Raw genomic sequence first — 56,071 nt, 5'->3', positions numbered from 1 at the left:
CAGTCGTTGCATCAATTAACGATTCTGCAAAATAATATAAAAACGCAGGTGCACTGCCAGTTACAGCCGTTAGCTCATGTACTTCTTTTTCTGAACACTCATGTGCTTCACCAATTCCTTTTAAAATCATTTGAAGCACTTCTTTATGCTCTTTTGTTGCAGAAGTTCCAAGTGTATACAGGGACATCGATTGCCCAATCATAGCAGCTGTATTTGGCATAATCCAAGCGACAGGCGTTTCCTGAGGAAGGTGGTTTTCTAAATAACTCGGACCAATTCCTGCAGCTAACGTTACAACAAATTGCTGATTTAAATGAGTCGAAAGTTCCTTGAGAACGGAAGGATGCGCCTCGGGAGGCATCGCTAAAATAATAACGTCCGAATTGTCAACTTCCTGGCGCCAATTTTGCGTCGTTTGTACGCCGTACGTTTTTTCAACTCGCTGTAACCGACCGATATCTCCGTTGTTTGACATCACCACTGCCTCAATACTATCAGCGCTGCTCGTAACCAAGCCAGCCGCTACGGCTTCAGCCATTCGTCCTGCTCCAATAAATAAAATTCGCTGTTTTTTCATCTGTTACTCCCAGTTATATGTCCAGAATTCTTCTCTTGTTAATAGACGTTCCATTTGCGGATAGTCAGATAAGCGATCGAAGTCAATTGCGTTCATCATTCCTTCTGTTTGAGAACGATGGGCTTTTAACGCTTCAATTTTTTTATCTTTCATCGCTGTTACATCAAAAATAACATCTGGTTCTCCAATATGTTCAATACGATCTTTTGAAAACGCATGACACCAAACAACCGGACGCTTTTCTTTTGGCATACGTTTTACCGCTTGGATCGTAGCTGCTCCCGTGGCATTGTGATCAGGGTGTACTGCAAAGCCAGGGTAATGCGTTAAAATGTGAGTCGGCTTTACATCGTTAATAATTTCTTCAATTTTATCTGCAAAAACATCAATATCAAGAAATTCTAGCGTTTTATCACGAAGCCCTAGCATACGCAAGTCTTGAATGTCTAAAACGTTTGCTAAATCTAAAAGTTCTTTTTTTCGGATTTGAGGTAGAGTTTCACGGTTAGCAAACAGCGGTCTACCCATGTTTCGTCCCATTTCACCTAGCGTAACACAAGCATATGTAACGGGGGTTCCTTTTTGTCTAGCTTGCGTGATCATTCCTGCTGCTCCATATGCTTCATCGTCAGGATGCGGAAATACAATTAATAATCTTTCTTCCATGTTCTATTCTCCTCTCTTTTCTGTTATGAAAACGGATGTTCACTTAATTGAAGGGCAACTGCTAAACGACCTTCAAAGTCATGCCCTGCTAAAAGAAGTCTGCCTTCTTCATCAATTTCCCAATCTGTTAATCCCTCTGCATAAATCCATCCTAAATCAATTTGAAGACCTACACGATAAGGACCTTCTCCAGTTATCTTTCCGTTTGAAATAGTGACTTTACCATTACGAATAAAAGCCCCAACTGTCATTACTTTTTCATTTACGTGTGAAGCATATGCACCGTTTGTCGTTTCAAGGTGTACATATACGTCTTTATTTAAAAATGTTTGTATTTTTTTTTGAACTGTTTCTTTATGAATTGGTTGCACGCTTGTTACTCCTTTCTCATGTTCATAAATTGTATTGTACTAAAAATCAGGAGCGAATCCTAATGTTTAGTTCTAGACTTTGAATTTCTTTATTCCATCGTTCATAATCATACATAAATGTTAATTCTTCCCAATTCAACATACTGATTTCTTGAATGTCTATAATAATCTCAGCGAGTTCACGGCTAAGCATACCTAGTTCTTTTCCTTCTGCCAGCTTTTTTTTGTAACGATTAAAAGCTGGATCTAATTGTTCAATTTGTGCATAAATTTCATGGATAGAGCCATATTGTTGAATAAGAGGCAGTGCGGCTTTTTCTCCTACACCTGGAACGCCCGGAATATTATCAGATTTGTCACCAAGCAATGCTTTTACGTCCACCCATTGACGAGGATGAATATTATATTCTTCTTGAAAGTGCTTAAAGCCATAAACAAGATCGCCAACCTGCTTTTTAGCAATAATTTGCGAAATATGTTGATCTAGGAGCTGAAGCAAGTCTCGGTCGTTGCTATAGATGTACCCTGGACTTTGCTTTTCCTTACTCCACTTGCTTGCAAGTGCTCCAATTAAATCATCTGCTTCATAAGAAGACAATGACATTTGATAAATGCCTACTGTATCAAAAAATTGCTTTAACGTTTCGTACTGCTGAATCAGCGGATCAGGCAGCTCTGCTCTTGTTTGCTTATATAAAGCGTATGTATCTTTACGTTTTGTATCCTCGCGTTTAACATCCCAAGCGACGAAAATATGGCTTGGCTCATATTGGTGAATCAATGCATGCATTTTTTGAATCGTTACTCTCAGGGCATTCGTAAATTGGCCCTTACTGTTTCTTGTCAACGCTGCTTCATCTCTTCCATAAGAAGTAGCAAAATAACAGCGGCTTAATAAATTAAATCCATCAATTACTAATAGTGTTTCGTTCACATAGTCACGTCCTTTGAAAACTTTGCTCCTTTAGCTTTTAGAGCAAACATACTATAGCACTTGTTCTTTGCACGCGTCAATGAAGTGCACAAAGCTCAAAACCCGCCCATTTTTTTCTCTCAATGTAAATGTAGTATAAAGATGTTAAATTGTTGTTATGATTTATTCGTTTGACTTTTAGAACTTTTGACTATCCTATAAAATGAGGATGAAAGATCAATCCTACAAATGAAGGTGAAAAAAGTGAATAAAAACACGATGATTAAAACATTAAAAGTTATATCTGTTGTGTCGCTTCTCGCTTTGTTATTTATCATTGCTTATGATCGTTCTATGTCTACATCCATGATTATTTTGTTCAGTTCGCTCATTTTCTTTGTATTTGTACTTAGCGACTTTTTTTTCGATCGCAAGCCGTGGGGATTAAAAGGCCTTCAATTATATATATCACTGATGTTATTCATCATTGCCATTTTTGAAATGCATCAAGTTGTCAGTTCACTTTGCGTTATTTCCATTATGGCTCTACCAAAAGTTATTGACGAATTAGCTTAAGCGCGAATGATAAATGATAAAATCCATGATCACAATGATCATGGATTTTATTACGTTTTGAGTAATTTTTCAGAGATGCGAAGAGCTTCTTCTATGCCAAATTTACGCACTAAACTGATGGCTTCCTTTATTTCTCTCTTTTTCAAATCATGAGTCGGATTTAAATTTAACAACACTTGAATAACAACTAAATCCCGCATCGTAAACATCATATTCTTTTTCATATCTCGCTGAAATGTATACTGTTCTTTTAAGAGCCGGTCACTTATTGCTAACACTTTCGACTCCGGAAGATGTAGCTGCGCTCCTGCTTCTTGACAAGACCACAATTTTTTCACTCGATCTTCAGCATTCATATTTGCGACTCGTGCATATGTAATATCGCTGTTTTCTTGACGAATCTCTATCTCTTTTAACGTTGGCTTTAGCACCGTTTTTCGCTTAGAGACTTTTTTCTTGTTAACTCCTGTATCCCTAAGGACTCTGCCGTGAACGGTGTAAATGTCGTATTCATTTTCTCTTTTTACATCTTGTTTATTGTATTTTGGAAAATAACCATTTACAAGCATCGTTCTCAACATATCTAATTCTTTTTTTAATCCATGAACTTCAATATATCCAACCGCATGAATTTCTTTGTGGAATTTTTTTGTATTGCTAACACCTTTTCCTGCAACGTGAGCTCTTACTCTTTCTGATAGAGAGCCCGTCGTGGTTCCGATATACAAAAGCCTGCCGGGTTCATCAAAGAAAAAATAAATGCCAGGAGCGGAAGGCAATTGTCCCATTTCTGCTGTACTTAGCAGCTTTTGCAATACTTGCATGACTGCTAAATCAATTTTTGCTGTCATTATTTTTGATAACCTTTTAACATTTCTTCATATACTTTTAGATGCGTATGTACAGTTTGAAGAAGCGGTACGTGTATAGACGATTTTTCAGCTAACTTCAGCAAATATCCTTGAAGGTGGTCTCCTTCAATTTGAGAGCTTTTTTCCATGTCGCGCTGCATCGATGACTTCATGTCATACGTCATTTTGTCCATCGTATTCATATGCTGTTCAATGATTCCTTCGGCTAATGGTGCATCGTAGGCCATCATAATATTTTCCACTTCTTTAAAAAGTTCTTGCACAAATTGACGCCCGCCTTTTGCTGCTAAAACTGGTCCAACAGGTGCGCGCATAAGAGTAGTCATGCCTGACATAACCGTAATAAACAAATACTTATGCCACATATCCTGTTCAATATATGAACTTTTCACAAACGAAGCTTTTGTACCACTGAACGCTTGCTCAATCAGTTGTAATCGTTCTGTGTCCTTCTGCTTAAATTCACCAAATACAAGTCTGTGAGCAGGACTCGTCTGGACGACCTCTCCATCTTGGTTTAAAGTAGTTTCAATAAAGCACAGCCCTCCAATGACTTTCTCTTCCCCAAAAGCTTCCTGCAATGGAGCGACATGAGCCATACCGTTTAACAAAGGTATTACAACGGTCTGATTCCCTACAAAAGGACGGACATCTTCAATTGCTTGTGTAAGATGATAAGCCTTCGTTGTGAACAAAATAACATCATAAGGTCCTTTTACCTCAGATTTTGTAATAGCTTGTACAGGTGAAGTGAAGTCACCGTGTGCACTTTTAATCACAAGTCCGTTTTGTTCCAGCTCTTTTTTTCTGCGTTCTCTGACAAGGAAAGTAACATCTTCTCCTTTTTCCACAAGCCTGCCTCCAAAATAACCGCCAACGCCGCCTGCGCCTAAAACTAATATTCGCATAACTTTTGCTCCCCTTTTCTTTTTCTTTTATTGTAGCACAGCTAGTTTGAAATTTTATAATATTCTTATTTCATTGTATTTTGAGTTTTCTACAAAAGATAGCCATAGCGCTTTTAAAGTTGTTATAATGAATACAAAAAAGCATAAAAATTTACGTTTAGACATTTATCCCCTCTTGGATATACGATTTACCAACCCGTAATCGGAAAAATTCCGATTTAAATAATGTTATTTACATAGGAGAGACTGAAATGAAAACAGAAATCTACATTTTATCTGGATTTTTAGGAAGCGGAAAAACAACGTTGCTTAAACAGCTGCTTCAGCAAGAAAAAGATCGTAATCGCAATATTGCTGTTGTGATGAATGAGCTTGGCCAAGTTTCGATTGACTCAAATGAAGTAGAAGAAGACACGCCGTTAAAAGAATTGCTAAATGGCTGCGTGTGCTGTACGATTCAAGGTCAATTTGAAACGCAGCTTCATTCACTTTTACAGGAGAACACATTGGATGCTATCTATATAGAAACAACGGGAGTTGCCCATCCCATTGAAGTATTAGATGCTTGTATGTCTCCTCTTTTTGCGCATCAAGTTACGATTAAAAGTATTATCACCACACTGGATGCGACAAGATGGAAAGAACGTGGTTCCTTAAGCATTCAACTTCAAAAACTTCTTCAAGAACAAGTAAAACATGGGGATGTAATTTTATTAAATAAAACGGACATGCTGTCTGAGTCAGAAAAGTCTTCCCTGCTTTTTGAGATTCAATCCATTAACGCTAGTGCAAGGACATTATTAACGACATTTTCCCGCGTGAAGCTTGATGTGATTCAAAAAGCTCAGCTGTCTCAAAAACAGCCGCACCATAAGGCTCATGTTGAAGATCATCTTCATTTGAAAACATTTGTATATGAGTTTACAAAAAAAGTGGATCTTGAATTATTTGAAAATTGGCTTCGCCAAATGCCAGATACCATTTATCGCATTAAAGGCTACATGCGCTTCACTCATTCGAATGATACGTATTCGTTTCAATATTCATACGGCATGCCTCTATATATGAAAGAAATGATGAAGCTGCCCACCACTCTTGTCTTTATAGGTGAAAACCTCGATCACACTAAGATGAAACAAGAATTATTTAATCTTGAACAGCAATCTCATTAAAAATCCCGCTCTAGGCGGGATTTTTTTATTACTTATAAACAGGCATTTTGTACTCTGCGCAAAATTTCATATGCACGATTTCCGGCTAACTCTGTCAATTCTTCAAATTTTTCATCTCTTTTCAAATCGAGTTCAATAATTTCTTTTGCCAGCTCAATAATCTCTTCTTTTTTCAATTGTTGCACAGCCATGTAAAACGCCCTTCCCTTTTAGAATTTATGTATATTCTCACATTTATTTTCTATTCATCATTTTGAAAGCAAGTGATTAACCACAAGGCTTTATCCTGTATGGTTAACCACTTGGGATCGAGTTAATCATTAGTTTATAGGACTCTTTTCCCTATTTCATTATTTATGTCACTTTTTCTCACATAGTAATTCAAAAATATAACATATATATGTTAGAATGTATTACATGTTATAATTTTTTGTATTTTTTTCCTTTATAATAACATACTACTACGTACTCAGGGGTGAGGGAGATTGTCTACGAATGAAGCGTCATATCGAGATAAAAAAGTCATGTCTATTGGGATTGTAAAAGAATTAACCGGTTTATCAGAAAGACAAATTCGCTACTATGAGAAAAGAAGCCTGCTCTTTCCGGACCGAACCAATACGGGTATCCGGAAATATTCGTTTTCAGACGTCGAACGATTAATGGATATTGCCGATCGAATAGAAGAAGGAGTTCAAACGAGTGAAATACGCACAGAACTGGCTAAAAAAGATGAAGCGAGAAAAATGAAAGAAGTAAAAAACCAAATGCTTCAAGGTCAGTTGAACGCTCATTTCAAGCGGAAGCTATAAAGTATACATACGGTGACTTTTCCGTCTCCGTTTTTATTTCTTTACAGCAGACAAAAAAGCGCATATCTAAAGATATCCGCTTTTTTGTCCGTTAAGCTGAACGCCCTTTAAAGAATTTCGGCTGATGAGAGCTCATGAACTTAGTTTTAGATAAAATGAACATAACCGACCCGCCCCAAATGAACAAAAAGGCAATCATTTCCACGCTAGAAAACGGTTCGTGATACACGAATACCCCTAATAAAAGCGTCATGGTAGGAGCAATGTACTGCAAAAAACCGACCATCGATAGCGGAATAAGCGGGGCTCCTTTAGCGAAATACAATAGTGGCATAGCTGTAGCAACACCGCCTCCAATTAAAAGAGCACTCACATCAAGCGACTGAAGGGAAAAACTTGAAGATCCTTTCACTAAAAGAAAAATAAAATAAATAACTGCAATAGGTGCAACCATCATCGTTTCAATCGTTAATCCTACTTTTGCTTCTAACTGAATAGTCTTTTTTACAAGACCGTACAAACCAAAGCTAAACGCTAAGCTTAATGATACCCATGGGATATGTCCGTATGTAACTGTCATAACGATAACACCTATAGCAGCCAATCCAACAGAAGCACCTTGCCAAAAATTAAGCTTCTCTTTTAAAACGACTATGCCAAGCAAAATACTAACGAGCGGATTGATGTAGTAACCTAAACTTGTTTCAATAATATGATTATGGTTAACCGCCCAAATGTAAACGAACCAGTTGATGCTGATTAGCACTGAAGCCACAAATAAAATGACCGCTTGTTTCGTATTACGAAATAATAAACCAAGCGTCTTCTTTAAAGAACTCATTTGCTTTGTCACAAGCAAAAGTAAAAGCATAAAAACAAATGACCATATAACGCGGTGAGCGAGTATTTCATTCGCATTCACCTCGCCAAGAAGCTTCCAGTAAAGCGGAAAAAGCCCCCACATAACGTAAGCGCTGGCTGTATAAACAATACCTGCTCGTTTAGAATCTTGATTCATTTCTCAACCTCTTTTCTTTATCTCTCTGTCTCTTATCATTATAGATGCATTTACCTCTTTTTTATAGCTTTATTTTGCCTATCGAAATAGCTCAAAAAAAAAAAAAAAACGATCGCTTTTAGCTCGACCGTTTTTTATACATTATTTTTTAGGTTGTTTAAATACTTTGGCACTGCGAATATACTCTACGTCTTGTACATTTTCTCGCGCGTTAGCGATTCGAGCCGCAGCAAAGAAATAATCGGATAAACGATTTAAATACTGAAGCACCGCCACATTAATTTTATGCTCACGCTGCACGCCAACAACAAGCCGTTCTGCGCGGCGTGTAATCGTCCGACAAATATGAAGCGTTGTCGCTGCAGGTGTGCCTCCAGGTAAAATAAAACGCTCAATGGCCGGCGCTTCTGACATATAGACATCAATGCGCTTTTCAAGTACTGCTATCATGTCATTCGTTACTTTGTACGGATGATCATCTTTTGCAAATGCTAAATCACTTCCACAGTCAAAAAGCTCATGCTGAATCGTAATTAGCTCTTCTTTTACATCTTTTAATGTTGCTTCATCCAGCTGATAAATCGCTTGACCTACAAAGCCATTTAGCTCATCAATCGTCCCGTATGCTTCCACTCGAATATCATCTTTATTTACTCTTCCTCCAATTAAGCTTGTCTGCCCTTTGTCCCCTGTTTTTGTGTAAATGTTCATTGTATTTCCTCCTTCAATCGATTAGCAATTCCGTACCAAATGTGATCTACTTTCTGGGCATGTGCCGCCAAATGCTGATACGCATACCCGCATTCATCTCTCCACTGCCGCTCTATTGGATCTAAAGGAACAATGCCTTTGCCGACTTCAGTTCCAATCACTATTAACTGTTCCCATACACCGCTGTCTCTCCACTTCTGTATGACCTTTTTAACAACAAGATGCGGAGCCTCCAGCTCGCTATGTATTAATTCCTTAACATAGTGCTCAAATCCTTCTAGCACAATGTAACTTTCTTCAAACTCAATGGCCGGTAAAACGGGGTCTTCATACAAACAATGCCATTTTATCGACTCACTGGCATACTGCTGCTTCACCCATTTTCTTTTGCCGGTAAATGCACCGCCGAATACGAAATGCATGCTCTTCTCTCCTTTGCCTGTTTGTATGTGCACGTTACTGAAAAACCTTCTCCATAAGAAAAAGAAACATCCCAAAGCGACGCTGTCTGTTTAAAATGGGACGCAAGTAAACGCAGTGGTCCGCCGTGTGAAACAATAGCAATGTGACGCAATTGCTGACTAGCCGCCAAATCGACCGCTTCTTCCCAAGCTTCCCAAACTCGGTTTGAAAATCCTGAGAAGCTTTCACCATTCGGAGGCGTATGTTCTGCCCAGTGATCGATCCAATTTCTATATGCCCGTATGTTTTTTAAATCTTCATACGTCTTCTCTTCCCAATCTCCAAAATGCAGCTCACGCCAACTTTCCCTTTTAATCACCTGAGATTTAGGAAAAACAATTGAACTTGTTTCTAGCGCTCTTTTTAAGTCACTGGAAATAACGAGCTCCGGCTCTAGAGAAAGCTCTTTTAATTCATTTTTCCCTTCTATACTTAAAGGCGGATCACTCCACCCTATATATTTTTTTTGTTGATTTTCAAGCGTCATGCCATGGCGAATACATGTGATAACCAAAGAATTATCCATAAAAACGTTTCTCCTCCTTCAATGGTTGCACCTATAACATCTCCTGTTACGCCACCAAACTGCGAACGATAAAACCGTATCCAGAGCCATAAAAAACCGGCAAAGAAAAAGATAATGAATTTATTGTCTATAAAAACAATGAAAATAGCAACTAAGAATAGGCTCATGACGATAAATGCATAAATAGACCATTTGGTGACTCCTTTTTGAAAATAAGCAGCAAGCCCCGTATCTTTAGCGGGCTTATCTCTCATGACTAAGAAAGCGGCTCCGATTCTTGGAAGTGTAAAGACGGTTATACATGCCCAAACCGATAAAGAAGAAAGAGACGTTAATTCATAGATTGCACTAAAGCGCAGCAGAAGCAGAACAATAAGAGAAAGAATAGCAAAAGACCCAACGTGCGGATCGCTTAAAATCTGCAGTTTCTTTTCCTTTGACTGATGGGAAAAATACGCATCACTTACATCCATCCACCCGTCTACATGAAGACCACCCGTTAAAACAAGCGGCAAAAGCAAAACTAAAATACTGCTAACAATAGCAGTGATGGGTGAATAGTGAAGCAGCTGTAAAAAGCTATAAAACATTAAACCTAGTAATATGCCAATCCAAGGCAGGACAAAAAGTGAGCGTGCCGTTCTTTTTTCAGTCCATTGAACGGTTTTAGCCAGTGGTAAGATCGTAAAAAACTGAAGAGAGATTCGTAGTATGGCTATCCATTCTTTCATTTGCTTACACATTCCTTTCCTTTTTTAAAACGGGAAAGTCCCGCTTCTACACAAATAGCCACATCTGCTTTTTCTACAATATACTGATGTAATTTCCCTAACATATGCATATAGCTATATGTCGGCTCCTCTAACACGCCCTCTTCAAACAGTTCATTAGATACTAGCACCACCGTCTGAGACTGCGCAAACAGCTTATCGAGCGCTTCTATCATCTGACGAAAAACCTCTTGTTTACCTTCTTTTGTTTGCCACCTTTTTTCGGTTAAAAAAAGCTCATTGGCAAGCCAGTTTGTGACACAGTCCAAGAGTATAGTATCATCACTTCGAAGGTTTGGAAGAATTTGTTGTAAATCTACAGACTGCTCGATCGTTGCCCAAGGCGTGTTCGCCGCTTGACGTTCTGTTTGATGAAGCTGGATACGTTTTTGCATTTCACTATCTGTTTGCCGGCTTGTGGCAATATAAACAGCGCGCTTTGTACAAAAAGTTTGAACCATGTTCTCCGCTGCACGTGATTTGCCGCTTCGAACCCCTCCGCTAATAAAGATGATCATATTTCATCGAGTCCTTGTTTGATTACGTTAAGTAAATAGTCATTTTCTTCTTTCGTTTTCACAGCCAAACGGATATAGCGTCCATTTAAAAATGGGAAGTTTTCAGTATGCCGAGCTACCACACCGCGGCTTGCTAAATAGATAAGCCAGTCGCGCGTTTTAATAGAAGACGGAACGCTGCAAAGATAATAGTTTGTTTGAGACGGAGAAACCAAAAGCCCCCATTCTTCTAGTTGACTCAAGATCCGTTTTCGTTCTTGTTTAATATAATGTACGGTTTTTTTCACAAAATCTTTTTCATCTACACATATCATCCCTACTTGCTGCGACAATCCGTTTACACTCCAAGGAGGTTGTTTTTTAGACATCTTGCTAATGATTTTTTCATTTGCCAAAATATAGCCAAGGCGAAGCCCCGCAATATTAAACATCTTTGTCATCGAACGCACAACAATGAGATGTTCATAGTTTAGAATAAGAGAATCAAATGAAGGCTGATGTTCGACAAAATCAATAAATGCTTCATCAATTATTAAGTATGTACCATGATGAGCAGCAGCTTTTACTACTTTCATCCATTCCTGGTGACTATATATAACGCCCGTTGGATTATTTGGGTGACAAATCCATAGTACTTTTATATCCGGAAGAATACTCATAATCAACTCTATATCCCAGCTCCAGCCATTTTCTTCAGCTAAAGGAACGTACGTCACTTCACATCCATACGCTTTACTTGCCTGTTCGTATTCGACAAACGTCGGCTGTACAATCCCCGCTTTCTCTCCTGAAAATAAAGAAGCAATAAGGAAAAACGCTTCAGCGGCCCCATTTGTGGGCAGCACTTGGGCAGCGGAAACATGATGATGAGCTGCAAGTTTATTTTTTAGTTCTGTTACTTCAGGATCAGGGTAACTAAACGCAGCTTCCTTGAATTCGTTCCACTTTTCGTGAAGAACAAGGGGAGCCCCTAAAGGATTTGTGTTTACGCTAAAGTCTTTTAGATGCGACAAATTCTCGGCCCCTATTGCTTTTAAAAAGACATTGGGGTTAGCTCCATGTGTAGGTAATAGCACTAATAACTCCTCCTAACAAAAGATAGAATAACCACGTAGCATAGACCGTCCTTTTCATAATGAAAACAGCTTGTTCAATATGACCGGCTTGCAGGGGAATGAGTGGTTCGCCCATTTTTGCACGATTAGATTCTATGCCTTTATATGTATTAAGCCCGCCGAGTTGAATACCTAAAAGAGCAGCCACTGCACTTTCCCCGTATCCGCTATTTGGACTTGGATGCTTCTTAGCATCGCGCTTAATCAAACTCGTTACATGCCAAAGAGAATATTGGCTTTTCGCTACATTAACAGCGGTCATCACCACTGCAGTTAACCGACTTGGAATATAGTTTAATACGTCATCGGTTTTTGCACTAAAATAGCCGAACAGAAAGTAGCGGTCATTTTTATACCCAACCATTGAATCGCATGTGTTAATAGCTCGGTAAAAAAAGGCTAGGGCTCCTCCTCCTATAAATGCATAAAAAAGCGGAGCTGTAATACCATCACTTGTATTTTCAGCCACGGTCTCTACCGTCGCTCTGGCAATTTCTCCTTCTGATAAACGATCCGTATCTCGTCCCACAATCATGCTTACTTCATATCTAGCTTTCTCCATATCTCCTAGCTGAAGCGGCTTTTGCACCTTATAAGCAGCTTCGCTTAAGGAACGAGTGGATATAGTAGTCGCAATCATTACGCCCTCTACTAAAACACCTAGTATAAAATGAACTCCGTACAAAGCATGAAGGAATAAAAAAGGAATAACTCCTGCGAGCACCACCATACTTATCACAAGAAGCAATCCTTTGAATCGTTTTCCTGCGCCTTTATTTAATCTGGAATCCATCCAATAAATCCACTTGCCAAACCAGCGAACGGGATGCGGCCAATTTTCTGGGTCACCTATGATTCGGTCAATGAGTAGAGCAATCGTCATGGCTGTCAGGTGTGCAATCATCGCTTGTGCAATACTCATTTCTTCACCTCTTTTCCTTAAGTGCCTGCTCTAAGCTTATTTTTACCAGCTTGGCTACCGCTTGACCTAAAGCGGTCATAGAGCCTGCATATTCATATAATGGTCCTTGCTGAGACGCTGCAACTGAGATACTGTCCGTAGATGTTCCCGTAGCAATCGTCTTTGTAGCTGGATCTATGACACCCAGCTGTGACAGCGTTTTTGTTTTGGCTTCTGTAGCGGCAATAAAAAGCTGTAAAAACGCTGCATCCGTAAGCGTGCCTTCCACGAAAAAAAACATATTAATTGTACCGGGAGAGGAATAAAATGGAACAGCTTCGTCAGCTGTAATATCCACTGCGTTTCCTACTCCAGCCGTTATCACGGAAGCTACTCTTACTCCGTAACCTTCATAACAGTAAACCGCTCTTTCTTTTAACCAAACCGCTGTCATCAACCCTACGATTTGCTCATGGCGCACATTTTCTTTCATCAAATATTGCTCATACTCTAAAGAAGGAGTATCTGAATAATAGTCTTTATGAACAAATCGATTGTAAAAGGTGTCCGTTTCCATGATGCCTGTTCCTAAAACGCCTGAGCTGTATGTTTTATAAGAAGTCTCGGTTTTCATGATTAAAAGCTCAGGCCGTTCTTCAATTTTAAGATGTGAAAAGGGACCAATCCCCTTTTCAATTCGAACTGGAATATGGTCCCTCTTTTTATTTATTGTACACCTCAGGGTATACTGCTTTTGCTAAGTCCTCTAAGCCATCTACAATACGAGGTCCTAAGCGGTTGATTTTGTTTTGATCAACCTTTTCGATGTTCCCCTCTTTTACAGCAGTCATGCTGCTCCAAGCGGGACGCTTCATAATCTCATTTTTGTCTGCATCATACGTTGCGATAATAACGTCAGGGTTTAACTTAACAACTTGCTCTTCAGAAAACTTAACCCAACCCTTTTCACTAGCCGCTACGTTATCAGCACCGATCATAGTAAGCATTTCGTTCATGAACGTACCTTTTCCTGTTGTATAAATCTCAGGAGCTCCCGATACCTCTATCCATACTTTTTTACGATCTTCTTTTGAAATCGTTTTTGCTTTTTTCTCAATTGAAGCTACTTTTTCTTTCATGTCTTTAATTGTTTGATTAGCTTCTTTTGTTTTACCCGTTAATTTACCAATTTGCGTAATAGAATCATAAACCGTATCAAACGTTGTTGAATCTTTTACAACAAATACCGGAATACCCGCACTTTCAATTTGTTTAAATACTTCATCTGAAACGCCCATACTTGAAGCGTGTGCCAGCACTAAATCAGGATTTAAAGCAATAACTTTTTCTGCATTAACGTTCATATCTCCCACCTGCGCTTTTTTCTTTACGCTTTTAGGATAATCATCGTTGCTTGTGACACCGACTAATTCTTTTTCAAGGCCAAGGGCATATACAATCTCCGTATTACTTGGCATTAATGAAACAATTTTCTTAGGCTGTTTTTTCAACGTAATTTCTTTATCACGCGCGTCTTTTACCTTCACTGGAAACGCAGCTTGTGACGTTTGTTCTGTATCTTGCTTCGTTTTTTTATCACTGTTGCTTTGGCTGCCTGCACCGCATGCAGCAAGTACGATGACTAACAGCGCAATAATGGAATACGAAAGCCATTTTTTCATCTAAATACTCCCCCTATATATTGTTCATTGTGAATACGAAACCTCCACGTTAAAGAAAAAGCAAATGATCATGCAAAAAGCAGCGCTATCCCGTTTTTTCCGCTTTGACTATGTATACTGCTCGGCAGCAGCTTCAAAATAAAAAAGCTTTACTTTCAATTGAAAGCAAAGCAGGTAACGTCAAGATAAGCAGGAAAAGAATCCGTTCACTATACTTGATATGTATGTTCATTACCCTGCTTCACCCTTCCTCGAAGGTTTCACAGCTAACAATAAGGCAGGTCTCCTGACTTACGCACAAAGCGCTTACAGTGGCGGGACCGCGCTGGTTTTTCACCAGACTTCCCTTTTCACTCAATCTTTAAATTGAGACCTTATTGCTTTACGATTATTCACTTGTCCTAGTATACCCCACTCATCGAAAAATGGAAATAGCCATTCTCACAAAAAAAGCTGCGAGAATGCTCTCGCAGCTTAGGGAATTAAAGAGTTGCTAAAAATTCACGGACCGCTTCAGGCGTTTTAGCATTTGCACTGTGCAGGTGCGCAATTTTTTCACCGTTTTTATATACAAGAAGAGAAGGAATACCCATTACATTGTTTTCAGCAGAAAGTTCTTCAAACTCATCCTTGTCAATTTTAAACCATGCTTTATCTGTATTTTCGTCAACGATTTCATCAATAAACATATCCAAACGTTTGCAATCAGGACACCACGTTGTCGTAAAAATCCCAACGCTTAGTGTTTCATTCTTAATTTGTTCGCGAAATTGTTTTTCTTCCGTAAATTGTTTCATTGTGTTACCTCCAGCGTCTATTCGTTCCTTCCTACAATTCTATAGTAAGAAGTCTGACTTCATTATAAACGATTTTTTTATCGTTGTGCTAATGTTTCAGCTTATTTAGACCATAACGGTTTTAGACGTAAAAAAATGCTAGCTTAAAAAAGCTAACATTTCGAAATTGTAGAATGTTGTGTCTATTATCAGCTGAACCACTTAGGCGGCATGTTTCGGTTCCAATAAATTTTCCCTAAATCATAATGCTTTTGAAAATTATCTGCGGCCGCATGATAGTGAAAATTAAACCAGTATCCATCTTTTGGAGGATTTTCACGCCGTACATGAAACCGTATTAAGTCCTGACCGGTTTCCCGGTCATATACATGGAAAATCTTTTCACCGTAGCCAGCAGCAGGGTGCTCGCTTATCTCGAGATTCTGAATTGACTGTTCACGTTCAGTGCCAATGTCGGTCAGCACTTCTTCAATTTTAGGTAACACTGCTTGACGAAATTCATCTTCAATGACAGGACCAATTTTTGTTCCGAATTTTTCCACTGACTGTTTTTCAGCTGATTCCATTGCATACGTAACAAATGATGAAACGTCTTCATATTTTGATTCTTCATATGGCAAATGAATATCTTCTATAACAGCTGTGACAGGAGTTGTTTCTCTTACATACCCTGCTTTATGTTGCTTGTCCGCTTTTGCATCATCAACGTATAAATATTCTGGTGGAGTGACAAGCCCAAATGTAAATACTGTAATAAATACAATTAGCATTCTTTTTATCCATCTAGGCATTCGTATCTTTCCTTTCTCATCTTTTCCCATATGGTCTTTTCATATTGTAAAATTCATTATCATAACTCACTAGGTATTGTAACATACTTATTAATTTTTTACCTATATTTGCTTATTCATTTATGCTGTCTACGGGCATTTGACGACTTTTCAGTTACCACCTTCCTTCTTCTGTTTGAGGTTGTCACACCGAGCGGAAACCTATACAAGATATTCCTTTTTTGCTGGATGCTTAAACACAAAAGTATTTTTATGTTCAAAAATATATCATACTTTTATGAACTTTAGATGAAATTCATAAAAAAAACTTCCAAAACTTTTTAATTCCTAAAAGGTTTTGGAAGTCTTTTCAATGAGCGTAATTAATTTTACTTTTTTGGTTATTTTTGTATATCGATTGTCCCGTAATGAAATTTTGATGTTTTTCGTTTTTGCACAGTAAATCCATGCTCTTTAAAACGACTGCTTTTCCAATGATCTTTTAGCACGACCTTTTGTTTGGCTACTCTTTTTGCTTCTTGTATAGCCATTGGCGTCAGCGTGGTATACAGTGCTATTGCTTTAATACCATTAATTCCATTCGATTCCTCAATTTGTTCTTGAAACATCGGATCAAAGTAGACAACATCAAAAGAATTATCTTCACAACACGCCAAAAACGATTCAAAATTTTGATGAACCACGTTTATACGCTTCATTGCATCATTCAACTCTTGTACGTCACTTTCCCAATTTAAAAGTCCTTGTTTGACTAAATAAGCTACATAGCGGTTGCCTTCTAGTCCGACAACTTTCCCACTTTTCCCTACCGCTACGCTCGCCATCATACTATCCGATGCAAGACCAAGTGTACAGTCAAGCACGCTCATTCCTTTTTCTAAACCAGCAGCTTCAATAAACGGATCACGTTCTCCCCGCAGCCATCTCTTCACTCTAAACATAGCGGAGTTTGGATGAAAAAAAATAGGTTCCCCTTCATTTTGGACGTGCAACTCTACTCTATTTTTACCGACAACCAGCACGTCTGCCGCTTCAAGATTTTGAAGATCTGCAACAGATTTCTTCTCTCTTGTTACAAAAGGTATACTTAAATCAGCGGCTACCTGTTTGGCTTTTACAATCATCTGTTCATTTGTTCGACCAGCAGTCGTAACAATCACTTTCATAACTCCCCCTACACTGTTTGGCTATTTACATAAAGAAAAAGGATGCCGATAGACATCCTTTTTCTTATAAAGTATATGCGATTTTTCTTTAAAAATCTATATACTAGATGTGACAAAAGCAGGACATTTTATGAACAGTGCTGCTTAAAGCCATTTAAAATGTTTTCAAAAATAACTTCTAACGGCTGACCTTCAATTTCATGTCGAGGAATAAAATGAACAACTTCTTTTCCTTTTAAAAGTGCCATAGACGGTGATGAAGGCTCAATGTCCCCAAAATATTCACGCATTTTAGCTGTTGCTTCCTTATCTTGACCGGCAAAAACAGTTACCACTTGATCTGGTTTTTGCTCAGACTGTAAGTACGCTTGCGTTGCTGCAGGACGTGCTAAACCAGCAGCGCATCCACAAACTGAATTAACGACAACAAAAGTTGTTCCTTCTACGTTTTCCATAAAATCAACTACGGCTTCCTCTGTTGTTAATTCTTCATAACCAGCTTGAGTTAATTCTTGACGCATTGGTTTAACTAACTGACGCATATATTCTTCATATGCCATTGACATATTAACATTCCTCCTAACAATCATTCACGCTAAAAGCATACTATAAAAACCAGGAAAAATCTAGCTACTCACTCTTCAAATCCTTATCGCTGTCCCGTTCTCCTTTTTCATTTGACAAAAAAGATTAAAACCGGGTCATATCATCTAATTTTTTTCCATAAAAATGTCGATTTTTACTATTAATATTCCATTTTTTGTACTATAGTAGTAAATAGTAGTTTAGTAGAAAGGATTTTCAAATTGAACCAGCGATTTAAACCGAACAAACAATTTAAGCCAAACAAACGATTTTATGCATTTTTGTCTTTAGTGTTAGTGATCGTCGCTTCTTTATTTTTTATTACAGGAGCCAAAGGAAGTGAATCCGCTGCATCTCAGCAAGTCTTAGCATCTACTGCATTGCCGCTGAAAGAAGCTGCATCTTCAGCACAACCTGAGAAGCTGCTTAATACACTTCACCATAATATGTATGTAGGAAATACCGTGAACGATCAAAATCAAGCTCTTACACAGCCTGTTTACCTTACGTTTGACGATGGCCCAACGCCTGATACCCTTCACATTTTAGATGCTTTGCGTCAATATAACGTAAAAGCAACTTTCTTTATGTTAAAGTATCAAATTGACGCTCACCCTGAAATTGCTAAAAAAGTAGCACAGGAAGGACATGCCATCGGCTGTCACGGCGTCTCTCATGATATTCATGTCATGTATAGTGAAGACGGCGCCGCGTTAAAAGAAATGCAGGAGTGTCAAGCGACAGTTAAGAAAGTAACCGGTGTTGACAGTAAGTTAATCCGCGTTCCTTACGGCAGCGTTCCTTATTTAAAAGAGCCGCACCGTACAGAGTTGCTAAGCCACTTTAAATTATGGGACTGGAATGTAGACAGTGAAGACTGGGCACTTCGTTCTGCACCTAGAATTATTCAGGGCCTTGAACCTCATATTCAAGGGGTTAACTCCAACGGAAGAACACCCGTCATTTTATTTCATGACAAATCCTTTACGGCACAGTCTCTGCCGACTATTTTGACTTACTTAAAACAGTCCGGTTATCAGCCTATTAAAATTGATAACACGATGCAGCCTATGCAGTTTCCAACTCCCGCTGCAAAACAGTCATAAAAAAAGATCATTCAAGTGAATGATCTTTTTTTATGCTTTTCTGCTTTCCGTCATTTGTTTCCAAACAGAACCTTTTGCTTCTTCTCCGCCTTCGATACGTTCAATCGCTAGCTTGATTTGTAAATCTACCTCAAATTCTTTGTCATTCTCTGCTGCTTTTAATGCAGGAAGAGCCGTCTCATCCCCTACCTCGTATAAATACATCGCTGCACGCCAGCGCACAAGCTTGTTTTTATCACCAAGGGCTTCACACATTGCCGGAATACCTTCTTCAAAACCTAAATCCGACATGCAGTCTCCAGCAGTACGGCGCACAGTGACTGATTTATCTTTTAATGCTTTGTATAAATAAGGCAGTACCGCTTTTGATTCAATCATTCCTAAGTAGACCGTAGCTAAGCGGCGAATAGATGCTTTTTCATCATCAAGCGCTTTATTTAAAACGTCTAAATCAGCTTCTGTTGGATCCATTTGTTCTAAATGGGCATAGCGCACTGACCAATCGTTGTCTTCTAGCATCTCTTCTGTAACTTTATAGGTTTTACGCGGCTGTACCGTTTTTCCGCCTTCTTTTTCTTCTTGTGCATTGGCTACAAGGCGAGTTAATCTTTCTTGCGGATATGCTGCTGCTAATTCTTCCACTACTTCGTCTCCGATAGCCGCTAACTCTCCGTAACGAACGCCTTGTTCTTTCCATTTCCGTTCTAACACTACATTATCTGAAAAGCTTTGAAGCTCTGCTACCGCTTTTGCGAATCGTTCAGGCAGACCAAATCGCTTTTCTTCATTTCCATCCGTTAGCTTAACTTGCATTGGTACGTTTTTGAACATTTGAACGGACACATTGACCTCACCAAAATGCTCATTCATTTTGTGCTGTTCGCTACTGCTTTGCAAATCTTCGCCAAACGCTGCACGAACTTGCGGCAAAATTTGCTTCCAGTCATATTTAGCATTTCGCTCTACTGCTAAGAAGTCCGCTACGTGATAGACTCCTTTTACCCCTTCTACTTTCAAGATGTCTTGAACAACTTCAGGCGCTGCTTCAGCATTTTTTTCCGTATAGTTATTGCTTTTTCCGCCTGATAGCACTTCGTCTAAATTAATTTTCATTGTATTCGGACTTGGCGTTGGCTCAATTGATTTAATGTTCATATCGTATCGTACTCCTCTCATTAAAATTGTAGCATGTGGCTTATACTCAGTCTAACGACTTGTTTACGCGTTTTCAATTTCTTCAATTAGCTCTGAAAGCTCTGCCCAGCGATCAAGCAGTGCATTTAATTCTTCATTTGCTTTTTCTTGTTCTAACGATAGGTTATGCGCTTTTGTATAATCGCTGCCCACCTGTTCAATTTCACTTGTTAAGCGTTCAATTTCTTCTTCTTTTGCTGCAATATGATCTTCGATTTCTTCCCATTCTTTTTGTTCTTTATACGTTAAGCGACGCTTTTTCGTTTTCTCCGGCTGTTTTGGCTTTTCTTCTTTCACTTTAGCCTGCTGAGCCATTGCCTGCTTCTTTTTCACCGCTTCTTCTAATTGATCTGTATAAGCGCCAAAATAAGTCGAAATGTTTCCTTCTCCTTCAAAGACAAGTAAGTAATCTGCTACTTTATCTAAGAAATAACGATCATGCGATACCGTGATAACAACACCTGGAAATTCTTCGAGGTAGTCTTCAAGCACCGTTAGCGTTTGAGTATCCAAATCATTAGTCGGCTCATCTAGCAGTAAAACATTTGGGGATGTCATCAACAATTTCAATAAATATAAACGACGGCGCTCTCCTCCGGACAACTTTTGAATCGGTGTTCCGTGCGTATGTGAAGGAAATAGAAATCTCTCAAGCATTTGCGATGCAGAGATCATTTTCCCATCCGTCGTATGAACAACTTCTGCCGATTCTTTAATATAATCAAGCATGCGTTGATTCAAGTCCATATCATCGCTTTCTTGAGTATAGTAAGCAATTTTAACCGTTTGTCCTCTGTCAATTTCACCGCTGTCCGGCTCAATGCGTCCTGCAATCATATTCAGCAGGGTAGACTTTCCGCTTCCATTTTTTCCGACAATTCCAATTCGGTCTTGTTTTTTCACGATGTGCGTAAAGTCTGAAAGAATGATTTTATTTTCATACGTCTTAGACACATCTTTTAATTCAAACACTTTTTTCCCAAGGCGGCTGCCTGCTAAACTTAAATCCAATGATTCTTTTTCAGAAGAATCGAGTTTTCCCTCTAATTCATCAAATCGCTGAATACGCGCTTTTTGTTTAGTCGTACGCGCTTTTGCTCCTCGGCGAATCCAAGCCAATTCATTGCGATATAAGTTGCTTAATTTTGCTTGAGTTGCTTTTTCCTGCTCTTCTCGAATCGCTTTTCCTTCTAGAAAAGCAGCATAGTTTCCTTTATAGCTATATAAATTTCCACCGTCTAATTCAAAAATTCGGTTTGTAACAGCATCCAAGAAATAGCGATCATGAGTAACAAGCAATACGGCTCCTTGATATTTGGATAAATATTCTTCGAGCCATTTAACCGTCTCATAATCCAAGTGGTTAGTGGGCTCATCTAAAATTAATAAATCAGGTGTTTGAATTAGGCTTTGGGCAATTGACACGCGCTTTTTCTGTCCACCTGAAAGTTCGCCGATTTTTGCACTCATATTTGAAATTCCCAGCTTCGTTAAGATCGACTGTGCGTTAGAATTGGCTTCCCACGCGTTCATCGCATCCATTTTCTGCTGTAAATCATACAGTGTCTGCTGGTTCTTCTCGTTTGCAGAATCTTGCTCTAACGCATATAGAGCTAGCTCATAGTTTTTTAATAAATTAAGAAGGGGCGTATCTCCGCTGAAAACTTGCTCTAAAACCGTTAAGTCTTCATCAAAATCCGGATGCTGAGGTAAATATGTCACGCTGTAGTCTTTAGCATGAACAATATCCCCTTCATCTCCCAGCTCTAGACCTGCGATAATTTTAAGAAGCGTCGATTTTCCTGTTCCGTTTACACCAATTAAGCCGATTCGCTCATTTTCCGTAATTGTAAACGTTAGCTGATGAAACAGCTCTTTTTCTCCATATGTTTTTGTTAAGTTTTCAACAGTCAGCATTTTCATAATGATAATTCCACTCTTTCTTAAATTGAACTAAAAATTCTTTCATATATGTATGTCGCTCTTGCGCTAGAGACCGTGCTGTTTGAGTATTCATTAACGCAGTCAGCTTTAACAACTTTTCATAAAAATGAGCAATAGCCGTTGATTTTCCGTGTCTGTATTCTTCCTCTGTCATCTCACTTCGTACAGCAATGTTTTCGTCATACAGAGCCGTGCCTTTAGAACCTGCATACATAAACGTACGTGCGATACCAATCGCACCAATTGCATCTAAGCGATCTGCATCTTGAACAACTTGACCTTCAAGCGTGGCCATAGCCGGACGGTTTCCGCCTTTAAATGACATCGTTTGTAAAATATGAACGATATGCTTGCAGTTCTCTTCTTCTACGCGCTGACTCTTCAGCCACTCCCGCACTTCTTCATACGCTTTTTCAACATCTTCCACTAGCTTATCATCTACCACATCGTGTAAAAGCGCGGCTAGTTCAATAACTTCCCGGTTGCCGCCTTCTTTTTTATATAAAAGCACTGCATTTCGACGCACGCGATCGATATGCTGCCAGTCATGTCCCGTCGTGTCATGCGCAAGCTTTGCTTGAACCCACTTTTCCGTCTTTTCTATTTTGTTCATTTGCTCACCTCAATTATATCCACCATTATTTTAGCACAAAGTAAGGCGCTCGTCTCACTGACAGCTGAGCACCCTTTGAAAACCCTGGCTGAAAAATAAAAAACAGATGGAGATCCACCTGCTTTTACAGCAATTCTTTTATATCTTTTTGAATATCTTTTGGTGCAGTTTGAGGTGCGTATCGCTTCACGACTTCACCTTGACGATTCACTAAAAACTTTGTGAAATTCCACTTTATCGCTTTAGAACCTAGCAGGCCAGGTGCTTGTTCCGTTAAGTATGCAAATAACGGATGTGCATGCTCACCTTTTACATCTACTTTTGCAAACATTGGAAACGAAACGCCGTAGTTTAACTCGCAAAATTGTTCAATATCATTTGAACTTCCTGGCTCTTGACCACCAAATTGATTGCAAGGAAAACCTAGAACCGTTAGACCGTTTTCTTTTTCTTCTTCATACAGCGCCTGTAAATCTTTATATTGAGGGGTGAAGCCGCATTTGCTAGCTGTATTCACAATCAACAGTACGTCACCTTGATAGTTAGATAGTGATACGTCTTCGTCTTTAATTGTTTTTGCAGAGTATTCATACACGCTCATTAAAACGCCTCCTTTTCCCTATTGTAATTCACTTTATTTCTGAAGTACAACTGAAACGCTCTTATGATTTGTCGTAAAGAACCTTTAGCTGATCAGTCGTTTGCAGCATATAATCAATCATTTCGATTAAATCTCCTACTTGATCTTCGTAAATGAATCGGTTAAAGGTTACCGCAATATTGTTTTCATATTCGTTTCCTCCAACTTCATGAGTAATACGCTGCTTAACCACTCTTGTTGTTCCCCAGATCCTTTCACACATTTCCTGTATGTTTCTAAACTCAGCTTCTTCAAACGGTTTTTGTTTTTTCAGCTGAAAATGAATATAAACTGTACAACCTGGTTTTTCTACACGGGAAGGCGTTAATTCCGCATGAATATTATCTAAGTCGGTTGATAAAGTTAGCGACGCGGTACAGCAAAAATGCTGTTGAAAAGAAATGCGGTACGTTCGAGTAAACTGAGCTAAGTCTACAAAATCTTCGCGATTTGTAACAGATACTTGCCCAGATAAGTCAAGATCATAGATCTCTCCTTCTACAACCACTTTTAAATTATCAAATACAATTGGATCAAACATTTCAACTACTTCCTTTTTTATAAAATACGAACAGTCAACTCTTCTTCTTTCTTGCCAAATTAATTCATAACATACCTGTTATTTTGTTTTGTATCATAAGAAAAGCGATGCCAAGGCATCGCTTTTCTCTTAAAAAATACCTAGTGCATGTCCATTCTCGTCAATATCCATATTGAGCGCAGCAGGTTTTTTTGGAAGTCCAGGCATTGTCATAATTGAACCTGTTAGCGCCACGAGAAAACCAGCGCCGAGCGAAGGACGGAATTCCCTCACTGTAATCTTAAAATCAGTTGGTCGCCCCAGCTTCGTCTGATCATCACTTAACGAATACTGCGTTTTGGCCATACAGATCGGCAGGTGATCCCATCCGTTTGCTTCAAATTGCTGTATTTGCTTTAACGCTTTTGGAGCAAAATCTACGCCTTGTGCTCCGTATACGGTTTTAGCAATAGCTTCTACTTTTTCTGGAATCGAAGCTGACACATCGTAAAGAGGAGAAAACTGACTTTCCGTCTCGTTCATGACTTCAAGAATTTTTTCAGCAAGCATGACGCCGCCTTCTCCACCTTTTTCCCATACTTCTGTTAAAGCAACTGGAACATTCTTTGAAGCACACCAATTCATAAGCGCTTCTACTTCACCTTTTGAATCTGTTACAAAACGGTTCACAGCTACAACATAAGGAACACCGAATGCCTGAATCGTTTCAATATGTTTTTCAAGATTTTCAATTCCTGCTTCTAAAGCCTCAATGTTTTCTTCATTTAAACGCTCTTTAGGAACACCTCCATGCATTTTCAGAGCGCGAATTGTCGCAACGATTACTACCGTTTCTGGTTTAATATCTGCCATACGAGCTTTAATATTTAGGAATTTTTCTGCGCCTAAATCTGCTCCAAATCCCGCTTCTGTTACTACGTAGTCGCCTAGTTTTGCAGCCATTTTTGTTGCAATGACGCTATTGCAACCGTGGGCAATATTAGCAAAAGGACCTCCGTGAATGAGGGCTGGAGTATGTTCCAATGTCTGTACAAGGTTGGGCTTAATCGCGTCTTTTAAAAGAAGAGTAAGGGCTCCTTGTGCACCTAAGTCCGCAACCGTTACAGGCTCATTATCCATGTTGTAAGCTACCACAATGGACGCTAAGCGACGCTTTAAGTCTTGTAAATCTGACGCTAAGCAGAAAATAGCCATAATTTCTGACGCAACCGTAATATCAAAACCATCTTCTCGAGGAACACCTTGCATCGGACCACCTAATCCAATGACAACCTGACGCAGCGCGCGGTCGTTTAAATCAACCACTCGTTTCCACGTAATTTTACGTGTATCAATGCGCAGTTCATTGCCTTGATGTATATGGTTATCCAAAATAGCGGCCAGCGCGTTGTTAGCTGTTGTGATGGCATGCAGGTCTCCAGTAAAGTGCAAGTTAATATCCTCCATTGGAAGCACTTGAGCATAACCGCCTCCAGCGGCACCTCCTTTAATTCCCATTACCGGACCAAGAGATGGTTCACGCATGGCGACAATCGCTTTTTTACCTAATCCATGTAATGCCTGAGCTAAGCCAACCGTCACTGTCGACTTCCCTTCTCCTGCTGGAGTTGGATTAATAGCTGTAACTAAAATCACTTTTCCATCTTGTTTTGTGTGTAAACGTTCCATAACGGATAAAGAAAGCTTGGCTTTATAATGTCCATACGGCTCTAACTCGGCCTCTAAAATATCTAGCTGCTCGGCAATCTCTTTAATCGGTTTAATCGTTGCCTCTTGTGCAATTTGCAAATCACTTTTTATTTGCTTCTTAGTTGTCATATAAAAACCCCTTTTCTGCTGAGAATTCTTTTTAAACACTTCATCAAAAAAGGATAAAATCCGTTTTCTGGGGGAGATATGAAGTTTAATAAATACAGGAACAACTGCTCTATAAATTTTACTGAGTTTCAGTCATGCTAAAAAAGCATAGCAATGCTCCAATTTAACCTTATTGTACCATTTCATTTTAGCCATTACGCATATTAATGCTCTTTTTTTTCAAAATTCAATTGCTTAATATTCTGTATATTCCTATAATAGTATATTGTACATAAATGTTGAACCTCATCTTCACGTGAGAAAGAACATTTATACGCGTCATTACTTCGAAATCGAATAGGAGGAATTTTATTGCCTATTAATATTCCACGTGATCTTCCGGCAAAAGAAATTTTAGAAAAAGAGAGAATTTTCATCATGGACGACGTGCGCGCGGTTAACCAAGAAATTCGCCCGCTTAATATTGTTATCCTAAACTTAATGCCGGAAAAAGAAAAAGCTGAAACGCAATTATTACGTTTACTCGGGAATTCACCGCTGCAAGTGCATATTACACTTCTTTACACGGCAAGCCATAAAGCAAAAACAACGAGTAAAAATCACCTAGATCAGTTTTATAAAACGTTTGAACAAATTAAAGAACGAAAATATGACGGAATGATTATTACAGGAGCACCTGTAGAACATATACCATTTGAAGAAGTAAACTACTGGAAAGAACTTCAAGAAATTATGGATTGGTGTAAAACAAATGTGACTTCTACCCTTCATATCTGTTGGGGAGCTCAAGCCGGACTTTATCATCACTTTGGCATTGACAAGCGACCTCTTTCTGATAAATGCACGGGTGTATTTACACATGTTGTATCGAGTGAAGAACCCATTAAGCTGCTGCGAGGATTTGATGATGTCTTTTATTCTCCTCATTCCCGTCACACTGATGTAGACATGAATGAAGTAAAAAATCATCCTGACCTTGAGCTTCTTTCCTACTCTGAAGAAGCTGGTGTTTATATGGCGATGTCTAAAGACGAAAAGTTTGTTTTCGTGACAGGCCACCCAGAGTACGACGTTCAAACACTGCAAGAAGAATTTCTTCGAGATACAGAAAAAGGACTAGAACCAAAGCTTCCGGAACACTATTTCCCAAACAATGATCCTGACAAAAAACCTTTAAAAACATGGCGTTCTCATGCCAACCTGCTGTTTATGAATTGGTTAAACTATTATGTTTACCAAGAGACTCCATATCTGTGGGAATGAAAGAACCGATCTATCCCAGTGTTCAATTAAATTACGCATGCTCTTTTTCATGTTGAAACTGCAGCGGCCTAGAAATAAAATAGAAAACCTGCCGCTCGTTTAGAGCGCAGGTTTTCTATTTTATTTATTTCCTAATTAAAGCTTTTTTTCAGAAATCCAGCTTCGACAGCAATGATTTGAGAATCCAAAGTTTTTACTCTCTTCCTCATCCTTCTTCATCCTCGTCTAGCTTTGTTTCATCCATTTCCTTCTTTTGTTCTTCTATCATTGTGTCCAGCCATTCAGGCGGCTTTTCACCTTGGTTTTCATTGTATACTTCTGAAGCATCTTTTTCCTCTAAAGAGGATAAGATGTCATGTATATCATTTTGATTGCCCAAAATATTGCCAAATCCCTGACTCACTTTTTTATGACTTCTAAAATTTGTCGGAAAGTTATTACCAAAGTTTACAGCTGAAGCATCTTCGATTGTACCAATATGAATGTCCCCTATGCTAAAGATTGATTCTAGAGCCTGATTAGACTCCCTCATTTTTTCTGTATGGATTAGTTTGTAAGGGACACTTCTTTCATTAATTTTAACTGATATTTCAGAAGGACCCTTTTCTTTATTTTTTGCTTTATTATTCTGACTACCCGATTTCCGATTAACATCAGAGTCATTTGTTGTTTTTTTACCTTTCTTTCTCGGCGCTTGATATTGATTCGTTTGCGCAGGAAAAGTATTACCAATATTCAAAGTTCCACTAAGTTCCTTTACATCAATATGTTCTAAATAATAAGACAGTTCGTCCAAGTTCAGTGTTTCAACGTTCTTTATATCTAAATGAAAAGATTGGACCTTTTCTTTTGAAAGTTCATTTACGTGTTTTTCTAAGCTTGCGAGCCTTTTTTCAATGTTTTTGAGTATATTCAACACCTTTTCATCCATAGAGTTTGACCCCTCATTTGTTTTAACACTTTTAGCCCATTTACAACATATAGTAGTGTATTAGATAACTTTAATTAATGTCTCATATGTATCGGGAGGAATTATGAAAATAGATCTCCGTTCTCCGCAAATCATTTTTGATGACCTCACCGTAAATACGGTTAAAAACAACGCAGGAGTATTTATAGGAAAAAATATGCAAAAAAATTGGGAAACTACAATCAGCAGCAGCAATTCAGGTTTCGGCACAATTTCGGGAGATGATAATCAACTATCCTACAATACACATCTTGTTCTTGGTGAAGATGATGTAAATGACTCTTTTAAGCAGGCTGCAAAAGAAACTTAACTCTACGATTTTACTCATCATTTTTTTTAGGGGTTTTCGCCACGGTGGTATTATTTAAAATTTTATTAGAATCACCAACTATTTTTCCGAAACCGTCAGAAATTCGACTTTTATGACTCCATTTATATTGAATATTAACGCCATAAAATAGGCCTGAACTGTTTTGGATTTTATTTACTTTGATGGAATGATAGTGAATATTAGACATAAAAACACCTCACAGACAGCAGTTTACTTCATCTGATTCAATATAAAACTGAAAATACATTATCTTATGTTTAAATTCTTATTTGTTCGTCTCAAATTGAACGTCTCTTTAATCATTTAAGCTTTTACGCCTTTTCTATGATACTTACTCCATTTACTATAAAAGTATTCCTCTCATTCCCCTTGCAGTGTATATTAATAGCTTTCCCTCTAAAATAAGCTAGCAAAAAAACCATCTGTATAAAAGATGGTTTAAGCCTGTTACTCATATATCCTCGCCACTCTGCCAAAACAACCGATTGATAGAATGCCTAGTTACTTTTACTTCTTTAACTTTGTGTAACAGGAGCATTGTTGAAATCTATGTGTTCAGAAAAATTGGAATCAACGACGTCATTATCGTTAATAACATTTACCATTTGAGAGGCAAAGTTATTATAGCCGATTATTTCACCAAACCCCGTATTACTTTTCCAATTCACTTCCCAATCTGATTGAGTATTTTCTCCTGTGAAAATACCAGAGTTATTAGAAATATACGTAACATTAAGATTAGTAAATTTTATAATCAACTTTTCTCAACTTCTTTCATCTTCTTTTTCCTAGAACTGAGAAACTGGCTGAGGATTAATATTTTCAGGCTGAGTAATTGGCGTATCACAAACATCCTGATCATTAATAATATTCGTGCTCCCCAATATAGCTGAATTTATAGCAAAACCGTTTCCTAAGTTAAATTTACCTTGGGAATTCCAATCTGGCTGGCTATTTTGACCTGAAGCAATTACTGAATTGGACACCATACTTACCACGTTTATTTGGTTGAAAATGACGGAAACAGGCATTAGTCCATTCCTCCGCTTTCTAAAATTTTAATGTAGTATATGCGTCCGTTTAAAGTATGGTTCAATTGATTTTCTGCAATTAAAAATGTTAGTTAAGTCTACCGTCACTAACTTTATATATTCTTCTCATAAACTCTTTGCATTACCTTTAATCACCAAGCTTAAAATGGGACATTTCTCGATTATCTTTGATAAAGAAAAGTATTTAGGCCTTGCTTCTTTTTTGTAAGCAGCCATGTTTTCTTTTTAATTCGCATTTAGAACATAGTTTTATCAAATAAACAAAGAGATTGAGACATAACGAAATCAATCCAATCCCAGAACGAATGGGATAAATAATTGAGTATGAATCGCCTATGATACAGCTGTTGATTTCCGTGTAATACCTCACTTTTTATGGGATGATGATGAGCTTCCTCGCCGTTTGCGCTCCTTCGGCGAGTTCTTATCTATTTAGCTTTTCTACACCTTGTCCTTCAACCAACCGCTAGAATCAGCTACATACATAAGGTCTACGTTCAGCCTATCCATGAAAAAATCCGAACGATTCACCGCTCGGATTCTTCTTCAACTAATATACGTTTGTCTCAGCCTCTTTAAAGTTCTTTAATATATTCAATGACCGAATCTGGAAATTCGTTTCGAATTCCGCAATTCCCACAATAAAATCCGCTATATTCGTCTGTCGCAACGTACTGTCTTAAAAGAAACAATGTTAACCTGTTTGGGAGACCGCATTCTGTGCAAAACGCCAAGTACTTGCTGCGCTGTCTGTTTGCTGACATACGTTTCATCCTTTCGATTAACTATAGAAAGCGTTTTCTTATTTATATGGAGCTTTCTTATCAGTTTATGACAGCAATTACCGCCTATCTCCAATTGTTGTCGCGGCGAGAAGAGCGAAAAAAGCGCAGAATTAAATTAATGACAAGCACAATAGCCAAAATGTTAATTAATAACCCAAAAATCCCGCCCAGTGCCCCCATATGACCAAGCAAACCTCCAAATAAAAGTCCTGCTAGCCCTCCATACAGAAGTCCACGGGCGAATCCCCCCCGGTTTGAACGAGTAACGCCTCGATTTACCGTTCCATTTCTGCGGTTTGAAAAATTAGATCTCGGCTCATTTTGTCTAACGCTTGGCTGTCTATTAAACGAACGCTTTCCCGAACGATACGACCTTGCACTTGCGTTATAGTCATCGTGATAGGAAATATATTCAGCTAAAGGAGATAAACTTAGCGAAAAGATCAATGCTACAGCGATCAGTATTTTTTTCATCTGTTTTTTCCTTTCTTGACCTAATAGTAACTGTTTATTATAGTGCGCTGTTTCATGCATATCATACGTTTTGGAACAAAAGGGCAATTCAGCTTCATACAAATTTTTTAATCGGGTATCATAACGTTATACTTTGTCCTAGAAAGGAGCGTGCATGTACATGATACGAAGAATTAGTATACTGCTTCTCACACTGTGCTTCTTATTTAATGGAGCCCTTCCTGCACTATGTAAAGCGGAACAAGTAAAAAATATAGCTGTGCGTGACCGTTTGCTTTATCAAGGTAATAACCACCTAAAGCAAACCGCCCTAACATTTGATGATGGACCGGATCCGCGCTTTACTCCACATGTATTGGATCAATTGAAAAAGCATGGTATTAAAGCAACCTTTTTTCTTATTGGGGCAAAAGCTCACGAACATCCTGAGCTGGTGAAGAGAATGGTAGCTGAAGGTCATGCTGTTGGGATTCATACCTATTGGCACCCCAACTTACTAAAAGAATCGACTGAAAAGTTTCACTGGGAAATTGCCAAAACTCAGGCTATTATTAAAAACATTACCGGGTTTGAAACACAGCTGTTTCGTCCTCCCTATGGAAATTTAACGCAAGAAATGATCAGCGAGCTGCCAAATGAAAATGTCTATGCGATTAACTGGTCTTCTGATTCATTAGACTGGAAGCAAATCCCAGAAGCGGAAATCACCAAGAATGTATTTAAGAACATGCACGCTGGAACAATTGTTTTGATGCACGACGGCGGCCATTGGACCATGGATCTTTCCAACACCCCAAAGTCGCTGGACACCATCATTCCTAGACTTAAACAAGAAGGATATCATTTTGTGACCGTCCCAGAACTTTTGCACATCCCTTATCCAAAAAATTAAGCTCCAACGAGTTTCTGATTTAGAAACTCGTTGGAGCTTTACAATTTTCTTTAATAGAAAGTAAATATGCCTCCCCCTACAAAAAGAGCGTGTCAAAAGATTTAATACAAATCCATCTTAAAACTCAAAAATATGCCTTATTCCTTCAAAACGTTATCATACTAAAGATACAAAAGGAGGCATTCTTTTTTTGTTCCATCACTCTACAATAGAGGGAATTTACGGATAACCTCTAAAATAGGTTTTAAGTTGCATAATTAGGAGTAAATATTACTATAACTACTCTCATATTTTTAGACAAGCTGCATATGTATAAAATGAGAGAGTCGAACGCATTCCACATATCCCTAAATTTCTTCTTCTCACAAAAAAATTGACGAACTTTTTTTGTCAACAGGTGCGTATAGATATGATAGAATTCCTATATAATGACCTGGATTCATTTCTAAACAAGGAGTTTTGACTATGATTAATGAACAAGAGACGTTGTTATTTATTAAAGAACTTGGCCGCTTGTTGAAAGACTATCAAAACTGTTCAAACGCCTCTGTAAAAAGTGAAATATATAAAGATATCGTGTTGTTGAGCAATGTTATCCAGTTAGATCACGTGAACGTTTCTTACGCTTAGAAAATCCTTTTTATTTCTTTATAAATTTCAGTTTTTCTACCATAACTACAGAAAAGGAAGAAAGGAGACGATTTCCATCCATCTCTTTTCTTCCTTTTCTCGTTCTCATATTTTTATGGTTATTTAGAACATAGTTTTATTAAAATTTCCATAGAGTTTTTCGAGTGTCTTCGGTCCAACTATTCCATCTACCTGCAAATAAAGTGCTTGTTGAAAAGCTTTTACCGCTTTGAGAGTGGAAGACCCGAATATACCGTCTGCTCCTCCAAAAAGAGAATAGCCTAAGTGAATAAGCATACGTTGAATTAACTGTACTTGATTTCCTCGATCTCCGTATTCAATTAGCACTCTTGAAACCTTTTCCGTCTGTTTCTCAGGTTTTTTTCCACTTCGAAGCTCCGACAAAGATAAACCGAATGTATATTGAAAATGAGGATAATCTTTTAAGCTTTTCCAATCTCCTCCCCATTCCAACCCGATCCTTTTTCCTACCTCTCCCGCTTTGTTCCATCTTCGATCAATGGTCCAGTCAACTTCTCCGTTGTTATCAAGCAGCGCAATATCAATAGCTAGTCCATAATTATGATAAGAATAGCCGCCTTTGGCATTAGTCACGATACTTCCTGGTGTTGTTCGGCCTTGTGAATATAGTTTATGCTGCTGCTCTATCGATCTAAATCCTTCAGTGATCACAATAAATATACTTTCTTTATATGCTTGCCTAATGAGTTCGTACGCTTTTTCTTGCACTATTTCATGTACATTCTGCAGCTTATTTTCTGCTTTTTTTAACAGCTTGTCTAATGATAAATCGCTCATACTCCCCACTCCTTAACTAGATGGCTTCTCCTTATATATACGTATAAGACGAACTCTAAGGGAGGCATCCAGTATCAGTTTATGCGGAAAGTAGTTAAGTGGTGCAACAGTGCCGCCTGCTGTGTAGAGCTACTGTTATTTCAGTACCCAGTGGCTGATAGCCTTCGCTACTCCGTTGTTGACATTTGTATCTGTCACCCAGTCCGCTGCTTCTTTTACAGCTTCCTGAGCATTTCCCATGGCGATTCCACAACCTGCCGCTTCAATCATAGCCATATCATTTAAGCTGTCTCCCATTGCAATGACTTCATCCATTGAAATGCCCAAACGTTCACATACAGTCATGATCCCTTTTGCTTTGTTAATACCAAGTGCATTAATTTCTAGATTCGTTAAACTAGAATTGCTGATTTCAAAATCTGAAATGCCTGCTATTTGTTTCAGCACTTCTTCTCGTAAAGCATCATCTGGAATATCGTAGCCAAACTTCAGCCATTCCTGTGAAGCAATATCTTCTGGAAATTCATCTCTCCATACTTTATCCGTCGTCACAGCCCAGAAGTTAAGCTTATGCTCTTGCGTTAGATTCCACATTTTCTCAATGTGTGAAGCATCAATTAACTTTCGTTCTACAAGCTGTCCAGATTCATCCCAAATTTCACTTCCGTTTACTGTAATAAGGTAAGAAGACAGCTGAAGAGACTGCGCGTATTCACGGCATGTTAAAAGAGATCGCCCCGTGCTTAATACCACATGAACACCTTGTTCTTGAGCTTTAGCAATGGCCGCACGATTTTCTTCAGAAATTTCTTGCTGATCGTTCAGCAGGGTTCCATCCATATCTAGTGCAATCAGTTTAAATTCTTTCTTTTCATTTGTTTGCATCTTTCTCTCTCCTTCTCATCAATAGTAAGTATGACATTGCGCTGAGTATTTAACTTATACTATGTAACTCTTACTATAACTGTAGCACAAGAGCATTTCACTCTGCATCAGATAAGCGCTAAAATGGTCAATTATTCTATGGGGAATAATTGAAGGAAAGCAGCATACCTTTGCCGTAATTTATATTTAAAGCTTTTCATTTTTATTTATTTCAACTAGAATTTTGGTAAAAGGATGTGAATGTTATGAACACTATTATTTCACCGGCTGACTTACATACTGCATTACAGCAACCCCAACACTCCATTGTGTTGCTTGACTGCCGATTTACCCTTGGAAAGCCTGAGGCAGGAGCAGATGCTTATCAAAATGAGCACCTCCCGGATGCTCATTATTTGGATTTAGAAAAAGATTTGTCCTCTGTGGCTACTTCTCACGGAGGCAGACACCCGCTGCCCGATGTTCAAAAGCTCGCTCAGAAGCTCGGCAGCTTAGGAATTAATGCTGATTCCAGAGTCGTCGTTTATGATGAACAAAACGGAATGATGGCTTCAAGAGCATGGTGGCTACTGCGATATATAGGAATTGAATACGTACAAATTTTAAATGGAGGTTTTACTAACTGGAAAAAATCGGGATACGAAACAACTAAGAGCGTTCCAGCATCTTCTCCTCAAACTTTTGTACCTTTCGTTCAACAAGACTGGGGACTTGCAGGAGTTGAATACGTAAAAGAAAACCTTCATAATCCTAATGTCGTTCTTATCGATTCTCGTGAAGAAAAGCGGTATCTAGGCTTAGAAGAACCTATTGATTTTATAGCAGGACATATTCCTGGCGCCATTCATTCTTTTTGGCAAGATGTCTTAACTTCAGAAGGTTTATGGAAAACAGATAAAGAGTGGAAAGAGATCTTTTCTGCTATTGATTCTCATACTGAAATCATTGTATACTGCCGATCGGGTGTATCTGCTTGCCCTAACGTTTTAGCTTTAAAATCAGCCGGTTTTCCAAATGTAAAATTATATGCCGGCAGCTGGAGCGATTGGATTAGCTATCGTGACAATCCAATCGAGAAAAACAGATAGACAAAGAAGGCTCAGTCTCACCAAAAGTATAGGGACTGAACCTTCTTTTTTTGTATTCTTCTTATTAGCCTCATGTTATTTACTAAGCCTTAACATAAAATCATGAAGCCGCTCTAAGGTAAGCAAGTTTTGATTACACGCTTCGCTATCTTGACAAATATAATTTCCTCGTTGGGTAAATGTTCCTTGAACAGTTCCTTTGATTTCAGCAGTGAACATACCGACTTCTTCGTAGCTGTGGCAAAGCGTGCATATTCCCTTCTGGTTGATAGGCTTAAACGTTCCTTGAATACCTTTTAGCTTCTGAGTATAGAGATCCTGCGCTACGATAAACTTTTTGTTTGAGCCTTTATCGACCCAGCTAACATATGAAATGCTCCCTAGATCAATGGTATCAACTGAAGGAATCTTTAACTTTTTCACTTTCGGAAACAATTTTTTCACGCCAGCTTCTGTAAACGATTTAAATGGAATCACGTAAGGCTTTATCGTTTCTAAAAACACTTCTGCTTGTTCTTTATTTTTAACTTCAGCAACCGGTAGCAATAACTCTTCCTGTTCCTCAGTAAGAACTTCAAACGCGTTTAATACTTTTTCTTTTGCAAGAGCTTTTAAAGCCTGCAGCACATCGGAATTGTTCACTGTTCCATACCCATTGATAAGAATTTGCGTTTGGCTTTTGATAAAGTTATATTGATCATTTCTTATAAACGCTTCCACGTTCTTCACTCCTTCTTCAGGTAATCAGCTACTTTTTACTTTACCGTATGGATTCCTTTTACGAAATGTAAAAAATAAATCAGAAATAAACTATACCTAAAAAAGCGCGGGCATTCAGTCGCCCGCGCTTGATTTTTACCGTTGCTTTTTATATACAATTTTTTTGATGGTTTCGGTTGATAAGAAGTATTCACGGGCTAGCTCCTCGATTGAAGCTCCTTTTTTGAACAACGTCTTAATCTGTTCGTTTCGCTCGTCAATCAACTTTCTTCCACCAGAGCAAGTGCCCCATTTCTTCCTTGCCTTCTGCGGCTTCGGAATATAAATGGTTTCTCCTTGAATATATTTTTGAATTTCACTAATCAGCTCTTCAGGTAAAATATTTGTTGCTTTTACATACGTCATTTCTGCCAGCTCCTTATGTGATTTTGCTTATACAATAAGGGGCAAAGCCGTATATATTAGAAATGAGATATGCTCGGTTAGGCGATGTCTATTACTAAACCGTCCACCCCATGCAAAGTATCGCCTCTCTAATATCAGGCTTTGCATGAGACGCTGCAGTATCCGGTAAATATCTTTTATTCACCATTTATTACACCTCCGCTTTACATCGAATGGAAACCAAGCTTGTAGAAAATTACAATTATTGGCTCAGATTTTATTATAAGCTATCTGCAATCTTGCAGACAATACCTTCTTACTTATAAAGATGACACCGTAAATAAAACGAACTTGCAGTGAGCTCGTTGTTCTCCCTGCAAGTTCGTTTTATTTTTGTTATGAACGCTTCTGCTTTTTGTTAGCTGAACTGCTTTGAACACCTTGTTCAGAAGTGGTCGTCCCTTGTCCTTCTACATTTGGTGAACCTAGCTCTGATTTTGAGCGGTCTTTTTTAATTTTACTCATGTCACTCACCTCCAGTTTGTAGTGTACCCTTTGTACAGCTACATATAAGGAGACGCGTGCTGTTTTTATTGTTTCTTGAGCATAAATAGCCATAGAAACGTTAAGGCTTGCTTTAATTCATTTGGGAGCTGTCCAATCAGCTTATCAGTAACATTTCGCTTATATACACCTTCGCCATCGATTACTTCCCATCCATTTTCTTTTGCAAGCTGTTCAAACTCCCACGGCATCATCGTATTGCAAATAACGTCTTCCCCATATAGTCTTTGATAACTGTTGGTACGAGGCTGAGCAGTTGGCCCAAGAATACCTACGCATGCATATCCTCCTGGTTTTACAACTCGGTACAATTCCTTCAAAGCTAATCGAGGATGCTCAGTCCATTCTAACGCATTGATTACCATAACCCCTTCTACTGATTCAGAAGACAGCGGGAGCTTCATAATATCAGCTTGAGCGAACGACAAATTTTCACTTTTATGCAGCTGCGATGCTTTTTGAATCATTTCTTCCGATAAATCAAGACCGATTGTTTTGTATCCAGAAGCAGCTAGAAGAGACGTTCCAAACCCATCACCGCAGCCCACGTCTGCCACTATACCACCTGATTTAAGATGTTTTTGAACAAATGGAATCACTGTTTTCCGACTTCCGTTTTTCCACATTTCTTCACTTCGGCTATTCCAAAATGATACTTTTTGGTTCCACTCGTCTTGAGCTTGATCATGCCAATTAAATGTTGTCATTTTTTATCCCCTTTGCACTCTTTTCTTTACCTTATCACTTTTTATAATGAATAAAAACGACTATTTCAGCAACCATATAGATGTAAAGGAAGGTGTTTATTTGTATGAAAGAACGTTTCGTTGCAGTACGTAAAAATGCAGACGGTGACCTTTTAGAATTCCAAACGGCTTCAGGAGACGTTTTAACCTATGAAGAAGCGTTAAAGAAAGTAGAAGCTGGGGACGTTGAGCATGTGAGTACCTTTGTAGGGAAAGACGGCGGTACGTATATTCGCAGCATTCCTGACCATGACAAAACAAATAATCTCGATGCATTGCCATCGTTTTAAAGGAGAATGGATATGACAAAAAAGAATAACAAAGGAAGCGCTAATCAAAGTAATCCAAAAACGCAGCACCACCTTGTTGAAATGGGTGAAGAAATTTCAAGCGGGGATAATTCAAAGGGAAACAAACGCAACAAAGATCAGTCTAGTAAAACACAATAAAAAAAGCCGTGCTTTTTAGCACGGCTTTTTTTATTAATGTTGGCTTGGAAGACCTAATGTTGAAAAATCTCCTGTTGCTACGCTTGTTCCAACTGAAGCAACACCTGCTACTAATGTAAACGCTAATGCCATACCGACTAATACTTTTTTCATAATTATTTCCTCCTCTTTCTTTGATTTGACTCTAGTGTATCACAGGATAAAAGTAGATGAATTCCTTTCTATCAGCATTTATCACCTTAAAACCATGGATTTCCTCCATTTTGATAGAAATTTCTCAAAAATTATAATGATAGGAATATTTTAAACAAATAGAGCTTCAAGTTCTTTTTCTACTAGCTTGACGAATCGCTCGTTTCGCTGCAAGGTGAAAATGGTCATAGACTTTTCCATATATTCTTTACCTTGTTCAATTTTACCTAATTTGATTAAGCTCTCTCCTGCTTGGTAATGAAGTTCTCCAAATAAATACATTGATTCATTACTAATGCACAAATCGATTCCTCGGTTGCTATATATCAATGATTCATCATAGTTACTCATATCTCCAAGCGTTTTGGCAAGTGCATTTAAAATTCTAATTTTTATATTTTCGTCTTTTGTTTGGGGCAGCTCATTTAAGCTTTTGAGTGCTGTTTGATATGTATCTAGAGCCTGTTCATACTCTTTCTCTTCATAAAGAATAATCCCAATGCTATTTAAAATTTCAATTTCTCTTTCTTTATAAAACGTTGCCGATTGCTTAGTAAGCTCGATCGCTTGGTACATTTTAGACAGCGCATCTTCTTTATTATGATGAATGTAATACACGCAAATACCTTCGTGCCACATTAAAAACTGCTTGTTCAGCGGATTTTGAAACAGGGGACTTTCTTTTTCTTTTACAATGATATTATGAATAGCATCATAATCTCTCTGACGAATATATTGACGAATTAACGATTGAACCGCATCTACGTAATCAAGTCGAGGTGATTCTACACTATCAAAAAAGTAGTTAACATCTACGCCAAGGCGCTTAGAAATTTTATAGAGGGTAATGCTTGATGGATATTCTTCACCATTTTCAATTTTGCTGATTTGCGCTTGTGTACAAATGTCTCTTGATAATTCTTGTTGTGTCAACCCTGCCATTTTGCGAAGGTCTCTCATAACACTCCCAATTCTATACTCTCTCATCTCTTTTCTCACCCTTACTTTCACATAATATATTCTCTCTATAAACATATAGTGCTTTTATTTAGATAGTCAACTGTAAACACGTTAAAAATTTATGCAATGTTTCGAAATTGACCATTCCCTATAATAGCAAATTAATCTATAAGAGTAAAATAGTGTATTATTTTTCTTCTCTAAAAAATCCGAACGATAAATCGTTCGGATTTTCCTTCAACTAACATATTTTTGTTCCAGCCTCATTTACATTTTTCATTTATAAACAGGATATCCAACAAATTTAAAGTCTTTACCAATTGAAGTAACAGAAAGACGCTCCACGTCCACTGCATCCCACATCTTTTCTACGCCTTTTCCTTCTAGAAAAGTAGGAGCTTCTTTTCCTCCTGAAAGCTTTGGAGCCATATACAGCACCAATTTATCAATTAAACGATTTTCTAGAAATGCGGCATTCACTTCGCCGCCTCCTTCAATTAAAAGAGACGACACAAATTTCTCACCTAGTATAGAAAGCATATCTTCAAGATTTACTTTGTCCTCACCGCTTGTGACAAATACTTCGACGCCTTGTTTCTCAAGCTGTTCTTTTTTTTCTTTTGAATAGCCCTGACTTGTAAATACCCATGTTGGGGCTAAAGAATCCGTTGCTAGCTTGGAATCAAGGGGCATACGCAACTTCGAATCCATCACAATACGAATCGGGCTTCGGCCGCCTTCGATGCGAGTTGTCAGCTCGGGGTTGTCCTTAATGACCGTGTTCACCCCTACTAAGATACCCGCCGTTTCATGACGAAGCTGATGTACATCCAAACGAGCTGCCTCAGACGTAATCCACTTGCTGTGAGAAAAAGCAGTAGCTATTTTACCGTCTAACGTAATCGCTGACTTTAACGAAACAAACGGCTTCTTCGTTACAATATACTTATTGAAGACTTCGTTCATTTGACGTGACTCTTCTTCACATACACCTGTTATGACCTCAATGCCTGCTTTTTCTAAAATTTCAACTCCATTACCTGCTACTAAAGGGTTGGGGTCTAAAGTTGCTATGACCACTTTCTTTACACCGGCTTCAACCAGCGCTTCAGCACAAGGACCTGTACGTCCGTGGTGTGAACAAGGCTCTAGCGTTACATAAGCAGTCGCTCCTTGTGCTTGTTCGCCAGCCATTCGCAGCGCATGAATTTCAGCGTGAGGCTCTCCCGCTTTTAAATGCGTACCGATTCCAACGATTCGATTATCGTTTACAATGACAGATCCTACAAGCGGATTTGGATCTGTTTGTCCTTTTGTTGCTTTTGCGTTTTGTAAAGCTATATTCATATAAAATTCGTGATTGATCAAAGAAGAACCTCCTCTTTTAAGTGTCCTGAACGTTTAACTTTGGTGTCTAGATACTTTTCATTAAACTGAGATACATCTCCCCAAAGTGGAACGCGCCCTGATAAAAGTGCGCCGTTTTTCTCAAGTGCGATTAGCTTTTTCGGATTATTCGTAATCAGCGTAACAGGTTTTTGACGCAGCACTTTTAACACACTGATGGCCTCGCTATAGCTGCGAGTATCATCTTCAAATCCTAACCCTTCATTCGCCTCTACCGTATCAAATCCGTTTTCTTGAAGAACGTATGCCATTGCTTTGCTGAATAGGCCAATGCCGCGTCCTTCATGATTTGCTAAATAAAATAGCGCTCCGCTTCCATTTTCGACAATCATTTTCATCGATTGTTTTAATTGAAAACCACAGTCGCAGCGTTTGCTTCCGAATATGTCTCCCGTATGGCAGATACTGTGCATACGAATGAGTGCCTCATGCGATTCTTGAAAATCTCCGTACACAAGAACACTCGATTGCTGCATGTCAGCTAAATTAGCTCCTTGCATTTTTTCAATAAGCTCTTCCGTACTTAAAGATCCTTCTTTTACATTATCAGAACGCAACCATGAATACCAACTAAATACTTGAGTCTCTCCATCTAGATTCACCGGAAGCGTGATAGGTCCTACTATATAAATAAAATGATCATCATTTTTTACTACATTAATTTTATCTTTTAAAATTGAAACAACTTTTTCGTTAATCACAGTCATTTCCTCCTCTTATGTGTCTTTCACTTATCTACTCTTTTCACATTGTGCTCAATCTCTCACATGAACAAATATTTTTTCTAGCACTTCACTACATTTATCTTTTTTAATTGATGTATTAGCTTACTAAAAGTAAGTAACTTTACTTGCTTAAAGTATTATATGACGATACATTTATCTTGTAAAGCTTTTATGTTCTCTTTGTTACTTTTAGTAATTAACTTCTTTAATTATATAAATTATATAATTAAAATATAAAAACGTAAAGTAATTTATGTTCTTTAAGTAATTAAATTACACAACACTAGATAAAATGCTGACTTTGTTTTATAATATAGGAAGAGAATGGAGGTAATAACATGGACGGTTTAGCACTCTGCCCGCGTTTTGAAAAGGCTGTTACTATACTAACGAAACGTTGGACGAGTTTGATCATTTTTCAGCTACTTTCCGGCTCACAGCGGTTTTCTCAAATGCAAGAAGCACTTCCAGTAAGCGGAAGGCTCTTATCCGAGCGCTTAAAAGAATTAGAGCATGAAGGAATCGTCATTCGTACGGTTATTCCGGAAACTCCTGTTCGAATCGAGTATTCGCTATCCGACAAAGGATTAGCACTGGCGCCGGTAATTCAGGAAATTCAGACATGGTCCAGTGAGTGGATTACAAAAGAAGAAGTGGAATAAAAGAAATCTCTAAAGAAATCAGGAAGGCTTCAATATCGATGTGCTCACAACCGTTTTCTTTAGAGCTCCATAAATAAAAAAGGCATGCTCCCCTTGAGCACGCCTTTTTTTATTTATATTATTTTCCTAATGATTCATTTTGAGAAATAATACGCTGTTTCTGGCTTTTTCGGCCGTGCAATACAAGGTATACTGCTATAGCTAAAAGAGCAACAATGGAACAGAATACATACATTCCTTTATATCCGGCTGCTGTAGATAAAATACCTAATAAAAAGGACCCTAACCCCATTCCAGAGTCAAAAAACACAAAAAACGTAGCCGTGGCGACACCTCGGCGATGAGGAGAAGCTTTTTTTACAGCAATGGATTGAAAACTTGATGTAATCGTTCCAAATCCTAATCCAATCAATGCTCCAGCTAATAAAAACACCCAGCTTGTTGTCGCTTGGCTAAGCAAAAAGATACCGATAGCTAGAGATAAAATGGACGGATATACCACGCTGTTTTCTCCGTATTGATCAAACCATTTTCCAGTAAAAGGTCTAGAAGCTAATAAGCACACCGCGTATACAACAAAGAAAAAGCTTGAAGCTTGCGTAAAGCCCATTTCTTTTGCATACATAGACACAAACGAAATAACACTTGCATATGAAAAAGCTACCACAAGGCCAGCAACAGAAATAGGCAGCGAACGGTATTCAAAAAACGCCGCAAGACCTTTAGCTGGCTGTATTTTATTTGTTGCAGAAGAAGCTGGCTCCACCTCAGGTACACGAAGTACTAAACTGCATAATGCTGCTAAAACAGAAGATACAATCGCAACGGTAAAGACCGCTGTATGACCCAAAGTATTTGTTAACGTTAAGCCTACAAACGGACCCACTACCATCGCTAAATTCATGAACGTCGCATAGTATCCCATCCCTTCTCCTTTTCTCTGTTCAGGGATTACATTTGCAACAATTGCTCCTGTAGCAGTTGTGCTCATTCCAAAACCAATACCATGAAGCACACGCAGCAGCAGCAGCGCTGATAATGAGTGGATATTCATATATAAAATAGAACCAATTAAAAAGATGAAGACACCTATTAATAGGACTTTCTTTTGTCCTAATGTTGTCATCCACTTACCGGCTAGCGGTCTGAACACAATGCCGGAGACTAAAAAAATTGTCACAATTAACCCTAAGCTTTGCTTACTTGCATGAAGTTCATCCGTTGCAAACAGCGGCAATGTGACAGTTAACATATAAAAAATGACAAAAACAAAAAAGCTAGTCAGTGAGACCGCTAAAAAATCTTTTGTCCATAATTTCGATTTCTGCATGATTTTCCTCCTTTTATCTTTTCATTCGTACCTATTTATTAAAACAAACTAAAGCATAGTCCATAAATAATATGTATACGAATTATCTCAACTCAAACTATTATAGGGTTCATATATGTAAGTGTCAACATGTATTTATCGATTTCATTTTTCTATAGAAACAAATCAATAAATGAAACCTACATTCACCATCACAATGAAAAAATCCGAACGATTAATCGTTCGGGTTTCCCTTCAACTACATTACTTTTATCCCAGCCTCTTTTAGAAGCGTCACTTTTTTAAATGAGAAATAATTTGATCCGTTACTTCACTAGTAGTTGCGCTGCCTCCAACATCTGGTGTAATGATACCCGATTCCGTCACTTGCTCAATAACCTCTAACAAATGACTGCCTAATTCTTGTTCACCGAAATGATCCAACATCATTTTAGCCGTCCAAATCTGTCCGATTGGATTTGCAATTCCTTTTCCGACAATATCAGGAGCAGACCCGTGCACCGGTTCAAACATCGAAGGATATTTTCCGTTCACATTAATATTTGCAGCAGGAGCAACGCCAATACTCCCCATAATAGCAGCTCCTATATCTGTTAAAATATCTCCAAATAAATTGCTTGCCACAATGACATCAAAACGACTTGGATTTGTTACGAAGAAAGCCGCCAGCGCATCGATGTGCTGGGAATCTGTTTCAATATGAGGATAACTCTTTGCAACATCTTGAAACACTTCGTCCCAAAACGGCATGGAATGAACAATTCCGTTTGACTTCGTGGCGCTTGTAACTTTGGCTTTTCTTTTAGAAGCTAATTCAAAGGCATAGCGCATCGCTCGTTCTGTTCCCTTTCGAGAAAAAACCGCATTTTGAATCGAAATTTGATCTTCTCCTTGATATATCCGGCCTCCTACTTCACTGTATTCCCCTTCACTATTTTCACGAACAACAATTAAATCAAAGTCTTTTGGGTTCGTTAGTGGAGATGCGATGCCTTTTAGCCTCTTGGCCGGACGAATATTAATTACCTGCTGAAATTCTCGACGAATCTTAATAAGCAGACCCCATAGCGACACGTGGTCTGGCACAAGATTTAAATTTCCTACGGCTCCTAAAAAAATTCCGTCAAAGTCTTGAAGCTGCTGTAACCCATCTTCCGGCATCATTTGTCCGTACTTCAAATAATAATCACAGCTCCAAGGAAATTCTGTAAATTCAAATTTTAATCCCCCGTGAAGCTCTGCAATCGTATGAAGAACTCTAACTGCCTCTGGAACAACTTCTTTCCCTACTCCATCTCCTGGTATATTCGCTATTTTTAACGTTTTCATCAAAAGTCCCCCTGCGTCTTTTTATATAGATCTATACACAATACCTCATGGATTATACTCTTTTGATTATACGCAGGGAAAATAATCATCTCAAGAAAATTCAGAATATACAAACCGTGAAAAAGACATCCCTCAAAGAGATGTCTTTTTCAAATCGGCAAAAACACTCCAGGTGCTTCCCCATGCTCATCGTCATCGAGCCACCATTTAAAGCCTTCCTGTGCAACTAATTTTTGTGCTTCTTCAGGGCCTTGTGAACCAGATGGATATTCATAAAGTGGCAGCATATCAGCTTCAAATGCATCTAATACTGGCTGTACCCACTGCCAAGATAGCTCTACTTCTTTCCAATGGGCAAAAAATGTGGAGTCGCCGATTAATGCGTCGTAAATAATTCGTTCATATGCCTCCGGCACACTTTCTTCTTCTCTTGAAAACGTAATACGAACCGGCTCAATAACGCCATTTTTTAATGGATTTTTGCTATTAAGCTGCAAAGCGACGTTTTCGCTTGGGCTAATTTCAATAATAAATAAGTTTGGCGCTACTTTATCATAAGGAGTTTCATACAGACCTTTTAACGAATCTTTAAATTCAATGACGATACGAGTTGATTTTTCTTTCATTCGTTTACCCGTTCGAATATAAAAAGGAACACCTTTCCAAAATGGATTATCAATCCATAAGCGAGCGGCTACAAACGTGTCATTTTTAGAGTTTGCTTCTACGCCGGGCTCTTCTTTGTATCCTTTAACAGATTTGTGATCAATTTCTCCGCTTCCGTATTGTCCTCGTACAACATCGCGAGCTACTTCTTGCGCTGGAATTTTCCTCAGTGACTCCATTACTTTTTGCTTTTCTTCTAAAATGTTTTCTGAGCAAATTCGTTTTGGAAGATGCATGGCTGTCATCATGAGAACCTGCAGCATATGATTTTGAATCATGTCGCGTATGGCTCCCGTATGATCATAATACCCTGCACGATTTTCAACACCGACTGTTTCACTTGCTGTAATTTGGACATTCGCAATGTGTTTGTTATTCCACAATGATTGCAGTACAGGGTTCGTAAATTCAAGCGCTTCTAAATTTTGTACCATCGGTTTACCTAAATAATGATCAATTCGATAAATTTCTTCTTCTTTAAACGTACTGCTTAGCTTTTCATTAAGCTTTCTTGCTGAAGCAAGATCATGTCCAAACGGCTTCTCAATCATAAGACGCTTCCAGCCTCCGGTTTGATCCAAGCCGCTTTTTTTTATATGCAGCGCAATTACATCGAAGTATTCTGGTGCTACAGACAAATAAAACAAACGATTTCCTTTACTTCTATGAGTTGTTTCTTGCTCATTCACAAGATTTAGCAGCTGTTTGTAATCTTCTGTTTTGCTTGCGTGTACTGCTTGGTAATGAAACAGCGACAAAAAATCTTCCTCGTTACTTTCCATTTTCCGTCTCGAAAAATCGTTTATAGATTGCTTTACACGCTCTTTAAAATCCTCATGAGATAGCTGCTCGTACCCTGATCCAATAATAGAAATAGCATCAGGGAGCTTTTTGTCTGTAAATAAATTATAAAGAGCAGGAAAGATTTTTCTTTTTGCTAAATCACCCGTTGCGCCAAATAAAACAAAAGTTAAGGACTCCACGTTTTTTCCTCCCGTCAGGTTGTATGTATGATGGATTTTCTCTTCTCCTAGCTTACCTCTGTTTATTTGGGAATATCCTTTTTTCATCAAAAAGGACGCTCACAAGTGCGAGCGTCCTTTGTTATTCACATTAAAATATTTGTCATTCCCCACAGCAGCAAAAAGCTCAGCAAAATGGTCATATTTGAAACGGTCCCGACAAATTTCTGATCGTATTTGAATTCTACTGCGTAAGGTAAAACGGATCCCGCTACGGGTAGAATGAAACAAACTAAAATTGTATACCGGAACATATCTTCAAATGGAAGCAAGAAAAACAGCGCAATTCCTACGCCAAGTCCGATCACGTAGCGAATGCTTAAAAACATGATAATTTTTTTTAAGTAGCTTTTTTGGAACGAAAAATTTAAATATACGCCTAAAAGCAAAAGAGAAAGCGGCATATTCGCTTTAGAGATAATACCTGAGACGTCTAATACATATGCTGGTAAATGAAGGCCTATAATCGCAAGAAGACAAATGATTACATAGGTCAGAAGCGGCATCGATTTTAATACTTTGTATAAAATCTTTTTAAATTCAATGTCAATATCATCCCCTGAGTAGTAGCTGCCAATTACGTAGCATAAAACAAAAATAACAAAAGCATTTCCGACATCAAACATACCAAAGTATTTAAGCCCTTCTTTTCCCCAAATGCCTTCTACTAACGGATAGGCAAACATTCCAATATTAAACCCTGGAATCATCATCGTCAGCATGCCTTTCACCTTTCGCTCATCTTTTCGAAAAACAAAAATTCCGACTGCAGCTAACAGCAAGCCATAGACAATCCCAATAACTAATAGTAAAATAAGCGATCCATCAATTTTAATACTGCTGAATGTAACAATAATCAAGCAAGGCATTGTAATATTAAAAATAATTCTTGCTAAAGCTTCCCCGTCTTTTTGCTGAAGGAGGTTTGTTCGTTTTAGTATGTATCCTAATAGAATAATTGTAATGGAATACAAAAACTGACTGTTAAAGCTACTCATAGACCTACTCCCTTACCTTCTTTTATACTTATTTAATCGATTGTTTTACCCTGTCTTTTTTAATCCTTGTTTCATTATAATATAAGCAGCCTAAAAAGAAACTAGAGAATTGGATGCAGTTTACCTATTTGTCAGACAAAAACAGCTTAGAAACAAACGCAAAAACTTTTTTCTAAATTGATTTTAAAACAGGACATTTTTCTTTTTTATGGAATTTACTTAAAAGGTATGAGTATTTTCATGAGGAGGAAGAAACGTGAAACGAAAAATGATAGCGCTTACTTTTTCTGCTGCTCTTTGTTTTTCCGCTTCAGGATCTCTTGCTGAAGCTGCTAACAAAACAGATGTCATTCCAAATGCTGATCAATCAGCAGAAACCTATTTTGACGGAGCGAACGGGAACTGGCTGACGACTAAAAACCCCGCTCAATATCAGCTGGCTACGCTCTATGGAAACATCGGGCTTACTCCTTATAACTGGGGAAAAGCTGAAGATGAATCAGGCTGGTATCGAATCAATCAGCCCGCTGCGGTTAAAGGAACGCAAGTAAATGGAATTTTTGAAGACGCTCAGTTCGTCATCCGGGTTCCTGATAACTGGAATGGAAAACTTGTGGTAGCCGGCATTCCTGCTACGCGCAACGAAACGTCCACCGATTTATTATTCAGCGATTACGTTCTTAAAAAAGGCTATGCGTTTGCCGCGATTGATAAAGGAACGCAAGGAGAAAGTGACCCTACCGATCCTTTTGCTAAAGTAAAAAATGCGCTTGCTAACGATGACGACAGCGTAGCAGAATGGAATATGCGCTATCGTCAAATGACAAAAGCAGCTCAGCAATACTTGACTACTCATTACTCAGACAAACTAATCAATCCGGCTAATCGAAAAAACCCTGCAAGCGATTTGATTCGAAACGATCATAAAGTACCCACGTATGCAATTGGCATTTCAAACGGCGGATACGTTGTCAGATACGCACTTGAACACGACGATCCAAAACAAACCAAAGAGCCTCGTTTATTTGATGGAGGCGTCGATTGGGAAGGCGTATTGTGGAGTGCAAAAGCGCCAAATTTAATCAGCTCACTAACACCGGTTGTAAACAACGCGGAAGAAGCGCTGTACGGAACGGGAAAAGAGCAGAAAAAAGCTATTAAACAAATGTATAAAGCCGGCCTTCCCAAAGGATCAGAAAAACTGTGGAATTACCATGATCAAGTGTACTGGGCGGTTACTTTAAACATTTACCGTGACCATTTTGATCCGACAGCTCCAGGAAGAACAAACTGGCACAACTATTTAAACTTTACTTCATCAGGCCTGCGCGACCGTTCATGGGACTATATCTTTGAAAATTATCGCTATCAAACCCGTCCAAAAAGCGTAAAAGAAAATGTAGCAAAAGTAGAAAATACGGGCGATATCGATGTGCCTCTTATCAGTATGACTGGCTCTCTCGATTCACTTATCTTCCCGTCTATTCACGCCGAAGGCTATGAAAAACTCGTTAAAAAAGCTGGCAAGGCAAATCTTCATCGCCTTTATACTGTGAAAAACGGAAATCACGTTGATAGCTTAGTGTGGAATAAACAAACGGATCCAAATCAAGAGCTTCAGCCCCTGCTCCCATATGCTCATCAATCTTTTGATTTGTTAGTAGACTGGGTAGAAAATAAAAAAGCAGCGCCTGCAAGTAAAGATATTAAAGCACCTCAAAATAACCTTAAAGTAATCGACATAAAATCCGGGGAAGAAGTAGATCCTCGCTGAGGTTGAGATATAACGAAGTGAATCCAGCCTAAAGACGAACAAATGAGATACATGAGCTGGACTTCTTGTGACACCGCAGTTGATTTCCGTGTAAGGCTTCGCTTTCCGCGGGCGGCCGCTGAGCCTCCTCGTCGCTTGCGCTCCTGCGGAGTCTCACCTGATCCGCTTTTTCCGCAGGAGCCTTTACCTTGCCCTCCAATCAACTGCTAGAGGGAACGAAACAGATAAAACGATATGTACCATCACAAAAAAACGAACCACTATTCAACATGTTGATTAGTGGTTCGTTTTTCACTTGGGCTAAAATACGTTTGTCCTAGCCTCAGTCTTCATAATAATCAAGATAGAGATGACCCGCTGAGTCTGCTTGCCCTAAAAATACTTTGTCGACTGCAGCACCTTTCTCTTTGAGCTGTTCTTTAACCCACGCTACGCTATACCCCAGCTCATGAACCGCTTCTTTCATTATATTTCCATCCATGATAATCGTTTGAGGTAATCTTGTATGTTCTTCTTTCAGTACTAAATCTTCACGCGTAACGTTCTGCTTTTCTTTTTTTAACAGCACGCTTAATTCGCCGTTTGTTTCGAGCATGGCAAAAGCTACGTCTTCCACATAAAAGATGTCTTTTTTCCGAAGCTGTTCCATGAGCTCATCTACGGTATATTTTTCTTTTTTTACATTTTCCTCAAGAATTTTTCCTTCTTTAATGAGGATCGTCGTCGTCCCTTCCACCGCTTTTCGAAAGCTAATACTTTTTAACGATACGTTTGAGACAAAAATAAGAAACGATGCCCACACTAAAATCGCGACTACCCCATGACTTGCCTGTAAATCTACGTCCATTGAAATGGTTCCCGCAATATCTCCAATCGTAATGCCAACGATATATTCAAAAAAAGAAAGTTTGGATAACTGTTTTTTTCCTAACAGCTTTGTAATAAAAAACAAGCCAAGTAAAATCAGCACCGAACGAAGTACTACTTCCATCCAATGATTCAACGCATGCACCTTCTTTACTAAAATTGATGTATCTTTTATTTTGTGCATATTTGTATGTATCAAAGCAGATTTTCATCTTCCATTATTTACATACCTTTCACGGCAGGTTAGAGTAGAAAGAAGTAGGAAACAAATTGGGGGACTTATGATGAACGATGAAGTGTTAACCATATTTAACAACCAACAGCAGCGCATAGGAACAGCGTCTCGCAAAGAAGTTCATGAAAAAGGCTATTGGCACGAAGCGTTTCACTGCTGGTTTGTCAGCCGCGAAAATGATATAGACTATATTTATTTCCAAATTCGCAGCGAGCAAAAGCAAGATTACCCCGGTGCACTCGATATCACAGCTGCCGGACATTTGCTTCATACAGAAACCGCTGAGGACGGTGTAAGAGAAATTCACGAAGAGCTCGGCGTCAACATTTCATTTGATGAATTGCTTCCTTTAGATGTCTTTAAATACGAAGTATCTCAGCCGCACTATGTTGATAAAGAATTTGCACATGTATTTTTATACTACAGCTCTCACCCTCTTAGTGCGTTTACGTTGCAGCAAGAAGAAGTATCAGGCCTTGTAAAAGCTCCGTTTTCTCACTTTTGCGAACTGTGGCTTGGAAATCAAACAGAACTGATCATTGAAGGGATAACAAATGAAAAAGAGCCAATTCACCGTACAGCACATAAAAGTGAATTTGCTCCCCATCCCAAAGCTTACTATAAAACAATTATTGCATGTATTAGTCAGCAGCTGAATTCAGCAGAAAAAGCTTAGAATCCTAAGCTTTTTTTGCTGAAAAAATCATATATGTTGCACTGCCAAGCGCAACAAGCTTGCCGCTGCTGTCTTCAATTTTCACTTCTCCAACAGCAAGCGTTTTGCCGCGGTGAGACAATGTAGACTTTGCAACTAAATATTCGCCTATACCCGGCCTTGTGTAATTTACTTTTAACTCAACTGTACTGGCACTTTCCTCCTCAGAAAGAGAAGAACGTACAGCCGAACCAACAGCCGCGTCGATAAGCGTGGCAATAACGCCTCCATGAACCGTTCCTCTTCCTTGCAGAAGCTGCGGTTGAATCGTAATTTTCAACTCTGCATATCCTTTTTCAAGCAGCGTTTCTTCAATGCCAATATAATCCCAAAACGGAATCATCCCTTTACTCGTTCGTTTCATTAATCTCATCCTTTACATAAATAAGCTATGTAGGAAATTCTAGAAAGGCTGGAAAACTCCTGTTTTTACATACAAAAAGCGCCTGCTCTTTATCTTTAGCAAGCGCTTTTTATCCCTCTACTTTTCAAATAAAAACTGCACTTTGTTTTCTTTCCATTCTAACTTAGCGTTAAAAGTCTTGTCGCCTTTTTTAAAACCTTCAATCAAATCTGTCTGTCCTTCGCTTAACAGCTTTTTTAAATTAGCTTGAGTAACTGTTTTACCTAAAATCTTTTTTGATACGGTAAACGTGCATTTTGTTTTTGCATAGTTTGAGCATCCGTAAAATGAACCTTTATCGACTACTTTTCCGTCGCAAAGCTTACATGGACCAAACGATTTAGAAGAAAAACTTTTACCTTTTCCCTTGCCTTTTCGCTGAATGGATTCAGTGTCGTATCCGCTGAAATTCCACTTGCTTTCTGCTTCGACAGCGTCTTCGATAATTTTAGCTGAAAGTTTCTTTGTTTGTTCCATAAAAGTAGCGGCCGATGCTGCTCCTTCTCCAATTTCAGCTAGACGCTGCTCCCACTTAGCCGTCATTTCTGGTGAAGCTAAAATTTTATCTCCAATCGCGTCAATCAATACCTTTCCTTTATCAGTCGCAAACACTTGGTTTTTTTTCACATCAATATATTTACGATCTTTAAGCATTGTAATGATTCCAGCGCGCGTAGCTTCCGTCCCTAACCCTTCTGATTTTGCTAAAATTTTCTCCAGCTCATCATTATCTAAATGCTTACCTGCTGTCTTCATCAATGTAATCAACTGACCTTCGGTGTAGCGTTTTGGAGGCTGTGTTTTGCCTTCTTTTACGTCTACCTTAATAACTTTACCTTCTTCGCCTTCTTGAACATTCGGAAGAATGACATCGTCGTCTTTCTCATTTTGAAAAATTACCTTGCGCCAGCCTTCTTGAATTTGCTGCTTTCCTTTTGAAATAAAAGCTGCTCGCTTTGCCACAAGTGTCGTAATCGTTGTGTAGTCGAAAATCGCTTTTTCGTAGTGTGCCGCAATTAACCGTCTTACGACTAAGTCATAAATTTTCTGTTCGTCTCCTGATAGTTTGCTAGGGTCCTTCACTTGTTCCGTTGGAATGATCGCATAGTGATCGCTCACTTTTTTTGCATTTACGTAGCGTTTATTTCCTAAAATTGAAGGGTAAGGAAGCGGAAATAAATGCTCATATTCAGAAAAAGTACTCAGCTTTTCTAAAATCTCAGGAAACGTTTCCGCTTCGCCTTCTGTTACGTAGTTTGAGTCTGATCGTGGATAAGAAACAATTCCTTTCTGGTACAGCCCTTGCAGCACATCAAGCGTCTTTTTAGGTGAAAACTTAAACGCTTTATTCGCCGTTGCTTGAAGTGATGATAAGTTAAATAATAAAGGCGGCTGGAACTCTTTTCGCTCCGTTACGAGTTCATGAACTTGTGCGTCTTTTCCTTCGCAAAACTGAGCAATTTTATACGCCATTTCTTTTTCTTTAAGACGCGACTCTCCGTCTTGATGCCATTTGCCTTCATACTTTTTTCCTTCAATATCAAACTTAGCAAGCACTTCCCAAAAAGGCTCTGATTTAAAATTATCAATTTCCTTTTCACGCTTTACAATTAAAGCAAGCGTTGGTGTCTGCACGCGCCCTGCTGAAAAAACATCTGACATCCCATGCTTTTTCAATAAGATGCTATACACGCGTGAAGCATTCATCCCAACGACCCAATCCGCGCATGCTCTTGTATAGGCTTCATAATAAAGGTTGCGCGTGTCGCTTTCGTCTTTTAACTGTTGAAACCCATCATAAATGGCTTTTGGCGTTAACGAAGAAATCCACAATCGTTTCATCGGCTTATGCACACCTGACAGCTGAATGATATTGCGGACGATTAATTCTCCTTCGCGTCCCGCATCTCCCGCATGTATAATTTCTGTGACCGTCGGCTTTTTAAGCAATTTTTTTACCACTTGAAACTGCTTTGCTTTTGAGCGCGTCACTTCATATTGAAAACGGTCTGGAATCATCGGCAGCGTGTCAATTGACCACTTTTTCCACTCCGGCTTATAATCTTCCGGGCTCACAAGCTGACATAAATGCCCCACTGCCCACGTTACATATGCTCCGTCTGTAAACACTTCATTCGGTGGAATCTCTAAATAGCCGTCGTGACGCTTCGGCTTGAACTGTGAAGCGAGCGTCGATCCTTGATCCGGCTTTTCTGCAATAATTAACTTCATGTATTTAATCACCTTACATTTCAAATTTCCATGTGAAACTTAGTCAGTTTTATTATTTTATCATAGAAAGAGCTGTTGGAGTATGAATGGAGAGAAAAGTAGTTTCAATGAGAAATACATAGCCCATTTTAAAAGCGTGTCAGTGTCCGTTATACTTTTTCAATAAAAAAGCTGTAGATTATTTTCTACAGCTTCGATACACATCTAAAATTTTCTAATAACAGCGATTATCCTATTGACTGAAACACATCTCTTTTAGGACATGTTATGAAATAATTAATAGCCAAATATACAAACCAACAAGCGTAATAAACAATGTCGGAATCGTTAAAATAATACCCGTTTTAAGATACGTTCCCCAGGAAATTTTCACGCCTTTTGTTGAGAGAACATGAAGCCATAAAAGCGTTGCTAAAGAACCAATCGGGGTAATTTTCGGACCTAAATCCGATCCAATGACGTTTGCATAAACGAGCGCTTCCTTGATTGTGCCAGCTGCGTGTGTTGCATCGATTGCTAGTGCATCAATCATAACGGTTGGCATATTGTTCATAATTGATGAAAGAATAGCGGCAGTGAATCCCATGCCAATTGTTGCCGCAAACAGTCCATGACTAGCCGTTGCTTGGATCACATCAGCCAGAATTTCTGTTAAACCAGCATTACGCAAGCCGTATACAACGACATACATGCCGATAGAGAAAAAGACAATCGCCCATGGAGCTCCCTTTAGCACTTTTTTTGTATGAACCGCTCGGCTTTTTTTTGCCATCATCAAAAACAGAATAGCAATAATACCTGCGATGATCGAAACGGGGACGCTAAAGAATTCTCCAATTAAATAGCCTAGCACTAGCAAAACTAAGACAATTCCAGATAGCCGGAACATCTTTTCATCTTTGATGGCATCCACTGGCTTCTGCAAATCTGCTACATTGTATTTCTTAGGAATTCTTTTGCGGAAATACAGATACAAGACCATAATACTTGCAAACAGAGAAACTAAATCTGGAACAATCATGCGTGATGCAAATTCAGAAAAGCTAATGCCAAAGAAGTCGGCTGATACGATATTCACTAAGTTACTAACAACAAGCGGCAGCGAAGTTGTATCCGCAATAAATCCACTTGCGATAATAAACGGAAAAACCATTTTATCGTCGAACTTTAATGCCCGAACCATGGCTAAAACAATGGGTGTTAAAATCAAAGCTGCTCCGTCATTAGCAAATAGCGCTGCTACAACGGCTCCAAGAAGAGACACGTAGACAAACATACGCACGCCGTTCCCTCCTGCAGCTCTAGCCATATGAAGCGCTGCCCATTCAAAGAAACCAATTTCATCTAAAATTAAAGAAATAATAATAATAGCAATAAACGTAAGAGTCGCATTCCACACAATGCTGGTTACCTCAAGGACGTCTTGAAAATCAACAACGCCTGCCAGTAAAGCAAGGATAGCTCCCCCGCAAGCCGACCAGCCGATTGACAAATTCTTCGGCTGCCAAATGACAAAAATTAGTGTTACTAAAAAAATCAATGATGCTAGTACAACTGATGCCACTTTTTAAACCTCCAATTATTCACAACAACTAATACGCAGTCCTTGTTTTTCTAGCTCTTGTAAACGTTCGTCCTGACTTGGTACAGATTCAAGTATACCTAGAACAAACTCATAGTACTGGCTTTCTTTATTAAGAGAATAAAAAACCCATTGCCCTTTTCTTCTTTCCTTCACAAGCTCAGCATCTCTTAATTTTCGCAAATGCTGACTAATTGAAGGTTGGCTAGCTTGATAGATATCCACGAACTCACACACACAGCATTCATTGTTCTCTATTAATTTCACCATCGAAAGCCTTGTTTTATCTCCCAATAATTTTAAGATTTGAGCTGCCTTTTCAATACTATCTATAGATTTTGTACTCATTAATGAACACCTCCTACTCCCTTTCAGCTGATGTATAAATGGGCTTATGTATTAATGCTTCATTACTATAATCGATTTTTAACTGATTTACAATTTTTTAGTGAACTAAGAGTGATTTAGTAGTTGTTTAAGGATTGGATTTAAGAAATTATTTTCCCCTACTAATTTAAGTCAAATCTAACATACGATAATATAGATATGTTTTCTCGTAAAAATGCTACTAATGTCCTTGGACAAACATACATACTTATTTTGTCTATCTGAATAAAATATAGAGAAAAATAAGAAAGGATGATTACGATTAAAAAACATTATTCCTATTATAATCCGCAAGATGGTAAATATTATGTAGACAAGCCTTACTCTCTTAGAGACGATAAAGTATCCCCCTCTGCTGCCCCTAAAATGCCTTTAAAAAATACAGCCGACAGAGCTTATAAAATTCCTGTATTCCTCAGCCACCCTTCTATGCTTAATGCTACTCAAACAAGATTTCTTAATCGTTTAATTGATGAAATTGAACGTGCTCTTCTTTTCCCTCGTACACTGCCTGATACGGAGCAATATCCTAATAAAACGATTACAAGCGTTCGCCGAATGATCCTCTCTAGCTATGGATTGATTGCGGTGAATATGCAGCAAGTCTTCGCCAATTATACCATGACGAATATTCCCGGCGGTACACCTCCGCCACCATCATGGGAAGGTGCTCCATTTTTACAAATAGAGCCAAGCATGGGTTACCAACGAGGCCTGCCTTTACTTCTTATCAAAGAAGCAGGTGTCAATAGTATAGGCGTATGGAAT

Annotated in this window: 66 protein-coding genes and 1 riboswitch (2 of these 67 only partly in view); of the genes, 15 read left to right on the top strand and 51 right to left on the bottom strand. The window is 38.6% G+C overall.

The genetic code is table 11. The features are described from left to right. The 4 genes in view from proC to MKX72_RS10050 are tightly spaced (at most 46 nt apart) and all read right to left on the bottom strand, a layout consistent with a single transcriptional unit that may run on beyond the window. Positions 1–577, bottom strand: partial view of a pyrroline-5-carboxylate reductase gene (gene proC / locus MKX72_RS10065; RefSeq protein WP_155008177.1) — the 5' portion only. It extends 227 nt beyond the left edge of the window; only the first 577 of its 804 coding nucleotides appear in the window; it begins with the start codon at positions 575–577; the stop codon falls past the left edge of the window. Positions 578–580: 3 nt separating this feature from the next. Next, entirely contained in the window at positions 581–1,243 is a 663-nt protein-coding gene (gene bshB2, locus MKX72_RS10060; RefSeq protein WP_013056715.1) for a bacillithiol biosynthesis deacetylase BshB2, read from the bottom strand. 23 nt (positions 1,244–1,266) lie between these two features. Then, the gene (locus MKX72_RS10055; protein ID WP_013056714.1) at positions 1,267–1,614 is read right to left on the bottom strand and encodes a YojF family protein; all 348 of its coding nucleotides are present in this window, start codon (positions 1,612–1,614) and stop codon (positions 1,267–1,269) included. 46 nt (positions 1,615–1,660) lie between these two features. Further along, positions 1,661–2,548 (bottom strand): 5'-3' exonuclease, encoded by an 888-nt coding sequence (locus tag MKX72_RS10050; RefSeq protein ID WP_028413632.1) that lies wholly within the window; start codon positions 2,546–2,548, stop codon positions 1,661–1,663. 243 nt (positions 2,549–2,791) lie between these two features. Here MKX72_RS10050 and MKX72_RS10045 point away from each other — a divergent pair, with 243 nt between their 5' ends. Beyond that, a complete protein-coding gene (locus MKX72_RS10045) occupies positions 2,792–3,103 on the top strand; it encodes a hypothetical protein (protein ID WP_016763842.1) in 312 nt (103 codons plus the stop codon). Between the two features lie 50 nt (positions 3,104–3,153). Here MKX72_RS10045 and MKX72_RS10040 read toward each other — a convergent pair whose 3' ends face one another. Both MKX72_RS10040 and panE read right to left on the bottom strand, forming a co-directional pair. Further along, positions 3,154–3,954 (bottom strand): GIY-YIG nuclease family protein, encoded by an 801-nt coding sequence (locus tag MKX72_RS10040; protein ID WP_028413633.1) that lies wholly within the window; start codon positions 3,952–3,954, stop codon positions 3,154–3,156. Next, the gene (panE, locus tag MKX72_RS10035; protein ID WP_028413634.1) at positions 3,954–4,883 is read right to left on the bottom strand and encodes a 2-dehydropantoate 2-reductase; all 930 of its coding nucleotides are present in this window, start codon (positions 4,881–4,883) and stop codon (positions 3,954–3,956) included. Before panE ends, MKX72_RS10040 begins: the two co-directional genes overlap by 1 nt. Before the next feature lie 251 nt (positions 4,884–5,134). On the opposite strand from panE, the gene MKX72_RS10030 reads away from it, so the two are divergent. Beyond that, positions 5,135–6,055, top strand: a complete 921-nt coding sequence (locus MKX72_RS10030; RefSeq protein WP_049164227.1) for a CobW family GTP-binding protein — start codon at positions 5,135–5,137, stop codon at positions 6,053–6,055. A 32-nt stretch (positions 6,056–6,087) separates the two neighbouring features. Here the strand turns inward: MKX72_RS10030 and MKX72_RS10025 are convergent, their stop codons facing one another. Continuing rightward, a complete protein-coding gene (locus tag MKX72_RS10025; RefSeq protein ID WP_013056708.1) occupies positions 6,088–6,246 on the bottom strand; it encodes a hypothetical protein in 159 nt (52 codons plus the stop codon). A gap of 294 nt (positions 6,247–6,540) precedes the next feature. On the opposite strand from MKX72_RS10025, the gene MKX72_RS10020 reads away from it, so the two are divergent. Next, complete coding sequence (locus tag MKX72_RS10020) at positions 6,541–6,867, top strand: MerR family transcriptional regulator (RefSeq protein WP_013082852.1); 327 nt, start codon at positions 6,541–6,543, stop codon at positions 6,865–6,867. A 91-nt stretch (positions 6,868–6,958) separates the two neighbouring features. On the opposite strand, the gene rarD is transcribed toward MKX72_RS10020, so the two are convergent. The 14 genes from rarD to MKX72_RS09950 all read right to left on the bottom strand — a co-directional run bounded on the left by rarD (position 6,959) and on the right by MKX72_RS09950 (position 17,890). After that, positions 6,959–7,885 (bottom strand): EamA family transporter RarD, encoded by a 927-nt coding sequence (gene rarD / locus MKX72_RS10015; RefSeq protein ID WP_033578771.1) that lies wholly within the window; start codon positions 7,883–7,885, stop codon positions 6,959–6,961. Positions 7,886–8,026: 141 nt separating this feature from the next. Further along, a complete protein-coding gene (locus MKX72_RS10010; protein WP_028413636.1) occupies positions 8,027–8,596 on the bottom strand; it encodes a cob(I)yrinic acid a,c-diamide adenosyltransferase in 570 nt (189 codons plus the stop codon). Beyond that, a complete protein-coding gene (locus MKX72_RS10005) occupies positions 8,593–9,018 on the bottom strand; it encodes a bifunctional adenosylcobinamide kinase/adenosylcobinamide-phosphate guanylyltransferase (RefSeq protein ID WP_033578770.1) in 426 nt (141 codons plus the stop codon). The genes MKX72_RS10010 and MKX72_RS10005 overlap by 4 nt, the downstream gene beginning before the upstream one ends. After that, a complete protein-coding gene (locus MKX72_RS10000) occupies positions 8,970–9,584 on the bottom strand; it encodes a histidine phosphatase family protein (RefSeq protein ID WP_028413638.1) in 615 nt (204 codons plus the stop codon). The genes MKX72_RS10005 and MKX72_RS10000 overlap by 49 nt, the downstream gene beginning before the upstream one ends. Beyond that, positions 9,542–10,315, bottom strand: coding sequence for an adenosylcobinamide-GDP ribazoletransferase (gene cobS, locus MKX72_RS09995; RefSeq protein WP_028413639.1), 774 nt, complete (start codon positions 10,313–10,315; stop codon positions 9,542–9,544). The genes MKX72_RS10000 and cobS overlap by 43 nt, the downstream gene beginning before the upstream one ends. Then, positions 10,312–10,872: a bifunctional adenosylcobinamide kinase/adenosylcobinamide-phosphate guanylyltransferase gene (locus MKX72_RS09990; RefSeq protein WP_155008178.1), complete on the bottom strand. Its 561-nt coding sequence runs from the start codon at positions 10,870–10,872 to the stop codon at positions 10,312–10,314. The genes cobS and MKX72_RS09990 overlap by 4 nt, the downstream gene beginning before the upstream one ends. After that, positions 10,869–11,948, bottom strand: a complete 1,080-nt coding sequence (gene cobD / locus MKX72_RS09985) for a threonine-phosphate decarboxylase CobD (RefSeq protein WP_154991423.1) — start codon at positions 11,946–11,948, stop codon at positions 10,869–10,871. The genes MKX72_RS09990 and cobD overlap by 4 nt, the downstream gene beginning before the upstream one ends. Next, on the bottom strand, positions 11,923–12,909 hold the full coding sequence (gene cbiB, locus MKX72_RS09980) for an adenosylcobinamide-phosphate synthase CbiB (RefSeq protein ID WP_033578767.1): 987 nt from the start codon (positions 12,907–12,909) through the stop codon (positions 11,923–11,925). The genes cobD and cbiB overlap by 26 nt, the downstream gene beginning before the upstream one ends. A gap of 4 nt (positions 12,910–12,913) precedes the next feature. Further along, positions 12,914–13,522, bottom strand: a complete 609-nt coding sequence (locus MKX72_RS09975) for an adenosylcobinamide amidohydrolase (protein WP_048021298.1) — start codon at positions 13,520–13,522, stop codon at positions 12,914–12,916. 88 nt (positions 13,523–13,610) lie between these two features. Further along, positions 13,611–14,570, bottom strand: a complete 960-nt coding sequence (locus tag MKX72_RS09970; protein WP_028413644.1) for an ABC transporter substrate-binding protein — start codon at positions 14,568–14,570, stop codon at positions 13,611–13,613. A gap of 259 nt (positions 14,571–14,829) precedes the next feature. Further along, positions 14,830–14,962, bottom strand: a riboswitch (cobalamin riboswitch). Positions 14,963–15,052: 90 nt separating this feature from the next. Next, positions 15,053–15,367 carry a thioredoxin family protein gene (locus MKX72_RS09965; RefSeq protein ID WP_013056696.1) on the bottom strand — a complete coding sequence of 105 codons (315 nt, stop codon included), beginning with the start codon at positions 15,365–15,367 and terminating at the stop codon, positions 15,053–15,055. Between the two features lie 188 nt (positions 15,368–15,555). Further along, positions 15,556–16,158, bottom strand: coding sequence for a YpjP family protein (locus tag MKX72_RS09960; protein WP_186808522.1), 603 nt, complete (start codon positions 16,156–16,158; stop codon positions 15,556–15,558). Positions 16,159–16,538: 380 nt separating this feature from the next. Continuing rightward, entirely contained in the window at positions 16,539–17,324 is a 786-nt protein-coding gene (locus MKX72_RS09955; RefSeq protein ID WP_155008180.1) for a class I SAM-dependent methyltransferase, read from the bottom strand. Between the two features lie 128 nt (positions 17,325–17,452). Beyond that, positions 17,453–17,890 carry a BrxA/BrxB family bacilliredoxin gene (locus MKX72_RS09950; RefSeq protein WP_013056693.1) on the bottom strand — a complete coding sequence of 146 codons (438 nt, stop codon included), beginning with the start codon at positions 17,888–17,890 and terminating at the stop codon, positions 17,453–17,455. Between the two features lie 240 nt (positions 17,891–18,130). On the opposite strand from MKX72_RS09950, the gene MKX72_RS09945 reads away from it, so the two are divergent. Further along, complete coding sequence (locus MKX72_RS09945; protein WP_098626770.1) at positions 18,131–19,015, top strand: polysaccharide deacetylase family protein; 885 nt, start codon at positions 18,131–18,133, stop codon at positions 19,013–19,015. Positions 19,016–19,045: 30 nt separating this feature from the next. Here MKX72_RS09945 and MKX72_RS09940 read toward each other — a convergent pair whose 3' ends face one another. The 6 genes from MKX72_RS09940 to MKX72_RS09915 all read right to left on the bottom strand — a co-directional run bounded on the left by MKX72_RS09940 (position 19,046) and on the right by MKX72_RS09915 (position 25,765). Then, positions 19,046–20,170: a conserved virulence factor C family protein gene (locus MKX72_RS09940; RefSeq protein ID WP_034269350.1), complete on the bottom strand. Its 1,125-nt coding sequence runs from the start codon at positions 20,168–20,170 to the stop codon at positions 19,046–19,048. Positions 20,171–20,233: 63 nt separating this feature from the next. Continuing rightward, positions 20,234–22,132: an ABC-F family ATP-binding cassette domain-containing protein gene (locus tag MKX72_RS09935; protein WP_033578764.1), complete on the bottom strand. Its 1,899-nt coding sequence runs from the start codon at positions 22,130–22,132 to the stop codon at positions 20,234–20,236. Further along, positions 22,113–22,766, bottom strand: coding sequence for an HD domain-containing protein (locus tag MKX72_RS09930; RefSeq protein ID WP_033578763.1), 654 nt, complete (start codon positions 22,764–22,766; stop codon positions 22,113–22,115). Before MKX72_RS09930 ends, MKX72_RS09935 begins: the two co-directional genes overlap by 20 nt. A 124-nt stretch (positions 22,767–22,890) precedes the next feature. Further along, complete coding sequence (locus tag MKX72_RS09925; protein WP_028413651.1) at positions 22,891–23,367, bottom strand: glutathione peroxidase; 477 nt, start codon at positions 23,365–23,367, stop codon at positions 22,891–22,893. Positions 23,368–23,428: 61 nt separating this feature from the next. Further along, the gene (locus tag MKX72_RS09920; protein ID WP_033578762.1) at positions 23,429–23,947 is read right to left on the bottom strand and encodes a hypothetical protein; all 519 of its coding nucleotides are present in this window, start codon (positions 23,945–23,947) and stop codon (positions 23,429–23,431) included. 129 nt (positions 23,948–24,076) lie between these two features. Further along, positions 24,077–25,765 carry a formate--tetrahydrofolate ligase gene (locus MKX72_RS09915; RefSeq protein WP_155008181.1) on the bottom strand — a complete coding sequence of 563 codons (1,689 nt, stop codon included), beginning with the start codon at positions 25,763–25,765 and terminating at the stop codon, positions 24,077–24,079. A 351-nt stretch (positions 25,766–26,116) separates the two neighbouring features. Between MKX72_RS09915 and metA the strand changes: the two genes are divergently transcribed. After that, entirely contained in the window at positions 26,117–27,028 is a 912-nt protein-coding gene (gene metA, locus MKX72_RS09910; protein WP_098112517.1) for a homoserine O-acetyltransferase MetA, read from the top strand. Positions 27,029–27,233: 205 nt separating this feature from the next. On the opposite strand, the gene MKX72_RS09905 is transcribed toward metA, so the two are convergent. After that, the gene (locus tag MKX72_RS09905; RefSeq protein ID WP_028413655.1) at positions 27,234–27,959 is read right to left on the bottom strand and encodes a hypothetical protein; all 726 of its coding nucleotides are present in this window, start codon (positions 27,957–27,959) and stop codon (positions 27,234–27,236) included. A 103-nt stretch (positions 27,960–28,062) separates the two neighbouring features. On the opposite strand from MKX72_RS09905, the gene MKX72_RS09900 reads away from it, so the two are divergent. Then, on the top strand, positions 28,063–28,308 hold the full coding sequence (locus tag MKX72_RS09900; protein ID WP_028413656.1) for a hypothetical protein: 246 nt from the start codon (positions 28,063–28,065) through the stop codon (positions 28,306–28,308). Positions 28,309–28,318: 10 nt separating this feature from the next. Here the strand turns inward: MKX72_RS09900 and MKX72_RS09895 are convergent, their stop codons facing one another. The 4 genes from MKX72_RS09895 to MKX72_RS09880 form a co-directional block, all read right to left on the bottom strand. Next, positions 28,319–28,516, bottom strand: coding sequence for a hypothetical protein (locus tag MKX72_RS09895; protein ID WP_014460478.1), 198 nt, complete (start codon positions 28,514–28,516; stop codon positions 28,319–28,321). 601 nt (positions 28,517–29,117) lie between these two features. After that, positions 29,118–29,360, bottom strand: a complete 243-nt coding sequence (locus MKX72_RS09890; protein ID WP_014460479.1) for a hypothetical protein — start codon at positions 29,358–29,360, stop codon at positions 29,118–29,120. A 596-nt stretch (positions 29,361–29,956) separates the two neighbouring features. Further along, the gene (locus MKX72_RS09885; RefSeq protein ID WP_014460480.1) at positions 29,957–30,145 is read right to left on the bottom strand and encodes a hypothetical protein; all 189 of its coding nucleotides are present in this window, start codon (positions 30,143–30,145) and stop codon (positions 29,957–29,959) included. Between the two features lie 84 nt (positions 30,146–30,229). Beyond that, positions 30,230–30,640 (bottom strand): hypothetical protein, encoded by a 411-nt coding sequence (locus MKX72_RS09880; RefSeq protein ID WP_029321326.1) that lies wholly within the window; start codon positions 30,638–30,640, stop codon positions 30,230–30,232. A gap of 160 nt (positions 30,641–30,800) precedes the next feature. Between MKX72_RS09880 and MKX72_RS09875 the strand changes: the two genes are divergently transcribed. Together MKX72_RS09875 and MKX72_RS09870 are read left to right on the top strand one after the other, a co-directional pair. Then, positions 30,801–31,532, top strand: a complete 732-nt coding sequence (locus MKX72_RS09875) for a polysaccharide deacetylase family protein (RefSeq protein ID WP_049164204.1) — start codon at positions 30,801–30,803, stop codon at positions 31,530–31,532. A 465-nt stretch (positions 31,533–31,997) separates the two neighbouring features. Then, on the top strand, positions 31,998–32,162 hold the full coding sequence (locus MKX72_RS09870) for a hypothetical protein (RefSeq protein WP_013056680.1): 165 nt from the start codon (positions 31,998–32,000) through the stop codon (positions 32,160–32,162). Positions 32,163–32,285: 123 nt separating this feature from the next. Here MKX72_RS09870 and MKX72_RS09865 read toward each other — a convergent pair whose 3' ends face one another. Both MKX72_RS09865 and MKX72_RS09860 read right to left on the bottom strand, forming a co-directional pair. Continuing rightward, entirely contained in the window at positions 32,286–32,981 is a 696-nt protein-coding gene (locus tag MKX72_RS09865) for a peptidoglycan-binding protein (protein ID WP_034268286.1), read from the bottom strand. A 135-nt stretch (positions 32,982–33,116) separates the two neighbouring features. Beyond that, positions 33,117–33,866, bottom strand: a complete 750-nt coding sequence (locus MKX72_RS09860) for a Cof-type HAD-IIB family hydrolase (RefSeq protein WP_028413660.1) — start codon at positions 33,864–33,866, stop codon at positions 33,117–33,119. Between the two features lie 245 nt (positions 33,867–34,111). On the opposite strand from MKX72_RS09860, the gene MKX72_RS09855 reads away from it, so the two are divergent. After that, the gene (locus tag MKX72_RS09855; protein WP_155008182.1) at positions 34,112–34,954 is read left to right on the top strand and encodes a sulfurtransferase; all 843 of its coding nucleotides are present in this window, start codon (positions 34,112–34,114) and stop codon (positions 34,952–34,954) included. 75 nt (positions 34,955–35,029) lie between these two features. On the opposite strand, the gene MKX72_RS09850 is transcribed toward MKX72_RS09855, so the two are convergent. The 4 genes from MKX72_RS09850 to MKX72_RS09835 form a co-directional block, all read right to left on the bottom strand. Further along, positions 35,030–35,674, bottom strand: coding sequence for a FusB/FusC family EF-G-binding protein (locus tag MKX72_RS09850; protein WP_028413662.1), 645 nt, complete (start codon positions 35,672–35,674; stop codon positions 35,030–35,032). A 135-nt stretch (positions 35,675–35,809) separates the two neighbouring features. Then, complete coding sequence (locus MKX72_RS09845; protein WP_285852074.1) at positions 35,810–36,088, bottom strand: CD3324 family protein; 279 nt, start codon at positions 36,086–36,088, stop codon at positions 35,810–35,812. A 366-nt stretch (positions 36,089–36,454) separates the two neighbouring features. Next, on the bottom strand, positions 36,455–36,583 hold the full coding sequence (locus MKX72_RS09840) for a YuzL family protein (RefSeq protein ID WP_013056674.1): 129 nt from the start codon (positions 36,581–36,583) through the stop codon (positions 36,455–36,457). Between the two features lie 65 nt (positions 36,584–36,648). Continuing rightward, positions 36,649–37,329: a class I SAM-dependent methyltransferase gene (locus MKX72_RS09835; protein ID WP_028413664.1), complete on the bottom strand. Its 681-nt coding sequence runs from the start codon at positions 37,327–37,329 to the stop codon at positions 36,649–36,651. Positions 37,330–37,433: 104 nt separating this feature from the next. Between MKX72_RS09835 and MKX72_RS09830 the strand changes: the two genes are divergently transcribed. Together MKX72_RS09830 and MKX72_RS09825 are read left to right on the top strand one after the other, a co-directional pair. After that, the gene (locus MKX72_RS09830) at positions 37,434–37,658 is read left to right on the top strand and encodes a DUF3892 domain-containing protein (RefSeq protein ID WP_013056672.1); all 225 of its coding nucleotides are present in this window, start codon (positions 37,434–37,436) and stop codon (positions 37,656–37,658) included. A 12-nt stretch (positions 37,659–37,670) separates the two neighbouring features. Beyond that, positions 37,671–37,817 carry a hypothetical protein gene (locus MKX72_RS09825; RefSeq protein WP_013056671.1) on the top strand — a complete coding sequence of 49 codons (147 nt, stop codon included), beginning with the start codon at positions 37,671–37,673 and terminating at the stop codon, positions 37,815–37,817. A 303-nt stretch (positions 37,818–38,120) separates the two neighbouring features. On the opposite strand, the gene MKX72_RS09820 is transcribed toward MKX72_RS09825, so the two are convergent. The 3 genes from MKX72_RS09820 to MKX72_RS09810 all read right to left on the bottom strand — a co-directional run bounded on the left by MKX72_RS09820 (position 38,121) and on the right by MKX72_RS09810 (position 41,083). Continuing rightward, positions 38,121–38,996 carry a helix-turn-helix domain-containing protein gene (locus tag MKX72_RS09820; protein WP_014460489.1) on the bottom strand — a complete coding sequence of 292 codons (876 nt, stop codon included), beginning with the start codon at positions 38,994–38,996 and terminating at the stop codon, positions 38,121–38,123. A gap of 249 nt (positions 38,997–39,245) precedes the next feature. Further along, on the bottom strand, positions 39,246–40,337 hold the full coding sequence (ribD, locus tag MKX72_RS09815; protein ID WP_033578754.1) for a bifunctional diaminohydroxyphosphoribosylaminopyrimidine deaminase/5-amino-6-(5-phosphoribosylamino)uracil reductase RibD: 1,092 nt from the start codon (positions 40,335–40,337) through the stop codon (positions 39,246–39,248). Beyond that, positions 40,334–41,083, bottom strand: coding sequence for a GTP cyclohydrolase II (locus MKX72_RS09810; RefSeq protein ID WP_028413666.1), 750 nt, complete (start codon positions 41,081–41,083; stop codon positions 40,334–40,336). The genes ribD and MKX72_RS09810 overlap by 4 nt, the downstream gene beginning before the upstream one ends. 356 nt (positions 41,084–41,439) lie before the next feature. Between MKX72_RS09810 and MKX72_RS09805 the strand changes: the two genes are divergently transcribed. Further along, on the top strand, positions 41,440–41,763 hold the full coding sequence (locus tag MKX72_RS09805) for a winged helix-turn-helix transcriptional regulator (RefSeq protein WP_014460492.1): 324 nt from the start codon (positions 41,440–41,442) through the stop codon (positions 41,761–41,763). 118 nt (positions 41,764–41,881) lie between these two features. On the opposite strand, the gene MKX72_RS09800 is transcribed toward MKX72_RS09805, so the two are convergent. From MKX72_RS09800 to MKX72_RS09785, 4 genes are all read right to left on the bottom strand, one after another. Further along, positions 41,882–43,093, bottom strand: coding sequence for an MFS transporter (locus MKX72_RS09800; RefSeq protein WP_028413667.1), 1,212 nt, complete (start codon positions 43,091–43,093; stop codon positions 41,882–41,884). Positions 43,094–43,366: 273 nt separating this feature from the next. Further along, a complete protein-coding gene (locus MKX72_RS09795; RefSeq protein WP_033578751.1) occupies positions 43,367–44,422 on the bottom strand; it encodes a tartrate dehydrogenase in 1,056 nt (351 codons plus the stop codon). A 149-nt stretch (positions 44,423–44,571) separates the two neighbouring features. After that, positions 44,572–46,071 (bottom strand): glucose-6-phosphate dehydrogenase, encoded by a 1,500-nt coding sequence (gene zwf / locus MKX72_RS09790; RefSeq protein WP_186808523.1) that lies wholly within the window; start codon positions 46,069–46,071, stop codon positions 44,572–44,574. A 125-nt stretch (positions 46,072–46,196) separates the two neighbouring features. Continuing rightward, on the bottom strand, positions 46,197–47,108 hold the full coding sequence (locus tag MKX72_RS09785) for an AEC family transporter (protein ID WP_028413669.1): 912 nt from the start codon (positions 47,106–47,108) through the stop codon (positions 46,197–46,199). Positions 47,109–47,364: 256 nt separating this feature from the next. Between MKX72_RS09785 and MKX72_RS09780 the strand changes: the two genes are divergently transcribed. Continuing rightward, a complete protein-coding gene (locus MKX72_RS09780) occupies positions 47,365–48,882 on the top strand; it encodes an alpha/beta hydrolase (protein WP_155008184.1) in 1,518 nt (505 codons plus the stop codon). On the opposite strand, the gene MKX72_RS09775 is transcribed toward MKX72_RS09780, so the two are convergent. Both MKX72_RS09775 and MKX72_RS09770 read right to left on the bottom strand, forming a co-directional pair. Next, a complete protein-coding gene (locus MKX72_RS09775) occupies positions 48,825–49,085 on the bottom strand; it encodes a hypothetical protein (RefSeq protein WP_155008185.1) in 261 nt (86 codons plus the stop codon). The genes MKX72_RS09780 and MKX72_RS09775 overlap by 58 nt on opposite strands. A 119-nt stretch (positions 49,086–49,204) precedes the next feature. Beyond that, entirely contained in the window at positions 49,205–49,894 is a 690-nt protein-coding gene (locus tag MKX72_RS09770) for a DUF421 domain-containing protein (protein WP_228123063.1), read from the bottom strand. A 136-nt stretch (positions 49,895–50,030) separates the two neighbouring features. On the opposite strand from MKX72_RS09770, the gene MKX72_RS09765 reads away from it, so the two are divergent. Continuing rightward, positions 50,031–50,660, top strand: coding sequence for an NUDIX hydrolase (locus MKX72_RS09765; RefSeq protein ID WP_033578747.1), 630 nt, complete (start codon positions 50,031–50,033; stop codon positions 50,658–50,660). A gap of 4 nt (positions 50,661–50,664) precedes the next feature. Here the strand turns inward: MKX72_RS09765 and MKX72_RS09760 are convergent, their stop codons facing one another. From MKX72_RS09760 to MKX72_RS09745, 4 genes are all read right to left on the bottom strand, one after another. Continuing rightward, positions 50,665–51,063: a PaaI family thioesterase gene (locus MKX72_RS09760; protein WP_098626762.1), complete on the bottom strand. Its 399-nt coding sequence runs from the start codon at positions 51,061–51,063 to the stop codon at positions 50,665–50,667. Positions 51,064–51,180: 117 nt separating this feature from the next. Then, positions 51,181–53,334 carry a DNA topoisomerase III gene (locus MKX72_RS09755; RefSeq protein ID WP_154991437.1) on the bottom strand — a complete coding sequence of 718 codons (2,154 nt, stop codon included), beginning with the start codon at positions 53,332–53,334 and terminating at the stop codon, positions 51,181–51,183. 265 nt (positions 53,335–53,599) lie between these two features. After that, on the bottom strand, positions 53,600–54,898 hold the full coding sequence (locus tag MKX72_RS09750; RefSeq protein WP_033578744.1) for an arsenical efflux pump membrane protein ArsB: 1,299 nt from the start codon (positions 54,896–54,898) through the stop codon (positions 53,600–53,602). 15 nt (positions 54,899–54,913) lie between these two features. Continuing rightward, positions 54,914–55,264: an ArsR/SmtB family transcription factor gene (locus tag MKX72_RS09745; RefSeq protein WP_049164181.1), complete on the bottom strand. Its 351-nt coding sequence runs from the start codon at positions 55,262–55,264 to the stop codon at positions 54,914–54,916. Positions 55,265–55,555: 291 nt separating this feature from the next. Here MKX72_RS09745 and MKX72_RS09740 point away from each other — a divergent pair, with 291 nt between their 5' ends. Continuing rightward, positions 55,556–56,071: the 5' portion of a hypothetical protein gene (locus MKX72_RS09740; RefSeq protein WP_228123048.1), read on the top strand. 171 nt of this gene lie beyond the right edge of the window; 516 of the gene's 687 nt are visible here — the first part of the coding sequence; the start codon lies at positions 55,556–55,558; its stop codon lies off the right edge, out of view.

The sequence above is a fragment of the Priestia sp. FSL R5-0597 genome (assembly GCF_038006305.1).
GTDB lineage: Bacteria > Bacillota > Bacilli > Bacillales > Bacillaceae_H > Priestia > Priestia zanthoxyli.
This window is presented reverse-complemented; position numbering and strand designations above follow the sequence as displayed.

What these genes read in the sequence shown, in the direction of transcription:
- MKX72_RS09875 (WP_049164204.1), top strand. Translation starts at nt 30,801, where the DNA reads ATGATACGAAGAATTAGTATACTGCTTCTCACACTGTGCTTCTTATTT.
- MKX72_RS09950 (WP_013056693.1), bottom strand. Translation starts at nt 17,890, where the DNA reads ATGTCAATGGCATATGAAGAATATATGCGTCAGTTAGTTAAACCAATG.
- bshB2 (WP_013056715.1), bottom strand. Translation starts at nt 1,243, where the DNA reads ATGGAAGAAAGATTATTAATTGTATTTCCGCATCCTGACGATGAAGCA.
- MKX72_RS10030 (WP_049164227.1), top strand. Translation starts at nt 5,135, where the DNA reads ATGAAAACAGAAATCTACATTTTATCTGGATTTTTAGGAAGCGGAAAA.
- MKX72_RS10005 (WP_033578770.1), bottom strand. Translation starts at nt 9,018, where the DNA reads ATGCATTTCGTATTCGGCGGTGCATTTACCGGCAAAAGAAAATGGGTG.
- MKX72_RS09895 (WP_014460478.1), bottom strand. Translation starts at nt 28,516, where the DNA reads ATGTCTAATATTCACTATCATTCCATCAAAGTAAATAAAATCCAAAAC.
- MKX72_RS09835 (WP_028413664.1), bottom strand. Translation starts at nt 37,329, where the DNA reads ATGACAACATTTAATTGGCATGATCAAGCTCAAGACGAGTGGAACCAA.
- MKX72_RS09795 (WP_033578751.1), bottom strand. Translation starts at nt 44,422, where the DNA reads ATGAAAACGTTAAAAATAGCGAATATACCAGGAGATGGAGTAGGGAAA.
- MKX72_RS09760 (WP_098626762.1), bottom strand. Translation starts at nt 51,063, where the DNA reads ATGAAACGAACGAGTAAAGGGATGATTCCGTTTTGGGATTATATTGGC.
- rarD (WP_033578771.1), bottom strand. Translation starts at nt 7,885, where the DNA reads ATGAATCAAGATTCTAAACGAGCAGGTATTGTTTATACAGCCAGCGCT.
- cbiB (WP_033578767.1), bottom strand. Translation starts at nt 12,909, where the DNA reads ATGAGTATTGCACAAGCGATGATTGCACACCTGACAGCCATGACGATT.
- MKX72_RS09940 (WP_034269350.1), bottom strand. Translation starts at nt 20,170, where the DNA reads ATGAACATTAAATCAATTGAGCCAACGCCAAGTCCGAATACAATGAAA.
- MKX72_RS09900 (WP_028413656.1), top strand. Translation starts at nt 28,063, where the DNA reads ATGAAAATAGATCTCCGTTCTCCGCAAATCATTTTTGATGACCTCACC.
- MKX72_RS09825 (WP_013056671.1), top strand. Translation starts at nt 37,671, where the DNA reads ATGACAAAAAAGAATAACAAAGGAAGCGCTAATCAAAGTAATCCAAAA.
- MKX72_RS09755 (WP_154991437.1), bottom strand. Translation starts at nt 53,334, where the DNA reads ATGAAGTTAATTATTGCAGAAAAGCCGGATCAAGGATCGACGCTCGCT.
- MKX72_RS10010 (WP_028413636.1), bottom strand. Translation starts at nt 8,596, where the DNA reads ATGAACATTTACACAAAAACAGGGGACAAAGGGCAGACAAGCTTAATT.
- MKX72_RS09885 (WP_014460480.1), bottom strand. Translation starts at nt 30,145, where the DNA reads ATGTCAGCAAACAGACAGCGCAGCAAGTACTTGGCGTTTTGCACAGAA.
- MKX72_RS09990 (WP_155008178.1), bottom strand. Translation starts at nt 10,872, where the DNA reads ATGATCATCTTTATTAGCGGAGGGGTTCGAAGCGGCAAATCACGTGCA.
- MKX72_RS09925 (WP_028413651.1), bottom strand. Translation starts at nt 23,367, where the DNA reads ATGAGCGTGTATGAATACTCTGCAAAAACAATTAAAGACGAAGACGTA.
- MKX72_RS10000 (WP_028413638.1), bottom strand. Translation starts at nt 9,584, where the DNA reads ATGGATAATTCTTTGGTTATCACATGTATTCGCCATGGCATGACGCTT.
- MKX72_RS10040 (WP_028413633.1), bottom strand. Translation starts at nt 3,954, where the DNA reads ATGACAGCAAAAATTGATTTAGCAGTCATGCAAGTATTGCAAAAGCTG.
- MKX72_RS09865 (WP_034268286.1), bottom strand. Translation starts at nt 32,981, where the DNA reads ATGAGCGATTTATCATTAGACAAGCTGTTAAAAAAAGCAGAAAATAAG.
- MKX72_RS09745 (WP_049164181.1), bottom strand. Translation starts at nt 55,264, where the DNA reads ATGAGTACAAAATCTATAGATAGTATTGAAAAGGCAGCTCAAATCTTA.
- MKX72_RS09935 (WP_033578764.1), bottom strand. Translation starts at nt 22,132, where the DNA reads ATGAAAATGCTGACTGTTGAAAACTTAACAAAAACATATGGAGAAAAA.
- MKX72_RS09955 (WP_155008180.1), bottom strand. Translation starts at nt 17,324, where the DNA reads ATGAAAGTGATTGTTACGACTGCTGGTCGAACAAATGAACAGATGATT.
- MKX72_RS09800 (WP_028413667.1), bottom strand. Translation starts at nt 43,093, where the DNA reads ATGCAGAAATCGAAATTATGGACAAAAGATTTTTTAGCGGTCTCACTG.
- cobS (WP_028413639.1), bottom strand. Translation starts at nt 10,315, where the DNA reads ATGAAAGAATGGATAGCCATACTACGAATCTCTCTTCAGTTTTTTACG.
- MKX72_RS09860 (WP_028413660.1), bottom strand. Translation starts at nt 33,866, where the DNA reads ATGCAAACAAATGAAAAGAAAGAATTTAAACTGATTGCACTAGATATG.
- MKX72_RS09960 (WP_186808522.1), bottom strand. Translation starts at nt 16,158, where the DNA reads ATGCCTAGATGGATAAAAAGAATGCTAATTGTATTTATTACAGTATTT.
- MKX72_RS09810 (WP_028413666.1), bottom strand. Translation starts at nt 41,083, where the DNA reads ATGACTGTGATTAACGAAAAAGTTGTTTCAATTTTAAAAGATAAAATT.
- MKX72_RS09970 (WP_028413644.1), bottom strand. Translation starts at nt 14,570, where the DNA reads ATGAAAAAATGGCTTTCGTATTCCATTATTGCGCTGTTAGTCATCGTA.
- MKX72_RS09890 (WP_014460479.1), bottom strand. Translation starts at nt 29,360, where the DNA reads ATGCCTGTTTCCGTCATTTTCAACCAAATAAACGTGGTAAGTATGGTG.
- MKX72_RS09965 (WP_013056696.1), bottom strand. Translation starts at nt 15,367, where the DNA reads ATGAAACAATTTACGGAAGAAAAACAATTTCGCGAACAAATTAAGAAT.
- MKX72_RS09820 (WP_014460489.1), bottom strand. Translation starts at nt 38,996, where the DNA reads ATGAGAGAGTATAGAATTGGGAGTGTTATGAGAGACCTTCGCAAAATG.
- MKX72_RS09840 (WP_013056674.1), bottom strand. Translation starts at nt 36,583, where the DNA reads ATGAGTAAAATTAAAAAAGACCGCTCAAAATCAGAGCTAGGTTCACCA.
- MKX72_RS09785 (WP_028413669.1), bottom strand. Translation starts at nt 47,108, where the DNA reads ATGAGTAGCTTTAACAGTCAGTTTTTGTATTCCATTACAATTATTCTA.
- MKX72_RS09975 (WP_048021298.1), bottom strand. Translation starts at nt 13,522, where the DNA reads ATGAAAACCGAGACTTCTTATAAAACATACAGCTCAGGCGTTTTAGGA.
- panE (WP_028413634.1), bottom strand. Translation starts at nt 4,883, where the DNA reads ATGCGAATATTAGTTTTAGGCGCAGGCGGCGTTGGCGGTTATTTTGGA.
- MKX72_RS09765 (WP_033578747.1), top strand. Translation starts at nt 50,031, where the DNA reads ATGATGAACGATGAAGTGTTAACCATATTTAACAACCAACAGCAGCGC.
- MKX72_RS09855 (WP_155008182.1), top strand. Translation starts at nt 34,112, where the DNA reads ATGAACACTATTATTTCACCGGCTGACTTACATACTGCATTACAGCAA.
- MKX72_RS09920 (WP_033578762.1), bottom strand. Translation starts at nt 23,947, where the DNA reads ATGTTTGATCCAATTGTATTTGATAATTTAAAAGTGGTTGTAGAAGGA.
- MKX72_RS09905 (WP_028413655.1), bottom strand. Translation starts at nt 27,959, where the DNA reads ATGGATGAAAAGGTGTTGAATATACTCAAAAACATTGAAAAAAGGCTC.
- MKX72_RS09880 (WP_029321326.1), bottom strand. Translation starts at nt 30,640, where the DNA reads ATGAAAAAAATACTGATCGCTGTAGCATTGATCTTTTCGCTAAGTTTA.
- MKX72_RS09915 (WP_155008181.1), bottom strand. Translation starts at nt 25,765, where the DNA reads ATGACAACTAAGAAGCAAATAAAAAGTGATTTGCAAATTGCACAAGAG.
- MKX72_RS09830 (WP_013056672.1), top strand. Translation starts at nt 37,434, where the DNA reads ATGAAAGAACGTTTCGTTGCAGTACGTAAAAATGCAGACGGTGACCTT.
- MKX72_RS09930 (WP_033578763.1), bottom strand. Translation starts at nt 22,766, where the DNA reads ATGAACAAAATAGAAAAGACGGAAAAGTGGGTTCAAGCAAAGCTTGCG.
- MKX72_RS10025 (WP_013056708.1), bottom strand. Translation starts at nt 6,246, where the DNA reads ATGGCTGTGCAACAATTGAAAAAAGAAGAGATTATTGAGCTGGCAAAA.
- MKX72_RS09805 (WP_014460492.1), top strand. Translation starts at nt 41,440, where the DNA reads ATGGACGGTTTAGCACTCTGCCCGCGTTTTGAAAAGGCTGTTACTATA.
- MKX72_RS09870 (WP_013056680.1), top strand. Translation starts at nt 31,998, where the DNA reads ATGATTAATGAACAAGAGACGTTGTTATTTATTAAAGAACTTGGCCGC.